This window comes from Rhodoblastus acidophilus, assembly GCF_900187365.1.
Classification (GTDB): Bacteria; Pseudomonadota; Alphaproteobacteria; order Rhizobiales; family Beijerinckiaceae; genus Rhodoblastus; species Rhodoblastus acidophilus.
Map to the genome: position 1 here is coordinate 1 of NZ_FYDG01000009.1, position 55,582 is coordinate 55,582.

Genomic DNA, 55,582 nt, shown 5'->3' on the forward strand with positions numbered 1-55,582 from the left:
TAGCGGTCCTCCATCTCGCGCACCGCCCATTTGAGCGCGACCACCGCCTTTTTCGGATCGGTGACGACGGGGGTGAGCAGATGGGGGATGCCGTCGTAAACCGACAGCTCCAGCATTTTGGGATCGACCATGATCAGGCGGCAGTCCTGCGGCTTGAGCCGGTAGAGCAGGCTGAGGATCATGGTGTTGATGGCGACCGACTTGCCCGATCCGGTGGTGCCGGCGACGAGCAGGTGGGGCATTTTGGCGAGATCGACGATGACCGGCTCGCCGCCGATGGTCTTGCCCAGCGCGATGGCGAGGCGGTGCTTGCTATCGGAGAAATCGGGCGAGGCGATCAGTTCGCGCAGATAGACGGTTTCGCGGCGCGGATTGGGCAGTTCGATGCCGATGGCGTTGCGGCCGGGCACCACGGCGACGCGGGCCGAAACCGCCGACATCGAGCGGGCGATGTCGTCGGCCAGGCCGATCACCCGCGACGACTTGATCCCCGGCGCAGGCTCGAACTCGTACAGCGTCACAACAGGGCCGGGATGGGCGTTCAACACGTCGCCGCGCACGCCGAAATCCTCAAGAGTCTTTTCCAGCGCGTCGGCGTTGACCTCCAGCACCTCGTCTTCGGACAAGTCGATCAGCGGCGCCGGCGGCTCGGCGAGCATGTCGATTTCAAAGGGATCGTAATCCTCGCCGGTCGGGTCGATGCGCTGCAGGAACCCGCCCCGGGGCGTCTGCGACGGGGGACGCGCGACCACCAGGCGCGGAGCCGGCGCGGGGGCCGGAGCAGGCGCGGGAACAGGCGCAGCAACAGGCGAAGTTTGCGGCGTGGGCTGAGGCGCGTCTTCGGGCGCGGGCTGCGCCGCGGCTTTGACCCGCAAGCGGATTTTCGCCGGCTTCCTTTCGAGTTCCTCGGATTCGACGGGCGCTTTTTCGGCTTCGACCGGCGCAGGCGCGGCGGGAGCGGGCGCGGCGGCGGCGACCGGTTCGGGCGCGAGATCGGCCGGCGCCGGCGCGGGCTGGGCGACCACGCAGGTTTGCGGGCCGAAACCAGAGTTCAGCGCGAAACGGGCGCCCATGGCGGTGAACGGAAGGATATTGAACGCGGCCGCGGGCGCCGCATCGGCGACAGGCTCGGGCGCGGCCGGAACATCGGCCGGGGGCTGCAATTCGGGCGCGGCCTGAACATCCTGAGCGACCTGAACATCCTGAGCCGCCTGAATTTCGGGGCCGGCCTGGACGTCGGGACCGCACAACAGCGCCGGCTCGGTCGGGGCGGCGATTTCCGGCTCGCTTTGCGGCGCGGGCTCCGGCGCAGGCTCCGGCTGCGGGTTTTTGGCGCGCATGCGCGCCTGGAACACCGAATCCGGCGTACGCGAGAAGCGCACGCGCGGCGCGTCGGGATCGGACCCGTCGTCGTTGGCCGCGCGCAAGGCGCGGGCGATGGCCAGTTTGGCTTCCTCAAGCCGCCGCGCTTCCTCCTCGACGCGACGCGCGTCCTCCTCGGCGCGCTGGCGCTCCTCCTCGGCGACGCGGCGGGCTTCCTCCTCAATGGCGCGCGCGCGCGCCTCTTCCTCATCGCGACGGCGCTGAATGTAGGACTCGGGGGTTCGGGTGAAGCGCACGCGGCCCGGATCGGCGGCGCGCGCGTCCTGCGCCGGCGCGGCGGGCTCTGCGGCGGCAGGCTCGGCCGTTTCCGGCTCCACCCATTCGCCGCGCAACATCTGCCGGGATTTCAGCGCGACGGCGGCTTCCTGCGCCGCCACGGCCGGATGGGCCGGGGCCGGAGACAAAGCCGGCGACAGCGCCTGCGCGTCGCGCGAATCGACCAGCGCGTCGGCCGCGCGGGGCAGCCGCACATAAGGCTGATAAGGCGAAGGCTGCTCGTCGAAATCGAAGCTGCGGTCGTAGGAATCAATCTGGCGCAGGTCCATGCCGTCATGGCCATAATACGCGCGCTGGGCGAGAAGCGGGACGCTTCTGGAGCGCCGGCTGGCTCCAAAAAGACGCGCCAGCCATTGATCGAGAATCGTAAACATGAGGTACCCTGGAGAACGCTAACCGAACCGGTTTTGACAATGAAGCGTCAGGGTTAAAGAGCGGTTTCGGGTTTGGCGTCCGTACTATGACCAATCGCTAACTTGCCTGCGAAACCAGCATGACTCATGGTGAAAAAAAAGAGGAACGCGCCTTGCCGCCGGCGGAATTCAAAAGCACGACCCTGTCCCGCCTCGGCTCGGCGGACCGATTCTTTCGCACCACCTCGTTCAAACTGGCGCTGGCCTATGTCATCATCATCGGGCTCGGCTTCACTCTGGCGCTGGGCCAGGTCGGCGACAACGTCCGCGCCCTGATCGACGAGCAGATCGCCCAGACGCTCGACGCCGAACTCAAGGGCCTGGCCGACCAGTACCAGGAGGGCGGCATCAACCAGCTGGCCAATGTGGTGCAGCGCCGCGCGCAGGCGCCGGGGGCCTCCATCTATCTCGTCGCCGCGCCGAACGGCGTCGGCATCGCCGGCAATGTGCTGGATTTGCCGACGGACGTGCTCAACCAGACCGGGCCGGTGGAAATCGCCTATGAACGCCCCGGCGAGGCCAACGCCCGCCGTCGCGCCATCGCGCGCGCCTTTGTCCTGCCCGACGGATTTCGCCTGCTGGTGGGCCACGACCTCGAGGACCGCGAGCGGCTCGGCCGCATTCTCGGCTCGGCGCTGATGGGCTCGCTGCCCTGGCTGCTGTCCATCGGCGCCTTCGGCGGCTTTCTGGTGGCGCGGCGCCTGCTGCAGCGGGTGGACGCGATGAGCGCCAAAGCCGCGACCCTGCTGCAGGAGGATTTGACGGGGCGGCTGCCGCTGTCCGGCGCGGGCGACGAGATCGACCGGCTGGCGCATAATCTCAACGCCATGCTCGACCGCATCGCCAAGCTGGTCGAGGGCATAAGGCAAGTCTCCGACAATATCGCCCATGACCTGCGCACGCCGCTGACGCGCTTGCGGAACAACGCCGAGCGCGCGCTGACGGCCGACGAGGGCGGGGCGGCGGATCGCGAGGCGCTCGAGCATGTCATCGAGGAGGCGGACACGCTCATCCGCATTTTCAACGCCTTGCTGCTGATCGCCCGCGCGGAAACCCAATCCTCCAGTCCGGAAGGTTTTTCCGAGCTTGACGGCGCGGCGCTCGCGGCCGACATGGCCGAACTCTACGAACCCTCGGCGGAGGAACGCGGCGTGGAAATCAAGGTTGAGGCGCGGGACGCGGAGAAATTCCGCGGTCATCGCGAGCTGATCGGCCAGGCCCTGGCCAATCTCATCGACAACGCCCTGAAATATGGCGAGCCGGCCCTGCCCGGACAGGTCGGCGAGGTGACGGTGGCCGTGACCGGCGACGCCCGCGCGGTCGAGATCGCCGTGGCCGATCGCGGCCCCGGAATTCCCGCCGCCGACCGCGAGCGGGTGCTGGAGCGCTTCGTGCGGCTTGAGGCGTCGCGCTCGCGTCCCGGTTCGGGCCTCGGCCTGTCGCTGGCGGCGGCGGTGGCGCGGCTGCACGGCGGGTCGCTGCGCATTGAGGACAATCAGCCCGGCTTGAAAGTGACGCTGCGGCTGCCGCGCGAGGCCGCGTCGTGACCGCGCTGGCGCTTCCCCGCCCGGCGCAGAAGGCGGTGGCGCGCGCCCGGCTCGACGACGTGCTGGCGGAAACGCCGGACCTCGCGGCTTTGCCGCAATGGCCAGATTTCGAGCCGCTCGCTTTGGGCCTCGCCGACCAGTCGCCGTTCCTGTGGGGGCTGATCCGGCGCGATCCCGAGCGGCTGAAGCGCATCCTGCAACACGCGCCAGAGGCGGCGCTGGACGCGGCGCTGGCGCCGCTGGCGGAATGCGCGGCTTGCCCGGAAGCCCGCGCCATGACGCTGCTGCGCAAGGCGAAGCAGGAAAGCGCTGTGATCATCGCCTTGGCCGACCTCTCCGGCGGCTATGACGTGGTCGCGACCACGCGCGCCCTTTCGCGCGCCGCCGATGCGCTGGTGGGCGCGGCGCTGCGCAGCGCCCTTTATCTGGCCGGCGACAAGCTCGGCTGGGCCGGCGCCGGCCCCGACGAGTCCAAATGCGGGCTGACGATTCTGGCGCTGGGCAAGCACGGCGCGAGGGAGCTGAACTATTCCTCAGACGTCGATCTCGTGGTGTTTTTCGACGCGCAGTCCCCGGTTCTCGACGCCGGCCCGGGCGCAAAAGCCAACGCCGTCCGCCTGACGCAGCACATTGTCAAACTGCTGAACGAGCGCACCGGCGACGGCTATGTTTTACGCGTGGATTTGAGATTGCGGCCCGATCCCGGCTCGACGGCGGTGGCGGTCTCGCTCGACGCCGCGCGCCATTATTACGAGGCGCTCGGCCAGAACTGGGAGCGCGCCGCCTTCATCAAGGCGCGGCCCATCGCCGGCGACCTTGCGCTGGGGATGGGCTTTCTCGACGAGCTCTCCCCGTTCATCTGGCGCAAATATTTCGATTATGCGGCGATCGCCGACGTCCACGCCATGAAGCGCCAGATCCATGCGGTGAAGGGCCATGCGGAAATCGCCGTGGCCGGCCATGACGTCAAGCTCGGGCGCGGCGGCATCCGCGAGATCGAATTTTTCGTGCAGACGCAGCAGCTGATCTTCGGCGGCCGCCGCAAGCAATTGCGGGGGTCGCGCACCCTCGACATGCTGCAGCAATTGCAGGAAGACCAGTGGATCACCCCGCAAGCGGCGGCCGAACTCGGCGAGGCCTACGCTTTTTTGCGCGGGGTGGAGCATCGGTTGCAGATGCTCAACGACCAGCAGACGCAGCGCCTGCCCGCCGACGAAGCCGCGCTAAAAGCTTTTTCGCGGTTCTGCGGCTTTCCCGGCGCCGCCGGCTTCGCCAAGGCGCTGACCAAGCGGCTGCGCGCGGTGGAGAAACATTACGCCCGGCTGTTCGAAAACGCGCCGGGCCTCGATTCGCGCGCCGGCAGCCTTGTTTTCACCGGCTCGGGCGACGACCCGGACACGCTGGACACGTTGCGCGAAATGGGGTTCCGCGATCCCGCCCGCGCGGCGGAAACCGTGCGCGGCTGGCACTTCGGCCGCCGCCCCGCCGTGCGCAGCCCGCGCGCCCGCGAAGTGCTGACCGAACTCATCCCCGCCCTGCTCAACGCCTTCGCCAAGTCCGGCGACGCCGATTCGGCCATCGCCGCCTTCGACGAGGTGATGACGCACATGCCGGCGGCGGTGGAGCTGTTCTCGCTGCTGAAATCGCACGACGCCATGCGGCAATTGTTCGCCGACATTCTCGGCGGCGCCCCGCGCCTCGCCGAAGTGGTGGCGCAGACGCCCAATACGCTCGACGCCGCCATCGACCAGGGCCTGACCGCGACGGTCGGCGACGAGGACGACTATTTGCGCCGGCTCGCGGCGTTTTACGTCAGCGACCCCAGCCTCGAAGGTTTTCTCGACATCGCCCGCACCTTCGCCACCGAGGAGAAATTCCTGATCGGCCTGCGGCTGTTCGCGGAATTGATCGAGCCGGAGCAGGCGGCGCGCTCCTATTCGGCCCTGGCCTGCGCGCTGATCCGGGCTTGCCTCGACCGGGTCGAGGCCATTTTCGTCGCCGAACACGGCCGGCCGGCCGGCGGACGTTACGCGGTGCTGGGGTTCGGCAAGCTCGGCTCGCGCGAAATGACCGCGACCTCCGATCTCGATCTCGTCGCGCTCTACGATTTCGATCCGGAAAACCCGGAGTCCGATGGGGCCAAACCCTTGCACGCCTCGGTCTATTATGGCCGGCTGACCCAGCGCCTGATCGCCGCGCTGTCGGCGCCGACGCGGCGCGGAAAACTGTTCGCGGTGGACATGCGGTTGCGGCCCTCGGGCAATCAGGGACCGGTGGCGGCGCGGCTCTCCACCTTCCGGGCCTATCAGGCCGAACATGCGGAAATCTGGGAGCATATGGCGCTGACGCGGGCGCGGCCGGTGGCGGGCGACCTCAGCCTGTGCGCGGAGGTGCGGGAGACCATCGACGCCGCGCTTTACGTGAATCGCGATTTCGCCGATCTCGCCAAGGAAGCGCGGGAGATGCGCGCGCTGATCGAGAAGGAGAAGGGGTTCTCCGGCCCGTGGGATCTCAAACTGGCGCCGGGCGGGCAGCTCGACATCGAATTCATCGCGCAGACGCTGGCGCTGGCGCATGGCGCCCATCGCCGCGCCCTGCGCGCGCAGGGGACGGCCGACATATTGGCGGCCGCCGCGGGCCACGGACTCGACCCGCACAGCGCGGACCAGCTCCGCGAGGCGCTGGCGCTGTTTTCCAAGGTGACGCAATGGCTGCGCCTGAGCCTGGGCGAGGGTGGCGATCCCGTTCACGCCGCCGAGGGCGTGAAGCGGCGGCTGGCGGCGGCGGCGGGTTCGCCCGATTTCGCCAGGCTCGAACGCGAGCTGGGCGAACGCCGCAAGATGGTGAGGCGGATCTTCGACGCCGTGATGGGCGCGGCGTGAACACCCGCCGCCTTGATGTGGCGGCGGGCTGTCCTTGCCGGCGCGGTCGTCGCAGGGCGGCTCAGGCGGCGGAAGCGCCCGCATATATGCCGTGCAGGCGGGCCTCGGCGTCAGCGTCCATCATGTCCTCGACCAGCGGCAGCAGCGCCATCTCCTCCTTCTGCACATGGATGAGCATGCGCTGCACAAACGCCGCGCCCGCCTGCTGAAAAGCCTTCCAGCCCACTGCGTCGAACCCCGCCGCCTGCGCCGCTCCGGCGACCGTCCGCAGCTTTTCCGCCAGCGGACGCATGGCGTCGTGCTCCTCGGTGAGGTGATCGCCGATCAGCTGGTCGCCGACCGATTGCAGCAGGGGGAACAGATGGCTCTCCTCGAAATCGAAATGGCGCAGCGTGTCATTGTCGATGGCGGCGACCAGATCGCGCAGCAGCGCGTCTCCGGCCTCCAGTGGCTGCTTCCGGGCGATCATCGTTTCGAGGCGCTCCATCAGTTCGATCGTGGCGCGATGCTCCTCATGAAGTGTCTGGCTGATGCGATTGGCGAACATGGGACCTCCTAAATCTTGCCCGAGGCGAGCGTTTTCACAATTCCGGCCAGGAACAGCCCGAAGGCGAGCGCGCCCGCGAGGCCGACACAGGCGGCCAGCGCGGCCAGCGGCGCGTTGTCCAGCACGATGGCCAGCGCCAGCCCGGCGAGCGCGGCGAAATGGCAGCAGGCATGGACCTTTAGCGGCGCGGCGGCGGAAAAATCCGACAAAAGCGCCGGTCCGCCGCCCGTCCGGCTGACATGCATGGAGGCGAGGAAGGGCGCGATGCGCTGCAGGATGGCGAACAGGAAGGTCATCAGCCAGCCGCCGAGCGCGACCAGCCCGAACAGGGTTCCGCCCGGCCCCCAGCCCGCGAGCGCCGCGAGGCCAAACAGCGGCGTCAGCGCCAGCGCCGCCCAGGCCACGCGCACGAGGACGAAGGACAGGCCGAGCCGCTTGCGCATGCCGCTTTTGAGCGTCGCGCGCATCAGCCAGAGATGCAGCAAAGCGGCGGCGAAACCAAGGCCGCAAGCGCCGGCCAGCACGCTCGGCAGGCCCAACAGCGCGCCGATAATCGCGGCCGCCACCGTCGCCGCCGCCAGCGCAAACCCCGCCCACGCGACCCGCCCTTTTGGCGCGCTCGACAGCGCGAACATCGGCACGAGCACGTGGCTCAACCCCAGCGCCAGCAGGCCCATGAAGCCAAAGGCGCCCAGAATCATATGGACGAGCGCCAGGCCGGCGTGGTCGGCGAGAAAGCCCAGGGAATTGTCGAGCGCCAGCGCGAAGCCGAGCGCCAGCAGCAGGACCAGCGCGACAAAGGCCGCCCAGCCGTAAGCGCGCACCAGCGGCATGCTGGAGGCCCGCCGCAGATTGTCGGCCAGCAGGCCCGCGAACAGCAAAAGCCCCGCCGCGCAGGCCGTCGCGCCCGCGATCATTGCGCCGACATGGGCGGCGAACATGCCGAAAATCAAGGCCAGCGCGCCCGGCGCCAGCAGACAGAACACGGTTTTCGTCGGCCAGACCGCCGCCAGCGGCCGCGTGGTCGCCACCGGCAGCAATTGCATCGCCGCGCCCACCGCCGTCATCGTCAGCACGCCGACGGTCAACAGGTGCGCGGCGCCGAGGGCGTGTCCGACGCCGCCGCGAAATTGCGTGAACTCGCCCGCGGCGAAGATCAACGCGACCCAAAGCGCGACATGCAGCGCGGCGGCGATGGCGAAAAACCGAAACGGAACCGAGGCCGGCAACAACCGGCTCCTGGCGGAGGCGAGAAAAAGCGTCATGCGCGCGGCCTCGACATTTCCAGCGCCACTTCGTCGTCGCCGCGCGGCGCAACAAGGCGATAGCGCCATCCCCGTGCGTTAAGTTCGGGATAGAGCAGCAGCGGCTCCTGGCTGACATGCGCCACCAGACCATCGCCGGCTTCGCCGCCGTCGATCAGCCGCAGCACGGCGACCAAAGGCTCGGGGCAGCAAAGGCCGCGCACATCGACATGCAGCCGGTCTCCCTCGCGCCAAAGGCGGGGGGCGTCGGGATCCGCGCCTTTCATCATGAAATGTGTGCTCCCCTGCTGCGCCGCGACATGTCGGAGGCCGAGGATTCGCGCAGGTTGCGCGCGCCGTCTTTGCTGTTCGGCAAATTGCGCGACGTTTCGCGCGCGCCGGAGAGCAACCCGCCCCTAAAAGGGGACGCGCAGGAACGGCCGATGACGCGGTCCGATCGGTTCAAGCCGATCAGACGCTGATCGCCTCGCTATGAACGGAAATGGCGCCCTCGCCACCGACGCGTACAGGCCATACGCCAGCGTGCAAGGCGTGTCGCATCCCTTTGCGGACTTGATCTCAATGTCGATGAGCGCCGCGCGGGCGCTCCCTGCGGGGGGCGGCGCAGCGGGAAGAGCCGATAGACCCGCGGTTTCCTTGGGTTTTTCAGACTGTTATGGACAGTTTCGGACGATTGAGGATGGCGTTGTGGTGCCCCTGGCCGGAATCGAACCAGCACTCCTTGCGGAACTCGATTTTGAGTCGAGCGCGTCTACCAATTCCGCCACAGGGGCCTGAGGCCAAAAGGCCCGCAGAGCGCCGAACTATAACGCGCAAACGCCGCGCGTCAATCGCCCCGCGCAAAGTTTCAGCCAGCCCGTGGCCAGACCCGCCCCGCCAATGTTAAGAGTGCGCCGGGCACAGAGACGGGATTCCGATGTTCGAAAAATTATACAAATGGACCATTTCCTTGGCCGAAAGCCGCCACGCGACCTGGGCGCTCGCCGGCGTCGCCTTCGCCGAAAGCTCCTTCTTTCCCCTGCCGCCGGACTTGATCCTGCTGCCCATGGCGGTGGCCCAGCCGAAAAAAGCCTGGCTTTACGCCGCCGTCTGCACGGTGGCTTCCGTGCTCGGCGGCGCCGTGGGCTACGCCATCGGCTCCCTGCTGTTTGACACGATCGGCCATTGGATCATCCACGTCTATGGCTACGCCTCGAAAATCGACGCCTTGCGCGCCTTCTACGCGCAATGGGGCTGGGCCTTCATTCTCGTCAAAGGCTTGACGCCCATTCCCTACAAGCTGGTCACCATCGTCAGCGGACTGCTCAACTATAATTTCGCGCTGTTCATGCTGTTGTCCCTGATCACGCGCGGCGCGCGCTTCTTCATTCTGGCGGCGGCGTTGAACCGGTTCGGGGATTTCTTCCGGCATGCGCTGGAAAAGCATTTCGGCACATTCGTCATCGGCCTGCTGGCCATTGTCGTGCTCGGCTTCTATCTCGCCGCGAAAATGGCCTGACCATGATCCGATTCGCCCGCCCGACCCCCTTGCAGGCGGCGAGCCTGAGCCTTGCCGCCGCCGCCCTGGCGCTGGCCGGCGCCTGGACGTTCCAGGCGCTGGGCTTCGAGCCTTGCGAATTGTGCCTGAAGGAACGCTACGCCTTTTACGCCGCGCTGCCCGTCGCGGCGGCGGCGATTTTCCTCGCCCGCAACGCGCCGCCCGCGGCGGCCCGAACCGCCCTCGCGTTGCTGGCGCTCATCTTCGCCGCCAATGCGGCGCTGGCGTTTTATCATGCGGGCGTCGAATGGAAATTGTGGGCGGGGCCGGCCGATTGCACCGGCGATTTCGTCAAGCCCGCGACCATGGCCGATTTCCGCCGCCAGTTGCAAAGCGTCCATGTCGTGCGCTGCGACGAACCCGCGTTAAAGATTCTGGGATTGTCCCTGGCCTTCTGGAACGCCCTGCTCTCCGCCGGCCTAAGCGCGCTCGCGGGCCTCGGAGCGGCGGCGCGCCCCCGCTAAATCCGGCTCTTGTCGCCGAGCACGCGCGCCAGCGGAACCTGGGCGGAGCCGCGCGGCAGCGGCTTTTGCTGGCTCTCATGCGGCGCCCAGCCCGAGAGCCACAGAATGTCCACGCTGGCGCGAATGCGCCCGTCGGCATCGGCGAATTCGCTTTGGTAAATCTCGGCGGCGCGGAACAGCGTCCGGCGTTGCAACGGCCGCCGCGCGCCCGCCGCCAGCACATTGGTCGCCCCCATGCCGCGCAAGTCGCGCAGCAAAGCGAACATGTCGTCGTAGCGCACCACCAGCGAATCGCAATCGGTCACCGGCAGGGCGAAGCCGGCGCGCTGCAACAAGGCGCCGAGATCGCGCAAATCGACGAAGGGAAACACGCGCGGGCTGGCGCCGCCCTCAAGCTCCTCCTGCGCCCGCGCGAGGCAATGGCGCAGCTCCGCAAAACTCTGCCCCCCGACCAAAGCCGCGAGAAACAGGCCGTCCGGCGCAAGGCTGCGGCGAATCTGGGCGAAGACGCCGGGCAGATCGTTGACCCATTGCAGCGCCAGCGCGCTGACCACGAGATCGAAGGTTTCGGGCGCGAAGGGCGAGGCTTCCTCGTCGATCACCAGATCGGCGCCCGAGGCGGTTTCGCGGCTCGGCGCGGCGCGCACAAAAGTCCTGTCCGGCGCGGCCAGCGCCCGCGCCGCCGCCGGATGGGGCGAGCCATAGTCCAGCGCGCGCGGAAAGTCGCGCGACACGCCGATCAGACGGTAGGCGAAATCCCCGGCGACCCGGTTCGCCAGGAAGTCGCATGGCGCGCGCTGGGCGCGGGCGAGGCGGCGTCGCAACAGGGCGCGGTCGAAAATTTGCGGCGGATTGGGCACGCCCCACTATGCGCCGGAAGCGGCCGTGCGTCAAAAGCTGCAAGCGCAACAATCGGAAGGGCGCAATGCGCGTATGATCGCGCCATGTCGCTCGGCCCGCGTCTCCTGCTCGCTTCCGGCCTCGGCGCGATCAAGCGCGCCGGCGCCCTTGCGCTCGACCTGCTGTATCCGCCGGCCTGCCTCGCCTGCCGCCGCGCCATCGCCGCGCATGGCGGGCTTTGCGCGGACTGCTGGCGCGCCGTGCGCTTTATCGAAAGGCCCTATTGCGAGCGGCTCGGCGCGCCGTTCGAGGCCAGCTTCGGCGCGGAGGACGGCGAACGCGCGATTTCGCCGGAGGCGCAGGCCGATCCGCCGGTCTTCGCGCGGCTGCGCGCCGTCGCCTGTTTCGACGAGGGGCCGGTCCGCACATTGGTGCACCGGCTGAAATATGGCGACCGCCTGGAATTGGCGGGTCCGATGGGCCGCTGGATGGCGCGCGCCGGCGCCGAGTTGCTCGATGAGGCCGATTTGCTGATTCCGGTCCCGCTCCACGCCAGCCGCCTGGCGCATCGCCGCTTCAACCAGTCGGTCCTGCTGGCGCGGGAGATTTCGCGCTGCTCCGGCGTTCCCCTGCGCACGGGCCTGCTGATGCGCGTAAAACCGACGCCGCCTCAGGTCGGCCTCAGCCGCAGGTTGCGCGCCCTCAACATGCAGGGCGCTTTCGCGGCGCCGCCCGACAAAAAGGGCGAGCTGGCGCATCGGCGGCTGGTGCTGGTGGACGACGTCGCCACATCCGGCTCGACGCTGAACGCGGCGGCGCGCGCCCTGCTGCGGGCGGGCGCGGAACGGGTGGATGCTTTGGCCTTTGCAAGAGTTGTGACAGAAACGCGAAACGAGTCTATATAGCCCAAGCGAACGCTGGACATCACCAAAGCCGCGCAAGATCGAGAGCTTGCGGGAGAGCCTTGCCGCCTATGCCGAAAGTCGAGATTTACACAACCGCGACCTGCCCTTACTGCATGCGCGCGAAAATGTTGCTGGCGGAGAAAAACGCCGCCTTCACGGAAATTCCCGTGGACGGCGATCCGGTTCTGCGCGGCAAAATGACGGAACGCGCCCACGGCCGGAGCACAGTGCCGCAAATCTTCATTGATGGGCGGCATATCGGCGGCTGTGACGATCTTTACGCCCTTGACGTCCAGGGCGTCCTCGATCCCCTGCTGGCCTGAACACCATGATCCGCTTTAGCCTCGTTTGTGACAACGGCCACGAGTTCGACAGCTGGTTCGCCAGCAACGAATCCTATGAATTTCAGATCGGAGCCGATCTGGTCGCCTGTCCCCATTGCAACAGCGTCAAGGTCGGCAAGGCGGTGATGGCCCCGGCCGTCGTCGCGCGAAAGGACCGGTCCAAGCCCGTCGCGGCGGCCAAGCAGAGCGTGGCGCTGGTCAGCGACGCCGGCGGCGAACTGCAGCGGCTCGCCCGCGAGCTGCATGAGAAGATCGTCGCCTCCACCGTGGACGTCGGCGAGAACTTTCCCGACGAGGCCCGGCGCATCCACGACGGCGAGGCGCCCGAGCGCGCCATTCGCGGCCAGGCCTCGCTGGAAGAGGCCCGCGCGCTGATCGACGACGGCGTCGCCATCTTGCCCGTGCCGATTCTGCCGGAAAAACTCGGGTGAAGGGACGGGGTTGATTTTCCGGCAAGAACAAAGTATGAACATCAGAGCGGTGACGCGAACAGGAGGCGTGAATGGCCCGCAGCGCTCTGACCTTGCATTCCGGCGGCGGCCAGCCGCTGCCCGCCGACTGGCGAAGCTGGCTGGATCATCTGCCGGAGGAATTGCGCGACGCCTATGAAGAGCGGGCGGCGCTGATCGAATATGACGGCGGCGAGAAACGGCGCACGGCCGAGCGGCGCGCCTTCGAGGCCGTGATCTGGCGCAATGCCGCGGCGCGCCCCGCGCTCGACGCTTGCTGTGCGCAAGTTTTGGCCGGGGCTGGCGCCTGAGCGCCGCTTGTGGCGGGATGGATCAGCTGATTCGCTTTTCTGTTCCGGCGCGACATGGGCAAGACGTTTTACGAATTTTTCGCTGGCGGCGGCATGGCGCGGCTCGGGCTGGGGCCGGACTGGACCTGCCTGTTCGCCAACGATTTCGACCCGGAAAAGGCCGAGAGCTACCGCGCCAACTGGGGCGGCGACGAGTTTTTTTGCGGCGACCTCGCCAAGGTCGAGGCCGAGCGCCTGCCCGGCGCGGCCGAACTCGCCTGGGCCTCCTTTCCGTGCCAGGATCTCTCGCTCGCCGGCGCCGGCAGGGGCATGGGCGGCGCGCAGGATGAAGTGAGGACCCGCTCCGGCGCCTTCTGGCTTTTCCACGACAAAATGCGCGCCTTGCGCACCCAGGCGCGGGCGCCAAAACTGATCGTGCTGGAAAATGTCGCGGGCGTCCTCACCTCGCATGGCGGCCGGGACTTTCGCGCGATTGTCGCGGCCCTGAGCGAACTGGGCTATCTCACCGGCGCCTTCGTGCTCGACGCCCGGTTTTTCACGCCGCAATCGCGCCCCCGCGTGTTTTTCGTCGCCGCGCGCGAGGATTTCGCGCACCTGACAAGCTATGTGGGCGCCGCGCCGGAAAAAATCTGGACGCCGCCGGCGCTCGCAGCCGCGCAGAAAAACTTGCCGCCGGCGCTAAAGGCGCGATGGGTCTGGTGGCGGCTGCCCGAGCCGGCGCGGCGCATCGCCGAACTGATCGACATTTTGGAGGACGAGCCGCCTCAGGCTCCCTGGCGCGCACCCGCCGCCACGCAACGCCTGCTCGACCTGATGGCGCCGGCGCATCGCGAGAAAATCCGCGAAATTCAAGCCTCAGGCCGCCGCGCGGTCGGCGCCGTCTATCGCCGCACCCGCCGCGACGAAGACGGGCGCAAGGCGCAGCGCGCCGAAGCGCGCTTCGACGGCATGGCCGGTTGCCTGCGCACGCCGGGCGGCGGCTCCTCGCGCCAGACCTTGCTGGAGATCGACGGCGCGTCGATCCGCTCCCGCCTGCTGTCGCCGCGCGAGGCGGCGCGGCTGATGGGCCTGCCCGACAGCTACATCCTGCCGCGCGCCGCCACGCAAGCCTACAAGCTTTGCGGCGACGGCCTGTGCGTTCCCGTCATCCGCCACCTCGCCCGCCACCTGCTCGAACCCTTGCTGGACGGCGAGGCGCGGCTGGCGGCGGCGGAATGATCATCCCCGCTGCGGCCGCTGTGCGATGCTCGCCAGCAAAACCGCGAGCAAGCCGGTGACGAAAATCCCGTCGAACGTCCCGGCGCCGCCGATCGAGGCGACCGGCGCGCCGAGCGTCGGCAGCAGGTCGAGATTGAGCAGGTCGGCGCCGATCAGCACGCCTAGACTGCCGGCGATATACGCCAGCGGCGCCAGCTCCTCCCAGGACACGATGGCGGCGACCAGCGCGGCGGCGATCGGCGGCACGAAGGTCGGCAAGGCGATGCCGACGCCGCGCACCGGTTCCGCCAGCATGTGGCAGATCGCGGCGACGACGGCGGTCGCGATCAGGGCGCGGACCCAGAGCGCCCGTTTGGTCATGACGTAAAGCGAAAGCAGCGTCGGAATCAGGGCGCCGCCGACATTGACCGCGAGAATCACGCTTGGCTCGCTGAAAACCTCGGGCACGACATAGCGCATGCCGAAATACGAGACTTCTCCCGGCGCGACGAAGTCGCCGCCAGCCAATTCGGCGATGGGAATGTTGATGGAGGAGCCGATCAGCGAGGCGGCGAGCAGGACCAGCGCCCAACCCGAGGACACGCCAAGCCGCATATAGGCGTAGCGCAGAATGCGGACCTGAACGAGAATCAGCAGCAGCGCCAGCGCCAACGCCAGAAGCGCCAAAAAGGGCCAGGCCAGCGGAAGATATTGCGTCTGGTCCCAGTGCGCGCCCATCAGTGCGCGCCCATGGGGCTGGCGGCGCTCAACACGCCTTTTCGTTCGCCGCGGGCTCGAACGCCTCGGCGGGCGCGCCCCAGACAAACAGTTCAGGACCAAATTGCACGTCGAGCCTTTGCGCCCGCACGCCGCCGCGCAACAGATTGTAGCGGCAGATCACCGCGCCCACGGCCCCGCGCGGAAGGTTGAGGCGGCGGGCGAAGGGCGAGGCCGTATTCAGGCGAACTTTTTCACCGGTGGTCATGGCGGCTCTCTGAATCTCAATGCCGAGCGTCAGAGGCGCGACGTACAGCCGCACCAAAAGGACTATTCATAATATTGCCGCAATGCAGCATGTCCAGTCCCAATTCCGTGACTTCATACATTAAATCACTCTTTGCACCGCTTCCTTCAGCTTGGGCAGCACGTCGGCCTCAAACCAGGGATTGCGCCGCAGCCAGCCGGTGTTGCGCCAGGAGGGATGCGGCAGGACGATCAGGCGCGGCGCGCCCTGTTGCGCCGCAAAATGCCGAACCGTCTCCGTCATCAAGGCCTTACGGTCGAAGGGGCGCTGCAGGCGCCGGGCGTGATAGTCCAGGGCGGCGCGCCCCAAAGCCACCACCAGCTCCACCTGCGGCATGAGCGCGAACAACTGATCGTGCCAGCGGGCGCGACATTCCCGACGCGGCGGCAGGTCGGCGCCGCGCGCGTCATAGCCCGGAAAACAAAAGCCCATGGCGGCGACGGCCACCCGCGACACGTCGTAAAAGGTCGCGCGATCAATCCCGAGCCAGTCGCGCAGGCGGTCGCCAGAGGGGTCGTCGAACGGCAGGCCGCTGGCGTGGACCCGCGCCCCCGGCGCCTGGCCGGCGATCAACAGACGCGCCGCGCCGGAGACCCGCACCACTGGACGCGGCTCATGCGGCAGCGGCGCGCCCACCGGCTGCTCGACGCAGACGCGGCAGGCGGCGATTCGCGCGAGCAAACCGGCGAGTTCGTCCATGTCAGGCCGCCGCGCTGGGGCGGGAGGACACTTCCGCGCGCCAGCGGGCGAAATTCGTCAACTCATCGGGAAAGACGATCCGCGCCGGCTTGGCGAAATCCGCCGCCGCCAGCGCGGTGATGTCGGCGATGGTGAAGGCGTCGCCGGCGATAAAGGGCCGCAGCGCCAGTTCAGCGTCGAGAAAGCGGGCGAAATCCACGGCGCGCGGCTTGTTGACCTCGGCCCATTGCGCAATCTGCGGCTGCTCCATCTCGCGCATGGCCGGGTGACTATGGCGGAACGCGTGCGTGATGGGCGCGAAAAACTGCAGTTCGACGCGGCGCTGCCACATTTCGACGCGCGCCCGCTCCAGCGCGTCGTGGCCGAACAGCGGCGGTTCGGGATAAAGCTCCTCGAAATAGCGGCAGATCGCCACCGATTCGGTCAGGATTTCGCCGGAGTCCAGCTCCAGCGCCGGCGTGCGCCGCAACGGGTTGACGGCGGCGAAATCCGCGCTTTTCTGCTCCAGTTTTCCCAGGTCGACGCTGACCGTCGGCAGGGACACGCCCTTTTCGGCCAGAAACATCCGCACCCGGCGCGGGTTGGGCGCGTGGGGAGAATCGTAAAGCTTCATGCGCGCCTCGGCTCGCGGCTGTGGATCGTCCCCCTATTTAATCCCGCGTCAGGCGATCCTTAAGCATTTTCGGCCAAGGTCGGCCGACAGTTCGTTATTTTTTGGTTCGCGCCCGCATGGAGAATGTCACCGCAGAGATGATCGCGCGCGGCCGTTTCGACGGGCGCTCACCCGAACGACGACGCATGGCCAATCGTCTGCGGGAAGCCCGCGAGAAATTGAGCTCGGCGCGCGCCGGCAACGTCAATTTCGATCTCGAACTGCTGCGCCTCTACGCCGAGGGGCGCATCGCGGCGATTCTGCCGCAGATTATGATGTGCCAGGCGATCGCGGCGATGACCACCTTGTGGCTGCCGACCCTGGTCGTGCTGATCTGGCTCAGCTTCACCCTCAGCGCGCTGGCGCTCGCCTGCCTGCTCGCGCGCCGTTTCCTGAAACTGGACCGCGCCGAACTCGACGCCCGCGCCTGGTACGCGCGCTTCACCTTCGCGGAAGCCGTCAACGGCGCCGCCTGGGCCTCGTTCGCCATTCTCATGGCCGGGGTCGGCGATCACTGGGCGACCACCTATGTGATGGTGGTGTTCATGCTGGCGGCGGCCATCCACACCGTGGTCGCGGCTTTCGTGCCGGCGGCGGTCTATGCCGTGCTGGCGCCGCTGGCGGCGGGCGTGGTGTTCTATATGGCGCCCACCACCTTGCAGGGGCCGGTCGCGCCGCTCACCCTGCTGGCGTGCGCCACCTTGCTCTATTTCGTCATTCTCGCCCGCCGCATTTACGCCAGCCATATCGATTCGCTGGCGTTCCAGTCGGAAAAGGACATGCTGATCGCCGAGCTGGAGCAGGCCAAGGCCAATTCCGACGAGGCGCGCCGCCGCGCCGAGGAGGCGAGCCTCGCCAAGTCGCGCTTCCTCGCCACCATGTCGCATGAATTGCGCACGCCGCTGAACGCCATCCTCGGTTTTTCCGAAGTGATGAAGAACGAGCTGTTCGGCGCCCATGCGGTGGCGGCCTATCGCGACTATTGCAACGACATTCATGCGAGCGGCACGCATCTGCTGATGCTCATCAACGAGATTCTCGACCTGTCGCGCGTCGAGGCCGGGCGCTACGAGCTGAAGGAGGAATCGGTTTCGCTGCCCGGCGTGATCGACGATTGCCTGCGCCTGCTCACGCTGCGCGCCCGCAAGCGCGAAGTGACCATGACCGATGTGGTCGAGCCCAATATGCCGCGCATCTGGGCGGACGAGCGCGCCATGCGCCAGGTCGCCCTGAACCTGCTCACCAACGCCATCAAGTTCACGCCGCCCGGCGGACAGGTGGTCGTGAAGGTCGGCTGGACCAAGGTCGGCGGCCAATATTTTTCCGTGCGCGACAATGGGCCGGGCATACCGGAAAACGAAATCCCCGTGATCATGTCCTCGTTCGGGCGCGGCTCGATGGCGCAGAAGAACGCCGACGAGGGCACCGGCCTCGGCCTGCCCATCGTCAAGGGACTGGTCGAACTGCACGGCGGCACCTTCACCCTGCGCTCGAAATTGCGCGAGGGCACGGAAGTGCTGGTCATCCTGCCGCCGGAGCGGGTGATGAACTCGCTGCCGCAAATGGCGGCGCCGGAGACAGCCGGACGCAAGCCCGGGCTGCGCGGGGCCGCCTGAGAGCCCGTAAAACCAAGGAAACCAAGCCTCAAGGCGCAAGCGCTCAAGCTTGGCGAAAGCCAATTCCTCTATAAGATGACAGCACGTCCGGCAGGCCATCGCGCGCCCTCTGGCGCGCATGTCGTTTCGCGCATCGTCTGGAGGCCCGCGTGGCGCTGTCCCATCTGAATATCCGAGCCAAGCTTCTGCTGATCTTCGCGGCGGCCATGATCTTGATCTTCGGCGTGGTCGGCTTCGGCGCGTCCCGGGCCTCCCAGGGCCTCACGGCGTTCGAAACGCAGGTGATGGCCGGCGAATCCGACGCCATTCGCGTCGAAGCGATGGAAAACGCATTCAAAACGCAGGTCCAGGAATGGAAGAACGTGCTGCTGCGCGGCAAGAAGCCCGAGGCGCTCTCGAAATACTGGAAGCAGTTTGAGGAGCAGGAAGCCGATGTCCGCGCGCGCTGCGCGCGCCTGCAACAGAGCGTGACCGACCCCGAGGCGGCGTCCTTGCTGACCCAGTTCACCGCCGCCCATGACGCTTTGGGCAAGGCCTATCGCGCGGGACTGGAGAAATTCCGCGACGCCGGATTCGATTCGGCGGCGGGCGACGCCGCCGTGACCGGAATCGACCGCCAGCCGACCGAATTGCTGACGCAGGCGCGCAAACGCCTGGTCGCCCTCGCCGAAGCCACGGCTGCGACGGTCGCGGGCGAGACGCATCAGGCGATGCAGTTCAGCCTGATCGCCTTGCTGGCGGTCGGCGCCGCCGCCGTCGCGCTGTTCGTCGTCACGGTCAACGGAACGATCAGCCATCCGCTGGCCAAGGTGGTCGCCACGCTGGAGCGGTTGGCGGGCGGCGATATCGCGATCACGGTCGAAGGCGTGACGCGCAAGGATGAAATCGGCGTGCTCGCGCGATCGGTCGATGTGTTTCGCAAGCTGATGGCCGAACGCGAGAACATGCGTCAGGCCCAGGAGCGCCAGCGCGAAGAAAATCTCAAGGCCCAGCGTCAGGCGACCCTTGCGCTGGCGGATTCCCTCGAGAACCGGGTGCGCGACATCGTCATGGCCATCGCCGCCGCCTCCAGGGAATTGCATGGCGCCGCCAACGCCCTGTCCGCCAATGCGGAGCAGACCAAGCGCCAGATCTCGACGGTGGCGACGGCGACCGACCAGGCCAGCGCCAATGTGGTGACGGTCGCCTCCGCCGGGACCGAGCTGTCAGCCTCGATCACGGAAATCTCGCGGCAGGCGAGCCAGGCGGCCAGCACGGTCGAGGCGGCGGCGGCGGAGGCCGGCGCGGTCACGCGCACCGTCGCGCAACTGTCCGATTCGGCCGCCCGGATCGGCGAAGTGGTCATCCTGATCGACAACATCGCCAGCCAGACCAATCTTCTGGCCTTGAACGCCACGATCGAGGCGGCGCGCGCCGGCGAAGCCGGCAAGGGCTTCGCCGTGGTCGCCAGCGAGGTCAAGACGCTCGCCAGCGGAACCGCCAAGGCCACGCAGGAAATCATCAGCCAGATCAACACGGTCCAGCATGAGACCGATGCGGCGGTCGCCGCCATCGAGGGCATGACCCGCACCATCGGGCGCATTCACGAAATGTCGGGGGCCATCGCCGCCGCCGTCGAGGAGCAGGGCGCCGCCACCGCCGAAATCGCCGTTCACGTCGATGAAGCCTCGCAACGCACGCGCGAGGTCGCCGCCAACGGCCACGGCGTCGCCCAGGCGGCGGGCGAGACCGGCGAAATGGCGGTCATCGTGCTGAAATCGACGGAAACGCTCATGGGGCAAAGCCAGACCCTTGAGCGCGCCATGTCGTCGTTTCTTGCCGAAATCCGCGGCGCGGCTTAAGCCGCGCCGGTTGGCCGAAATCCGCGGCGCGGCCCGAGCCGCGCCGGATCGCGGCTTACGCCTTGTTGTCGACGCCGGCGGACGAGAACGTCGCCATGTCCCGGTGACAGGCGACCGCCGCCTTGACGATCCCCATCGCCAAAGCCGCGCCCGAGCCTTCGCCCAGCCGCATGCCCAGGTCGAGCAGCGGCTTTTTGCCGAAACGCCGCAACACCTCGCCATGAGCGCCTTCCGGCGAGCGATGGCCGGCGAGGCAATGATCGAGCGTGGACGGGTCGATGGCGTGCAGGATGGCGGCGGCGGCGCAGGCGACATAGCCGTCGAGCAGGACGGGAATGCGCTCCATGCGCGCGGCGAGAATGCCGCCGGCCATGGCCGCGATCTCGCGCCCGCCCAGCCGCCGCAGCACTTCCCAGGGATCGGTCAGTTCAGGCTTGTGCAGGGCGACGGCCCGCTCCACCGCGGAAATCTTGCGCTGCAACCCGGCGTCGTCGAGGCCGGTGCCGCGCCCCACCCAATCGGCGGCGGCCCCGCCGTAGAGCGCGTGATAGATAGCCGCGGCCGAGGTGGTGTTGCCAATGCCCATTTCGCCGAACGCCAGCAGGTCGGCGCCGCCGGCGATCGCCTCCATGCCGAACGCGACGGTGCCGGCGCATTCGCGCGCCTCCATCGCCGGCGCCTCGCAGAAATCCTTGGTGGGAATCTGCAACGCCAGTTCAAACACTTTGAGACCCGCCCCCCAGGTGGCGCAGATCTGGTTGACGGCGGCGCCGCCGGCGGAAAAATTCTTCAGCATCTGCTCGGTGACGCTGGAGGGAAACGGCGAGACCCCCTGCGCGGTGACGCCGTGATTGCCGGCGAAAACGACGACGGTCGGGCGTTCGATGGTCGGGCTCTCCTTGCCCTGCCAGGCCGCGAGATGTTCGACGATTTCCTCCAGCCGCCCCAGCGCGCCCGGCGGCTTGGTCAGCTGCGCGTCGCGGGCGCGCACCGCCGCCACCGCTTCGGCGGAGGCCGTGGGCATCGTCTTGATCAGGATGTTGAGGTCGTCGAAGGGATGTTCGCTGGACATGTCGGCTCACGCATTGAGAATCGTGGGCCGCTCTTAAAACATGATCGCGCAAAGGGGAAATCGCTCAGGCGCAAACCGGCGCCGTTTTGATTTTGCGCAAAGCTCACGACTCGCCGCAGGAACTCAGCGCCAGCGCCACCGCGGCGGCCCGCGCCTCGCGCAGCGCCTCGATGTCGCGCGGCGGCGCGTCCAGTTCGAGACAGGCCAGGCGCGCCGCCTCGATCAGCCGCGCCTTGGGCCAGGCCGCGCCGGAACGGCCGGGATAGGCCCGATAATCGCAGGCGCAGACGTTGATGAACAGATCGAAACGGGCCGGCGCGTCGAAAGCGCCGTTGCGCTCCAGCAGCATCGCCAGCGAGCCCGCGCGCATCCGCGAGACTTTTTGGGCGCGCTCGCATTCGTGCAGGGACTGCAAGGCGAGGTCGCGACACTCCTGCGGGACGCCGAGACGCTCCGCCAAGGCGAGCAGGCGCGGCTCGCCCCGCTCGATATGGCGATAATGCGCCGGCAAATGTTCGCGCGGCGAATCCGATTTGCCGACATCTTTCGTCAGCAGCGCGAAACGCACCGACACCGGCGCGCCGATCCGGGCGGCGTCGTCCAGCGCCGCCTCGATCAGCAGGCCGAGATCGACCCCGGCCGGCCCGGCGGCGATTTGCGGCACGCCGTAGAGCGCGTCGACTTCGGGCAGAATCTGCTCCAGCGCCCCGATTTCATGCAGATAATGCAACATCCGGCCGGGCGCGGCGCCCATCAGCCCACGCGAAAATTCGGGCCAGACATTTTCGGGCGCAACGTCGAGCAGGAAGCCGGCCTCGATCTGGCGCGCCAACAGGTCGAGTTCGTCGGGGTCCGCCGCCCCGCCTTCGGCCAGCAGGGCGACATGGCGCAGCAGGCCAAGGCCGGGATCGAGTTGGGCGAAGGATTGTGGCAAGGCGGTCTCCCCAGATCGCGGTTTACGCGGTCCGCGCAAACCCCTTGCCAACATGCCGACGAACGGACGTCAGGCGACCTCTTCGCGCAACTGGCGCGGCAGCGGGAACGAGACGTCCTCAGTGGCCGTGGTCACCGTCTCGATGTCCAGCTCGAACTTTTCCGCGAAAGCGTTGAGGATTTCCTCCACCAGCACTTCCGGCGCCGAAGCGCCGGCGGTGACGCCCAGCGACTTGATGCCCTCGAACTTGGTCCAGTCGATATCGTCCGCCCGCAGCACCAGTTGCGAGGTCTTGCAGCCGCTGCGCTCCGCCACTTCGCGCAGACGCTGCGAATTGGAGGAATTGGGCGAACCGACCACGACAAAAGCGTCAACCTTGTCGGCGATCGCCTTCACCGCCGCCTGGCGGTTGGTGGTGGCGTAGCAGATGTCCTGGCGGTGCGGCCCGATAATGCCGGGATAGCGCGCTTGCAAGGCCGCGACCACCGCCGACATGTCGTCGATCGACAGGGTGGTCTGCGTCACATAGGCGAGCGGTTCGTCCGGCGAGAACGGCAGCGCCGCCACGTCTTCCGCGCTCTCGACCAGAATGACCGACCCTTCGGGCAATTGCCCCATGGTGCCGACCACTTCCGGGTGGCCCTTGTGGCCGACCAGAATGATTTTCAGGTCGCGGCGGTGATGGAACTCCGCCTCCAGATGCACCTTCTTCACCAGCGGGCAGGTAGCGTCGATGGCCAAAAGATTGCGGCGCTCGGCCTCGGCGGGCACGTCCTTGGGCACGCCATGGGCGGAGAAGATCACGGGCTGGCGGCCGTCGGGCGCCTCATCCAGCTCCTCGATGAAGACCGCGCCCTTTTTCTTCAGGGTCTCCACGACATAGCGGTTATGGACGATTTCGTGGCGCACATAGACGGGCGCGCCGAATTTGGCCAGCGCCTGTTCGACGACATTGATCGCCCGGACCACGCCGGCGCAAAAACCGCGCGGCGCGCAAAGGAGGATTTTCAGGGTCGGCTTCTGGCTCATATCGTCCTCATGGTTGAGGCTTTTTTCAGCAGGGCGCGGCCGGGTGTCAAGCGGAAGCTTGGTCGCGCGCAGCGCCCGCCCCCCTTTTGCCGCGTTCTCGCTATAAACGGGGAAAGCGGCGATTCGGCCGCCTCCCAAACGAAAAATCCATGCAAGACCTGACCGGCGAGACCTCCTTCCTGGTTCCGACTCTCATCCTGCTCGGCTCCGCGGTGATCTTCGCGCCGCTGTTCCGCCTCGCAGGCCTAGGTTCGGTGATCGGCTATCTGGCCGCCGGCATGATCATCGGCCCGTCCGGGCTGGCGCTGGTCGCCGACCCGCGCATGACCCTGAACATCGCCCAGCTCGGCGTCGTGCTGCTGCTGTTCCTGATCGGCCTGTCGCTCAAGCCCGCGCGCCTGCGCGCCATGCGCCGCGACATCGTGGTGATCGGCGTGACGCAAATGGCGCTGACGGCGGTCCCGATCGGGCTCGCCGCCTGGATAATGCTGGGCCTGACCCCGTTCGGGGCGGTGGCGACGGGCGTCGCGCTGGCGTTCTCGTCCACCGCCATCGCCATGCAATTGCTGGACGAGCGCGGCGACGCGCAAACCACCTACGGCCGCCGCGCCTTCGCCGTTCTGCTGGCGCAGGACATTGCGGTGGCGCCGCTGCTCGCGGCCATTCCCTTCTTCGGCGGCGGCTCGTCGCTGACCGGCGCCATGCATGACGCGCTGATCGACCTGTCCAAGGCCTTCGCGGCGCTGGCGTTCGTCATTCTCGCCGGCCATTGGGCGCTGAACCCGCTGTTTCGCCTGCTGGCGCGGGCTGGCGCGCGCGAAATCCTCACCGCCGCCGCCCTGCTGGTCGTGCTCGGCGCCGCCGTGCTGATGCAGTCGGTCGGCATGTCCATGGCGCTCGGCGCTTTCCTAGCCGGCATCTTGCTGTCCGAATCCCATTTCCGCCACCAGCTCGAAGCCGATATCGAGCCGTTTCGGGGGCTGCTGATGGGCCTGTTCTTCATGTCGGTGGGCATGTCGGTCGACCGCCGCCTGATCGCCGAGCATATCGGCTGGCTGGCCGGGGCCTCGGCGGCGCTGCTGGCGGTCAAGACCGGGCTGATGTTCGTGCTGTTCCGCCTCAACGGCGCCTCGAAACGGGAATCGCTCAGCGCGGCGGGCGTGCTGACGCCGGCGGGCGAATTCTCCTTCGCCATCTTCCCGCTGGCGGCCCAGACCGCCCTGATCCCCGCCGCCGATTCCAGCCTGCTGTCGGCGCTGGCCGCCATCGCCATGGTGGTCGGCCCGTTCCTGGCGAAAGTCACCGATTTCCTGATCGCGCGCTTCGTCCCGGCGCCCGCCGCGGAGGAAACGGAGGCCCTGCCCCCGGTGGTCGTGCCCAAGGCGCGGCGCGGAAAAATCCTGGTGGTCGGCTTCGGCCGCTTCGGCCAGATCGCGGTGCAGCCGCTGCTGGCCGAACGCATCGACGTCACCGTGATCGACACCTCCGTCGAGCGCATTCGCAACGCCGGCAAGTTCGGTTTCAAGGTCTATTATGGCGACGGCTGCCGGCTCGACGTGCTGCGCGCCGCCGGCGCCGGCGAGGTCCGGATCATCGCCGTCTGCGTCGGCGAGCGCGACAAGGCCAACGCCATCGTCGCCCTGTGCCGCGAGAATTTCCCGGTCGCCAAGATTTTCGTGCGCGCCTATGACCGCATCCACGCCATCGACCTGCTCGAACGCGGCGTCGATTTCCAGATGCGCGACACGCTGGAATCCGCCTTCGCCTTTGGCGGCGCGGCTCTCACTGAGCTGACCGGCGACGCCGAGCGCGCCCGCGAGGGCGTCGAGGCGGCGCGCAGCCGCGACCTCGACCGGCTGGCGATTCAGCAGGCCGGCGGGCCGCCGCCGCCTTATTTGCCGCCCGACCGGCCGCGCTTCACGCCGGAACCTTTGGTCAAGCCCGCAGGCAAGTCCCGAGGCCTGACCAAGGAGAGTCAAGACATAGTCGAAGGCGCCGATCCGAAAAACATGTGACAAATTGGCGCCTTGGCTCAAGCTTTGGCCGGGGAAGCTCGTCAAGTGTCTTATTTTGCGCTAACGTCGCAGCGCCCCGTTCAAATTCGAGAACGCCTGTGAATGTCCCGAGAGGCGCAAATGGTTGATCTTCCTTCCCTTGTTCAGGCCGCGCATGGCGGCGAAGTCGTTGGCAACCTCGCCCAACAGTTCGGTCTCTCGTCGGCGCAGACCCAGGCGGCGGTTGATTCGCTGACCTCCGCGGTCGCCCAGGGCTTGCAAAATCAACTTCAGAGCGCGCAAGGGCGTGATTCGATCATCGCCGCGTTGAACGCGCCGACGCACCAGCAAGCCTACGCCGATCCCGCCGCCGCGCAATCTCCCGAAGTGGCGGAAGCCGGCAAAGGCCTGCTCGAACGCATCTTCGGCGTGGACGGGGTCGGACAGGTGGTCAATCACATTGTGGCGGAAACCGGCGTGGAGGCGGGCACGCTTCACGCTCTGGCGTCCACGGTCGCCGCGATCGTGGCGGGCGGCGTCGCCAAGGCGCTGGCCGAAGTCGAGCCAGCCGCTGCGCAAGCCGAGCCGGAGTTCGAGCCGGAACCCGAACCCGCGCCGGACGAATCCCTGAAGGTCAAGGGTTCCAATGGCCCCGGCGCCGTCCTCGGCCGCGTCGTCAACCCGCTGTTCAATGCGCTGTTCAGCCCCCTGGCCAAAGGCAAGAAGGCCGCGCCGGCCGCGCCTGCGCGTGCGCCCGCCCCGGTTCCGGCCCCCGAGCCCGTCGTGGCCAAGGCCGCGCCGGCGCAAGCCGACGTGCTGGACGACCTGCTCAAATCCTGCCACACGCCCGCGTCGTTGCAGGCCGTTCTCAGCGAGGTTTTCGCGAAACGCTGAGCCGGGGTTCCGCAAGCGCAGCTTGCGGCCTCGCCAGATTGCGCAAATCGTGGCCACGCTTTATCTAGGGGTCGTGACGCGAGGCGTCGGCGCTCGCCGACGCCTCCGCGTTCATGTGGATCGTTGGCGGTGGGCCCGCTGGCCCGCCCCTGCAGAAAACGTGTCGAAAGATTTTCATGGCTCGCGACGTTATCGATGAACAAGTGATCTCGTCGCGCGACGAACTCGTGAGCTGGTTCGAGGCCGGCAACAAGCCGAACGGTCCGTTCCGCATCGGAACGGAACACGAGAAAATCCCGTTCTACCGTATCGACGACCGTCCCGTGCCCTATGGCGGCCGGCGCGATTGCCCAACCTGCGGCATCGCGGCGCTGCTGGAATCGTTGCGTCTCGCGCAAGGCTGGGAGCCGATCGAGGACGAGGGCGCGCTGATCGGGCTTTTCGATCCGCACGGCGGCGGCGCCATTTCGCTGGAGCCCGGCGGCCAGTTCGAACTGTCGGGCGCGCCGTTCGACACGGCGCACGAGACCGCCGCCGAACTCGACGCGCATTTCGCGGCGCTGGCGCCGGCGGCGGAAAGCTGCGGCATCGGCTTTCTCGACCTAGGCATGAGCCCGCTGTGGACGCGCGCGGAAACGCCGGTCATGCCCAAGCAGCGCTATCAGATCATGGCGCGCTACATGCCCAAGGTCGGTTCGCTCGGTCTCGACATGATGTTCCGCACCTCGACGGTGCAGACCAATATCGACTTCGCCTCCGAGGCCGATATGGTGGCCAAGCTGCGCCTCGGCCTGAGCCTGCAGCCGCTGATCACCGCTTTGTTCGCCAATTCCCCCTTCACCGACGGCAAGCCCAACGGCTTGCTGTCGATGCGCTCGCAGATCTGGACCGATACGGACGCGGCGCGCACGGGCATGATGCCGTTCGCGTTTCAGCCGGGCATGGGCTTCGAGGCCTATGTCGATTACGCGCTGGACGTGCCGCTTTATTTCGTCAAGCGCGGCGACGTTTATCACGATGTCGCCGGCGCCTCGTTCCGCGACCTGCTGGCCGGCAAGCTGACCGCCCTGCCCGGCGAACGCGCGACCATATCCGACTGGGCCAATCACCTCTCGACCATTTTCCCGGAAGTCCGGCTCAAGCGTTATATTGAGATGCGCGGCGCCGACGTCGGGCCGAAAAGCCACATCGTCGCCCTGACCGCCTTTTGCGCCGGCCTGTTCTATGACGCGCAGGCGTCCGAGGCGGCGTGGGATCTGGTCAAGGGCTGGAGCGACGAAGATCGCCGCGTCTTGCGCGAGCGCGTGCCGCGCGAGGGACTCGCGGCGAAGGCGGCCGGCCTCAGCCTGCTCGATCTCGCGCGAAAAGTGCTGCCGCTGGTGCGGGCGGGGCTGGATCGGCGCGCCCGGCTCGACGCCAAGGGCCATAGCGAAGCTATTTATCTTACGCCGCTGGAAGAAATCGCCGCCAGCGGCGAAACGCTCGCGGGCCGCAGGCTCGCCCTTTATCACCGCGACGCCGCGGCGGGCGGCTGGGGCGGCGACATCAAGCGGGCTTTCGTCGACTGCGTTTACTGAACGCCGGTGAAGTTCATCTGCTTGAGCCTGATCCGCTGCTCCGGCCCATAGGCGCGGACGGCGCGCAGGCCGGTCGGGGCGCTGAAATCCGGCCCCGGCGGCAGCGGAGCAGCGGCCAGCCCGCGCGCATCGGCGGCCAGACTGGAGCGGGGGCTGTCTTCGAGCCGCACCCGGCCATGCTCGTCGGCGAAAGCCGGCGCGACGCCCCAGGCCCAGACGACGCCCAAGCCCCAAACAACAACGCTGGCGCGCAAGGCGCGTCGCGGAACTGCGTTCATGCGGACAAGCTCCACTTCATGGGTTTGTTTCAACCCATCAACGTGGCGAGAACATGTCGAAGCCCGCCAAACTTTTCGACAGAGGCGCGCGGCATTGCTAAGGTGACGCAAGGTTCGGCGCCGCGGACGCGCCGATCATTGCAGCCGATGGGATCGCCGATGCTCATTTCGCACACTGACGACGGCTACGCCGATGTGCTCAATGGCTTGATCGCTTCACGCGATGCGCGCCGCTACCTCGAAATCGGCGTGAGCAAGGGCGATAATCTCGCGGCGATCCGCGTCGACACCGCCATCGGCGTCGATCCAAACTTCCGCCTCAACGTCAATGTCGCGGCCGGCAAGAACGCCCTGCATCTGTTCCAGCAGTCGAGCGACGCCTTTTTCCAAAGCGGCGTGCTGGAGCGACTGGCGCCCGAGGGCGTCGACCTCGCCTTTCTCGACGGCATGCACCTGTTCGAATTCCTGCTGCGGGATTTCGCCAACGCCGAACGCCGGTCGCGCGGCAATTCGCTGATCGCCATGCACGATTGCTTCCCGCTCAACGCGGAGATGACCGAGCGCGTCCATGCGTTCGAGACCCGCAAGGACAAGACCTTCGCGGGATGGTGGACCGGCGATGTCTGGAAAATCATCCCGATTCTCAGGAAATACCGCCCCGATCTGGTTCTCAAGGGCGTCAAGTCGCCGCCGACCGGCTTGCTGTTCGCCACCAATCTCGACCCGCGCTCGGACGCGCTGTTCGAGAATTACCTGCGGATCGTCACCGAGTTCAAGGCCGTCGAAAACAGCGAGGACAACCTCCGGGCCGCCTACGAGCAGGTCGAATTCGTCGAGGCGCGCGCGCTGCGCGGCTTCGATCATTCGCTGCATTTCGCGCTGTGAGCGGCGCGGGGCGTTTCAGCCCCGCAAATCCCCGAGCGTCGCCTGAACCAGCGTGAGCGCGGCGACCGCCGCCGTGTCGGCGCGCAACACGCGCGGCCCCAGCGAAATCCGCGCCACCGGCTTGAGGTCGCGCAATTTTCCGCGCTCGGCCTCATCGAACCCGCCTTCGGGGCCGATCAGCACCGCGAATTTCTCGAACCCCGCGCCCGCCGCGCGCAGGGCGGCGAGCGGATCGGCGATCTCCGCCGCCTCGTCGCAGAACACCAGCAGCCGATCCGCAGGCCATTGGTCCAGCACGCGGTCGAGCTTCTCCTCGGAACAAATCTCGGCCAGCGCGGTCATGCCGCATTGCTCCGCCGCCTCGATGGCGTTGGCGCGCAGGCGGTCGAGATTGACGCGGGTCGCCTGGGTGCGGCGCGTGATCACCGGGCGCAGTTTTCGCGCGCCCATTTCCACCGCCTTCTGCGCCATATAGTCGAGACGCGCGTGTTTCAACGGCGCGAACAGATAGTCGATATCCAGCAAAATCTCCTGGTCGCGCGTGCGCGCCTCGACCGTCAGCGCGCCGGCCTTCTTCGCCGCCTGGACTGTCACGCGCCATTCGCCGTCGCGGCCGTTGAACGCCAGCAGGCCCGCGCCCTCGCCCAACCGCAGCACGTTGAACAGGTAATTGCTCTGCTCGCGGCTGAGTTCGACCCGCGCGCCTTCGCGCAAGTCGGCGTCGACGCACAGCCGTTGCGAGGTGAAATCGAGGCGGGTCATTTCAGCTCCTGAGAAAACTCGAACGGCGCCTCGCCCGCGACGGTGATGCGCAGCGCGGGCGGCAGGGCGTCCGGCGCCGGCCGCTCGTCGAGCGTGAGCAGAAAACCCTCCGGCGTTTTCCGGCTTTCGACATGAAACCCCGCCGGCGGTTCGGCGAAGACATCCGGCGCCGGGGTGGTCAGGCGCAACAGCCATTGCGGCTTGCCGTCGCGGTCAGGCGCGCGCGACAGGCGCGCCAAAGCCGCCGCCTCCTCGGCGGCGACCCGGCGCGGCACGCGCGCCATCGCAGCGGCGAAACCCGGCGCCGCCTCCGCCTGGGGCGGCAGGTCGAGGCGCAGATCGGCGCGGGCGGGAATGCAGATGTTGGCGCAGAGCGCATAATCCACCGCGACCGCCAGAGCGATCGGGCGCGAGGGGTCGCGGGCCGTCACCCTCAGCGGCAGGACCACCTCGCGCCTGTAGCCGATGATCTGCGCCCCCGCCTCGTCGAACCGCGCCGGCGCCGGAAACAGCACTTCGGCGGAGCCAAGGTTTTCGGATTTGGAGAAGTCGAAACTCGGCGCGACGCCGGCGTCGCCGGGATCGCGCCAGTAGGTGATGGCGTCCGCCGGCAGCTGGATCCGCAATCCGGCGAAGCGGCCGGCGGCGGCGCCGCCGCCCTCGATCAGCTGCGCCCGGGCGCCCGTCCCCGGCGCGGCGCCCGCGGGCGCAATCAGGGTCGCCAGCGCGGAAACTATGAGAACAAAAAGCATCGCCGGGGGTTTCCTTTGCGCATCCATCCTTTAGCATGTCCTCGGGAGAGTTGCGGGGCCGCACGGCCGTTCTGGATCGCGAATCGGCCGCATTCAGAATAGAAGTCTCTGTTTTCGCAAGCTCTTGTTATGAAAGCTCTTGCGGAAGTTCGACTCCACTTCGCCGCGCGCCGCTCGATGGGAAGCACGACGTGACCGGTACGATTGGCAAAAAATTCCTGGACGGGCAATGTCTGGTGGCCATGCCGGCCCTGCAGGACCAGTTTTTCGCGCGGGCGGTCGTCTATGTCTGCGCGCATTCCGAGGACGGCGCCATGGGGCTGATCCTCAATCACCCGTCGCCCGGCGTGAGCCTGCGCGACCTGCTGCTGCAGCTCAAGGTGATCGAGGCGCCGGGCCACGCCCGCCTCAGCCCGGATCTCGGCGTGATGCGGGTGCTGAACGGCGGCCCCGTCGAAACCACGCGCGGCTTTGTGCTGCATTCGGCCGATTACCGCGGCGGCGACACCACTCTGGCCATCGACGGGGACGTGTGTCTGACGGCGACGCTGGACATTTTGCGCGCGATGGCGCTGAACGAGGGGCCTGAGCGGGCGGTGCTGGCGCTGGGCTACGCCGGCTGGTCGGCGGGGCAACTCGAAAGCGAGATTCTCGCCAACAGCTGGATGATCGTTCCGGCCGACCCCGATCTGCTGTTCGACCAGGATCATGAAACCAAATACGAACGCGCGCTGCAGGCCATCGGCGTCGATCTGGGCTTCCTGTCCGAGCAGGCGGGACACGCTTAAGGCGGGGGCGCGCGAAAACCTCAACCCGTCGGCTCGGCCGCCGCGCCGACGAGCTTGCGCGCGTCCATGGTGCTGAGCGGCTGGCCGAAGGCGAAGCCCTGGGCGTATTCGCAGCCGATCTGCGACAGTTCGATGACGTCGGATTCGCTTTCCGCGCCTTCGGCGACGACCTCCATGCCGAAATCATGGGCGAGCGAGACGATCGAGCGCAGCATCACCGCGCGGTCGCCGCCGCCGTCCTGACGCACGAAGGCGCGGTCGATCTTGATGGAATCGAACGGAAAACGCTGCAGATAGGCCAGCGAGGAATAGCCGGAGCCGAAATCGTCGAGCGACAGTCCGGCGCCGACGTCCTTCAGCCGGTTGAGCAATTGCACCGAAAATTCCGGATTTTCCATCGCCAGGGTTTCGCTCAGCTCCAGCCGGAACGAGGTGGGCGCGACATGGGAGCGGGCCAGAACGTTCTTGAGGTCGGTGACGAGGTCGTTGCGCAGCAGCTGCCGCGACGAGATGTTGACGGTCACGAAAATCGGCGGATCGACCACCAGAGCCTTTTGCCAGGCCGCCAGTTCGCGGGCGGCGCGTTGCAGCACGAACAGGGTGAGGTCGATGGTCAGGCCGGTTTCCTCCGCCAGCGGCAGAAAATCGGCCTGCTCGATCTTGCCGATGCGCGGGTGCTGCCAGCGCAGCAGCGTCTCGAAACCGGCGACCGTGCGGTCCTGCAACCGCACCACCGGCAGAAACAGCAGCTTGATTTCATCCCGGTCGATGGCGCGGCGCAACTCGCTTTCCAGCGCCTGCTGGTTCGAGCTTTGCGAGCGCATCGACGGCCGGAACACTTCAATGCGCCCGCCGCCGTCGCGCTTGGCGTAGCGCATGGCGATCTCGGCGTCCTTGAGCATGTCCTCGCGCTTGGGATGCCATTGCGGATCGTAGAGCGCGACGCCGATGGAGACGCTGAGGCCGATTTCCCGATTGGCGAAGGTCACCGGGGTCGACAGGGTCCGGCGGATGCGGTCGGCGAGATTGACGATGGCCTCGGTCTCGTCCTCGGAGACCAGAATGATGGCGAACAGATCATTGGAAATGCGCGCCAGCGTGTCGCGCGGCTGAATCAGCCGGCCCAGCCGACGCGCCACCGTGAGCAGGATCGAATCGCCGGCGGACACGCCAACGGAATCGTTGATCTTCTTGAACCGGTCGATGTCGATGCAGACCACGGTCGGGTGATGGCCATTCTCCGTCTCCGCCAGCGTCAGCGACATGTCGAGACGGTCGAAGAAGATCTCGCGGTTCGGCAGTCCCGTCAGATTGTCGTGGACGGAATCGTGCAGCAGCCGTTCCAACGCGTTCTTCTGATCGGTGACGTCGACCAGCGTGCCGACCAGCCGCACCACCTGCCCGTCCGGCCCCACCACCGGGCGGGCGCGCAGCCGGAACCAGAAATAATGGCCGTCCGCCGCGTGCAGCCGGAAATCCAGCGCCACCCGGCCGCGCCGCTGCGCGATCACGGTGTCGAGACAGGCGCGGTAGCCGTCGCGATCCTGCGGATGCAGCACATTGATCCAGGACGAGGCCGGCCCCTCCAGCGCGCCGCGCCCGAGGCCCAGCTGCTCCTCGATCTCGGAACTGACGAAGATCGAGTCGGCGATCACATCCCAATCGAAAATGATCTCATTGGCGCCGGTCAGCGCCAGCGCCTTGCGCTCGACGTCGCTGATGGCGCCATGGGCGACGCCCCCCGAGGCGAAGGCGCTTTGCATGATGGTGAAGCCGATCAGCATCACCAGCAGAACCAGCCCGCCGAGCAGGGCCGGCGAAGCGAGGTCGTTGTTGATCGAGCCGTTGACGGTGAAGCCGGCCGCCGCCACCCAGACCATCAGCAGAAGCCAGGTGGGAATGAGCATGACCGCCCGTTCGACGCCATGGGTGGCGAGATAGACCACCAGAATGAAGCCGACCCCGGCGATGGTGGCGAGCGAAATGCGCGCCACGCCCGAGGCGACCGGCGCGTCGTAAACGGCGAGCCCGGCCAGCGCCAGCAGGAACACGATCCACACGCCCGCCAGCTGCGAGGCGCGCACATGCCAGCGGCTAAGGTTCAGATAAGCGAACAGGAAGACCACCAAAGTAGCGGCCAGCACGGTTTCGGCGCCGGCGCGCCAGATGCGGTCGGCGTTGGCCTCGGTGCCGAACACTTTGGACCAGAATCCGAAGTCGATGCAGACATAGGCCAGCACCGCCCAGGCCAGCGCGGCGGCGGCGGGAAAGATCACCGCGCCCTTGACCACGAAGACGATGGTGAGGAACAGCGCGAGCAGACCGGCGATGCCGATGACGATGCCCTTGTAGAGCATCAACCCGGTGGTCTTGTCCTTATACGCCTCCGGCTCCCACAGATAGAGCTGCGGCAGTTTCGGCGTCTTCAGCTCCGCGACATAGGTGACGGTGGAGCCGGGGTCGAGCGTCAGGCGGAACACGTCCGCGTCGGCCATGTCCTGCTTTTCCGGGGCGATGCCCTGCGAAGCGGTGATTTCGGCGATGCGCTCCGCGCCAAGATCGGGCCAGATCACGCCCGAACTGACCACACGATAATGCGGGGCGACGATCAGCCGCTCCATCTGCTCGTCGGTGTCGTTGGTCAGGGCGAAAACGATCCAGGCGGGATGCGCGCCCTGTTCGCGCGCATGCACCTCAATGCGGCGGACGATGCCGTCCGAGCCGGGCGCGGTCGAAACCTGGATGCGGTCGCCCTGGTTGGAGTAGTTTTCGACCCAGCGCGTCAGGTCGATCGCCTGGGCGTCCAGCGGCACGCGCACCGATTCCACCGCTCCAGCCGGGACAGCGGCGGCGAGCCAGGCGACGAGCGGAAGAATGAGCAGGAGAACCAGACGAAACAGGCGCACGTGACCTTGAGCGAGGGTTTGGCTTGGGTTGGCGGGGCGGAACGCCTGCGCCTTGTTCGTGTCGAATGTGTGTCCGGTCTAGCCATAGAAGCGCAGCGACCCCGCGTCCAGAGGCGCCGACTTAATGTCTCCGGTTTTCACACGGGTTTTTGTCGATAATTAACAATGCGGCGCCGCGCCGGCGACATCGCTTTCGAGCAGGCCGAACAAAAGGTGATCCTGCCAGGCGCCGTCGATCAACAGATAGGCCCGCGCGAAGCCTTCGTGCTGGAAGCCGAGCCGCTCCAGCAGGCGGCGGGAGCGGTCGTTGTGCGGCGCGCAGGCGGCCTCGACCCGGTGCAGGCGCAAATCGGTGAACGCGTGGCGCAGGGCCGCCGCGACCCCTTTCGACATATAGCCCTGGCCGGCGAAGGGCTCGCCCATCCAGTAGCCGAGCGTGCCGCATTGGGCGACGCCGCGCCGGATATTGCCGAGCGTCAGGCCGCCGAGCAGCGCGTGGTCGTCCTCGCGAAACAACAAAAAGGTGTAGGCCTGATCGTCCATCCGGTCGCGATCCTGGCGCATCAGGCGGCGGCGAAAGCCGACGCGGGTCAGATCGTCCGCCGGCCAGCGCGGCTCCCAGGGTTTCAGAAACGCCCGGCTGCAGGCGCGCAGCTCGCGCCATTGTTCAAAATCCCGGGGCAGCGCCGGACGCAGGTAAACCCCCTCGCCGGCGATCACCAGTTCGGAGGGCTTGCGGCGCGAGAGCGAGAAAAAACTCATGACCGGCGGCGTTGGTTTGGCGCGACGGCGAAGCGCCGGCGACCCGTTTCCATTTTACACGCCTGCGAGGCGCGCGGCTATGTCTCCCGACGTTACGGGCTTCTTGACCGTCCCAAGGATGGCCACGGTCGGCGGCGTGCGCAACAGGGCGGCGCCGGCCGCGCGCACATCGCGCAGGGTCAGCGCGTCGATTTCGCCGATCACCTCCGCCTGGGACAGCACGCGCCCGAAAATCATCGTCTGCCGCGCGATCTGCTCGGCGCGCGAGGAGGAACTCTCCAGCGCGGTGAGCAGCGCCACCTTGGTCTGCGCCTTGGCGCGGGCCATGTCGATTTCGCTGAGGTCATGAGCCGCCTGCGCCAGAACGTCCACGCCGACGGCGACCAGTTCGCCGACGTCGCGGGCATGGGCGCCGGCCTCGAAGCCGAACAGGCCGGCGTCGAGGAACGACCAATGAAAGGCGGAGACGCCATAGGCGAGGCCGCGCTTTTCGCGCACCTCCTGAAACAGCGGCGAGGCCATGCCGCCGCCGACCGCGTTGGCGAAAATATGCGCGGCGTAATTGGCCGGATCGGCATAGGACACGCCGGAAAAGCCGACCACGACCTGGGTCTGCTCCAGCTTTTTGGAAACGAGGATCTCGCCGCCGAGATATTTGGCGGGCGTGAGCGGCGCCGGATCGTGGCGCGGCAAATCCTTGAACAGGTTTTCGGCATAGGCGCGGATCGCGGCGTGATCGACCGCCCCGGCGGCGGCGACGACGCAATTTTTCGCGGTGTAATGCCGGTCGAGATAGGCCTGGATCGTCCCGCGCGAAAACCCTTTCACCCGCGGCGCCGTGCCGAGGATCGGGCGGCCGATCGCCTGGTCGGGAAAGGCGGCGGCGTTGAACAGGTCGAAGATCAGTTCTTCCGGCGAATCCTGCAGGGCCGCGATTTCCTGCAGGATCACCTGCTTCTCCCGCTCCAGCTCCTGCGCGTCGAACTGGCTTTGCGTGAGAATGTCGGCCAGCACGTCCAGCGCCAGCCCGCAATCTTCGCGCAGGACTTTGGCGTAATAGGCGGTGTTTTCGACCGATGTGGCGGCGTTGAGGTCGCCGCCGACATTTTCGATGGATTCGGCGATGGCGCGGGCGTCGCGCCGCGCCGTGCCCTTGAACGCCATATGTTCGAGAAGATGCGACAGGCCGTGCTCCGCCGCGCTCTCATGCCGGGACCCCGCGGCGAAATAGACGCCGAGCGATGCGGTCTCAAGGCCAGGCATGGCGTCGGTGACGACGCGCAGGCCGCAGGAGAGCTCCGAGGACTCAACCGCCATGTTTGTGCGTCACGGCGCGGGCCCGCGCTTTGATGAAGCCGGCGATCGCCGCGGGATCGTTCGGCAGCACGTCGAATTTTTCCTTGCGCGCGAACAGATCGGCGAGATGCGCCGGCAAGGGCGCGGATACGCCGATCGCCGCCTTGACCGCATCGGGGAATTTGGCGGGGTGGGCCGTGCCCAGCGCCACCATCGGGGTTTTCGGATCGCGCGCGAGATGTTTGCGGGCGACGTTGACCGCCACCGCCGTGTGGGGGTCGAGAATATATTCGCACTCTTTGTAAGTGCGGGCGATTTCCGCGGCGGTGTCGGCCTCGCTGGCGGCCCCGGCGGCGAAACTTTGCCGGATCGCGGCGAGCGCGGGCGCGGGAATGTCGAAGGCGCCGGATTGCTCCAGGCTCGCCATCAGGCCGCGAATCACCGCAGCGTCGCGCCCGACGGCGTCGAACAGCAGGCGCTCGAAATTGGAGGACACCTGAATGTCCATCGAGGGCGACGACGTGGCGTGGACGCCGCGCACTTCGTAACGGCCAGTCTCCAGCGCGCGGGCCAAAATGTCGTTGGAATTGGTGGCGACGATCAGTTTCTCAATCGGCAGCCCCATCTGCTTGGCCATGTAGCCGGCCAGAATGTCGCCGAAATTGCCGGTGGGCACGGTGAACGACACTTTGCGGTCCGGCCCGCCCAAAACCGTGGCGGCGGTGAAATAATAGACCATCTGAGCCACGACGCGGGCGAAATTGATGGAATTGACGCCGGACAGGCCCAGCTCCTCGCGCAGCGGCGCATTGCGGAAAAAGGTTTTCAGCATCGCCTGGGCGTCGTCGAACGTGCCTTCCAGCGCGATGGCGTGAATGTTGGCGTCGGCGACCGTGGTCATCTGCCGGCGCTGCACGTCGGAGACGCGGCCGTGGGGGTAGAGAATGAAGACATCGACTTGGTCGAGGCCCCGGAAAGCCTCGATGGCGGCGGCGCCAGTGTCGCCCGAGGTGGCCCCGACAATGGTGGCGCGCCGCCCCTGCGCCTTCAGCGCCTTGTTCATCAGGCGGCCCAGCAGCTGCATAGCCACGTCCTTGAACGCCAGCGTCGGGCCGTGGAACAGCTCCAGCACGAACAGATTGTCGTCGATCTGCGCCAGCGGCGTCACCGCCTTGTGGCGGAACCCGGCATAGGCGCCGTCCAGCATGGCGCGGAATTCGGCCGGTGCCAGCCCGTCGTCGAGGAAGGGGGAAATGACGGCCTGCGCCACCTCGGCGTAGGGCTTGCCCGCGAACGCGCGCAACGCCTCGGCCGGGAGGGTCGGCATTTTTTCCGGCACATAAAGGCCGCCATCCGGGGCGAGGCCGGCGAGCAGGGCTTCGGTGAAGGTTTTTTTGGGCGCCTGTCCGCGCGTGGAGATATAGGTCAAGGATCTGTTCCGCTAGCTTTCGCGCCTTTTAACGCCTTGTCGCGCCGATGTCATGTCCGACCGGACAGGCGAATGACGAAGCCTTGGCGGAATTGCGCCGCCAAGGCGCGTCGATCAGGAATGCAACCGGAACGCCGCGCGATCTGATTCGCCGAAGCGAAAGATTTATCGCTTTTCCAGATACCAGGTCGCGCGGCCGGGATCGACGTCGCAACCCGGCAGGTTCTGCACCGCCGGATTGTCGCCCTCCGGGCTGCGCAGGCACCGGCCCGCTTCCATGGCGCGGTTGAACCGGACGGAAAGGTCCTGGCCAAATTTCACATAGTCTCCGGCAGGCTGATAATCGCCTTTGGGCTGGTAATCTCCCGCAGGCTGATAGTCTCCCTTGGGTTGGTAATCCCCTTTAATCTGGTAATCGCCTTTGGGTTGATAATCGCCTTTGGGCTGGTAGTCGCCCGCAGGCTGATACTCGCCCTTCGGCTGGTATTGATCCTTCGCGTCGTTATGCGTGAGGTATTGCGTCGCCGGTTCAGCTTTTCCAGCGATCATGGCGGTGAAGGAAACCTGCGTGATCTTTCCTTTCGTCTTGAATCGAACGACCGGGCGCGACGGCGTTGCGTCGGAAAGGCCGCTGACGACCGCCGCAACGCCGATGTCGCGGGTCTTCTGAACTGAAAAACCGGTAATGCCGAGTTCGACTTGAACATGGTCGATGTCTATCGAACCAACATCGAACTCGAAGCACTGCTCGCCTTCCTTTTCCACGGCGAACGATCCATGGACGAGGGTGGTTCTCTGACCGGCGGCGTTCACGCCGGCGTCGAAACGCGTTCCGGCGACGATCTGGGCGTCCTTGGGCGGGGGGGCGCAAGCCTTGATTGGCTTCGGCGTTTCCTCGGCGAACGCGGTCTGGGTCAAGATGACCGCCGAAAATAAAGCCAGCGGTCCAACAATGCGAAACGTCATCGCGCGCCTCCTCTCAAGGCCAAACAGGTATGAATTCTATGCCTTGCATGCGGTATTTTGGAATTATTCAAGAAAAACTTCCATCGTCTTCGCCGCGACTTTAAAAGTTAAAGGTGAAAAAATATTGACCGGGCTTCGGGAACTCTTTCGTCTGCGAACCCGATGCGGTCCGGCGGCGTGTCCGCCGATGCGAATCGGACAAGTGAAACGCGCATCCGTTTCGGCCAGATCCGCGGAACCTGCGCAGAAAACTTGAACACGCCCGTCCCGTTTGCTAGGCCTGTCCCCGCCTGAAGGCGGTTTGCTTTGCCGCGCCGCCCTTTTCCTCAGGAGTTTTCATGGCGCGCGACTCACTTCTCCGGGCAGGTCTGGTTGCCCTCGCCTTGCTGTTCGGTTTTGCCCTCCCCGCGAGCGCCCAGGGCGTCGCCAAGGGGAAATATGGCGATTGGGAAATGCGTTGCGAGACGCCGCCCGGCGCCGCCCGCGAGCAATGCGCGCTGATGCAGAGCGTCGCCGCCGACGACAAGCCCAATGTCAATCTGGTGGTGATCGTGCTGAAAACCGCCGATGGCAAAAGCCGGCTGCTGCGCGTGATCGCGCCGCTCGGCGTGCTGCTGCCCTCCGGTCTCGGCCTGAAAATCGACCAGACCGACATCGGCCGCGCCGGTTTCGTCCGCTGCCTGCCGTCGGGCTGCGTCGCGGAAGTGGTGATGGACGACAAGCTGCTCGACCAGATGCGCGGCGGCGCCACCGGCACGTTCATCATTTTCCAGACCCCGGAAGAAGGCATCGGCATCCCGCTGACGCTCACAGGTTTCAAGGACGGTTTCGAGAAGCTGCCTTGACTTTGCCGCCTGTTCAGGCGACTTGATTTCAGTCAGTCACAATCCTCCGCGGAAGAGTTCAGCCGGAAACGGCTGACGCCGAAGGCGCAACCGCCCCGGAAACGCTCAGGCCCCCAGGACCGCGCGAGGGATGACGCTCTGGAAAGAGATGGATTCGTCCATCCACCGACGAGGGTAACCCGGTCTGCGCTTTCGCTTGAAAGCGCAGGAAACCGGGGAAATCTTTCAGGTTGCGAGACAGAGGGGGCGACATGCGGAGGTGTTTCCGCGAACTCGCCTTGGGATGTCCGCTTGACCGATCTGCCTTCGCCCACGCCGCTCCACGCCCTGCATCTCGGCCTTGGCGGCCGCATGGTTCCCTTCGCCGGCTATGACCTTCCGGTGAACTATCCCGCCGGCATCATCGCCGAACACCTGTGGACCCGCGAAAACGCCGGCCTGTTCGACGTCTCCCACATGGGCCAGGCCGTTCTCAGCGGCCCGGCCGCCGCGCAAAGACTGGAAAGCCTGCTGCCCGGCGACCTCCAGGCGCTCCCTTTGCGCCGAATCCGCTACAGCCAGTTCACCAACGAAGACGGCGGCATTCTCGACGATCTCATGGCCACCCGGCTCGACGCCGCCGGCGAAAAGCTGTTCCTGGTGGTCAACGCCGCCTGCAAGGGCCAGGATTTCGCCCATCTGCAAGCGAACCTGCCCGATCTCCGGCTGGACATTCTGCACGACCGCGCCCTGCTCGCCCTGCAAGGCCCCAAGGCGGCGCAGGCGCTGGAGCGTCACATCGCCGGGGTTTCCGCGCTGGCCTTCATGGCGCAGCAGGATTTTATCTGGCGCGGCGAGACGTTGTTCGTCAGCCGCTCCGGCTATACCGGCGAGGACGGCTTCGAAATCTCCATTGCCGCCGATTTCGCCAGCGATTTCGCCGAAACCCTGCTGGCGGAGGAGGAAGTGCAGGCCATTGGCCTGGGCGCCCGCGATTCGCTGCGGCTGGAAGCGGGCCTGTGCCTCTACGGCCACGACATCGACACGACCACCAGCCCGATTGAAGCCGGCCTGAACTGGTCCATTTCCAAGCGCCGCCGCGCCGAAGGCGGTTTTCCCGGCGCCGCGCGCGTGCAGAAGGAACTGGCCGAGGGCGTCGCGCGTCTTCGCGTCGGCCTGGTTCTGGATGGCAAGGCCCCTGCGCGCGAAGGCGCCGACATCGCCGACGAATCCGGCGCCATCGTCGGCCGCGTCACCTCCGGCGGCTTCGCCCCCAGCCTGAGCAAGCCGATCGCCATGGGCTATGTGGCCCCGCGCTGCGCCGCGCCGGGAACGGCGCTGTCGCTGATCGTGCGCGGCAAACCCCTTCGCGCGCGCGTCACCGCCTTTCCGTTTGTTCCCAACCGCTATCACCGCTGAAAACAGGAGACTTCCATGAGCCACATCCTGTTCACCAAGGATCATGAATATATTGTCGTCGAAGGCGACGTCGGCACGGTCGGCATCACCGATTTCGCGCAATGCCAGCTTGGCGACGTGGTCTTTGTCGAACTTCCCGAAATCGGCAAGGCCACCAAGCCCGGCGAGCAGGCCGGCGTGGTCGAGTCGGTCAAGGCCGCCAGCGACGTGTTCGCGCCGATTTCCGGCGAAGTGGTCGAGGTCAACGCCGCCCTTGAGGACAATCCCGCCCTAGTCAACGAGGACGCGCAGGGCAAGGGCTGGTTCTACAAAGTGAAAATCGCCGATCCCGCCGAATTGGAAGGCCTGATGGACGAAGCCGCCTACAAGGCGCTGCTGGATTCGCACGCGTGACCGAACAAGCCCTCGCGGAAGCGCCCGTCTGCCCGCACTGCGCCAAACCGGCTTTCCTCTGCGTCTGCGTCGAGGTCGCGCCGATGCGGACGCGCACCGGCCTGCTCATCCTGCAACATCCGCAGGAGCAGGACCGCCTGCTCGGCACGGCCGGTCTGACGCGGCGGGCGCTGGACAATAGCGTGCTCAAGGTCGGCCTGTCCTGGCCCAGCCTGTCCAAGGCGCTGGGGCGCGACGCCGACCCCGGCCAATGGGCGATCCTGCATCTCGGCGCCGCCCGCGCCGCCGCCCTGCCCCACGACCGCGAACTGGTCGCGCTGGACAAGAAGGGCGTCGCGCTCGACGATCAGGACAAGGCGCTCGCCGGGCTCAGGGGCGTGGTGGTGTTCGACGGCTCCTGGAGTCAGGCCAAAACCCTGTGGTGGCGCAATCCCTGGGTGCTCAAGGCCAAGCGTCTGGCGCTGAACCCGCGCAAAAAATCGCTTTATGGCAACCTGCGCCGGGAGCCGCGCCGCGAGGCCCTGTCCACGCTGGAAGCCGCCGCGCTTGCGGTCAGCCGGCTGGACCGCAAGCCGGAGGTCGAGACGGCGCTGCTGGGGCATTTCGCCCGGATGCTCGACGCCTACAAGACCGCCGTCGCCGATGGCCTGATCGCTTCGACGAAATAGACTTCTGCCGCGGCGTAGATTTACGCCGCGGCGCCTGGAGCGCCGCGCAGAGCCATCAGGCCGCGCGAGGGGTCGTAGGCGACCAGCGCGCCCAGCATGAACGCCACCGCGCAGCCAAAGACGACGGCGAAGGCCGTCGGGTTGAACTGGGTGTAGAGCGCGAAGCGAATCAGCTCGACGGCGTGGGTGAACGGGTTGAACTGGCAGACATAATAGAGCCAGGGGCTGCCCTCGCGCACGCGCCACAGCGGGTAGAGCGCGGAGGAGGCGAAGAACATCGGGAAGATGACGAAATTCATCACGCCCGCGAAATTCTCCAGCTGCTTGATCAGCGACGACAGCAACATGCCGAGCGCGCCGAGCATCAGCCCGACCAGCAGCAACGCGGGCAGCACGGTGAGGTAGCCGAGCGGCGGCGGCTCGATCTCCCACAGCCAGGCGATCAGCAGATAGGCGTAGCATTGCAGCACGGAGACCAGCGTGCCCGCGATCAGCTTGCCCAGCAGCAGGAACCAACGCGGGAAGGGCGACAGCAACAGCACGCGCATATTGCCCATTTCGCGGTCGTAGACCATCGACAACGAGGACTGCATGCCGTTGAAAAGCTGGATCATCGCCAGCAGGCCCGGCGTGATGTAAACCTCATAGAGAATGTAGGTTTCGTAGGGCGGGATGATGGAAATGCCCAAAACCTGGCGGAACCCGGCGGCGAAAATGAACAGCCACACCAGCGGCCGCACCAGAGCCGAGACGAAGCGCTCGCGCTGATGCAGGAAGCGCAGGCCCTCGCGCCAGATAATGCCTTTTAGGCAGATGGCGTAGGCCGAGAGGGTCATGGCTGCGCCTCCGCTTCGATCAGGCGCATGAACGCCTGCTTGATGTCCGCCGCGCCGGTCTGACGCGACAGGTCCCGCGCCAAGCCGGTCGCGCGCACCTTGCCCTTGTGCAGCACGATCACCTCGTCGGTCTCAACAACTTCGTCGGTGAGATGGGTCGCCCACAACACGCTCATGCCCTCGCTGGCGATCAGGCCGCGCACCAGCGTCAGAATGTCGGCGCGCGCGCCAATGTCGAGCCCGACGGTGGGCTCGTCCAGCACCAGCAGACGCGGCCGGTGCAGCAGCGCGCGGGCGATCTCGACCCGGCGCATCTGCCCGCCCGAGAGATTGCGCACTTTGTCGTTCGCGCGGTCGCCGAGCTGGACGGCGGCCAGCAGTTCCGCCGTGCGCGCATCGGCCTGCGCCTTGCCAATGCCGTGCAAAGCGGCGTGGTAGAAAAAATTCTGGGCGACGCTGAGATCGAGATCGAGCGTGCGCGACTGGAACACCACGCCCAATTGCGCCAGCGCCTTGCGCGGCTCGCGCTGCAGATCGCAGCCCAGCACGGCGAGCGATCCGCGCCGCAGCGCGAACAGCCGGGTGACCAGCGAAAACAGCGTGCTTTTTCCCGCGCCGTTCAGGCCGAGCAGCACGGAGAACGCGCCCGACGCGACCGAAAAACTCACATCGTCGAGCGCTTTTCGCGCGCCGTAGGAATGGGAGACGCCGCGCGCCTCCAGCGCCGGGGCGGTCATGGTTTCGCCTGTCCGGGAATCGCCAGTTCCCACGGAGATTCCCCCACCTGTATCGATTTCACCACCTTCAACGCGGCGACGTCGATGACGGAGACATCATTGGAAAGGCCATTGGCGGCGAGCAGATATTTGCCGTCGGGCGTAAAGGCGGCGTGCCAGACGCGCTGGCCGACCAGCAGATATTTGATCGGCTGGCGCGTCTTCACATCGACCACCGCGACGCGGTTGGCGGGGCCGAGCGACACGAAGGCCAGTTTGCCGTCGCGGGAAATATTGACCCCGACCGGTTGGACGTTTTCCGCGCGCAGGCCGGGAACCTCGAATTTGACGCGATCGACGATCTTGCGCGTCTCCGCGTCGATGATGCAGACGGTTCCGCCGATTTCGGCAGTCACCCAGACTTCCTTGCCATCGGGCGTGAAGGCGGCCATGCGCGGGCGCGCGTCCACCAGCACATTGGCCAAAATCTTTCGCCGGTCGGCATCGACGAAATGCGCCATGCTGGTGGTTTCCGTGGTGGCGACCACGACCTTGCCGTCCGGGCTGACCGCCAGCCCCTCCGGCTCGACGCCGAGCCGCGCGCCGCCGAGCCGCTCGCGCGTCTCAAGGTTGAAGAAGGTGAGGAAATTGCTGTCCTCATTGGTGGCGTAAAGCGTCTTGCCATCGGGAGAAAGTTCGATGCGCTCGGGGTCGCGCCCGGCGTCGAAATCGCCGGTCACCGTCAGCGACCCCGTGTCGATGGTCGCGATCTTGTCGTCGTCGCCGAGCGCGACATAGAGCGTCTTCTGATCGGGGCTGACGGCCATGCCGCGCGGGCGCTGGCCCACCGCAATGGTCTTTTTCAGCAGCAGCGACTCCACGTCGATCACCGAGATGGTGTTGCCCTTCTCATTGCTGACGAAGGCGTCGGTCGCCAGAGCCGGCGCCGTCATCAACGCCAGAGCGAAAGCGGCGCGGCTCACTTGAAACGGCATTTCGTCTCCGGTCGGTCGAGGCCCAAAGTGTCCAGCTCGGAAAACTGGTGCATAAAACCCTCCTGCGGCGAGACCGACACGACATTGCGGCCGTCCGAAAGCAGGACGGGCTGGCGCAATTGCAGGTTCCAGTCGCGCAGGGTCAGTTTCTGCCCCTTGAACGCGGCCAGCGCGAAATCCTTGGACAGGAAATAGGTTTTGGCGGCGCCGACATCTCCCGCCGCGTCATGCGCCGCCGCCTCGCCGATCATGCGGGCGGCCTCCCAGCCGTTCATGTCGAGCGCGGTCATGTGGCGGAAGAATTTGCGCTCGAAGCGCTGCTGCAATTGGGTGGCCCCGGCCTGTTCGTAGGACGGGTCCCAGGCGGTGGGAACAAGACCGGCCGAACCGGCGACCGGCCGCGCATCCCAACTGCGATAGGGCAGGTAATCGGCGAAGACGGCGCTTTCGTCGGCCGCGATCATCACGTCGTAGGCGGGCGCGTTCTGGGTGAAGGCGGGAATCTGCTTCTGCACCAGGGCGACGCCGCTGTCGGCGCGCCGCGCCCCGCCGGCGTCGGCGAACATGCGCTCTTCCACGATCTTGCCGCCGAAACGGGCGGCGGAGCGTTTCAGCGCCTCGGCCCAGAGCCGGTCCGCGTCATGCGAGCCGACCACCAGCAGCATTTTGCGCCACTGCTTCCACAGCAGATATTGCGTGAGCGCGTCGGCCAGCATGGCGCGCGAGGGCGCGACATGAATCACGTTGGCGCGGCACGAGTCCTCGCGCAGGGCCTCGTCGGCCGCGCCAATGTTGAACAGCAGCGCGCCGGCCCCGGCGGCGCTGTCGGCGGCTTTCAGCAGATCGGCGGCGGCGAGGTCGGCGACGACGAAACGCGCGCCTTTGGCCTGAAGATCCGCCAAAGCCTGTGCGGGATCTTCGCCGGGCTTCAACCGATGCGCCGCGAGCGAAAAACTCTGGCCCAAAAATTCGCCGGCCACATTGTTGTCGTCGAGTCCGGCCTCCGCCCCGGCCTGCCCGTCGTTTTCGGCGGGAAGGGCGAGGCGCGAGATCGCCGTGCGGTTTTCGGCGCGGCGCAGATAGCCGATGACAAGGGACTGGACGCCGCCATCCGGCGCGGGTTGCGGCTCGGCGCAAGCCGGCGCGGCCAGCATCAGCAGGCCGGCCAGCGCGCGGATCTTTCGCGTGATACGTCCCGTCAACTCGTCTCCCCGAAGTCGTTTTTATTGTTGCGTCAGTTGTAGCGGCCGATCCGTCGATCCCGCAAGGCTGAGAAATTGTGCTTTAGGACAATGCGCGCGGCGCTTTCGCGCGTTATCCTTTCTGAAAAAAGGCGGGACCGCCATGCCGGGAGGAAAGTCGTTCGCTCAGGAATGGGCCGGACTGGTGATGCCCACGCTCGCCGCGGCCGAGGCGGGGGCGTTGTTCATGCGTCAGGCCGCCGCCGTTTTCGCCGCGCCGGTTCCGCCGCCCGCGCCCGAACCGCTATGGGCCAGCCCGAACGAGATCGTGCTGGATCTGCACGCGGCGCGCCTGCGCCGGTTCGGCCCGAAGGTCAAACCGGGCGCCGCGCCGCCAGCGGCGACGCCGCTGCTGGTCTGCGCGCCCTTTTCCGTCCATGGCGCGCAAATCGCCGATCTCTGCGCCGGCCACAGCCTGATGCAGGCGCTGGCCGCGCATCGCGCGCCGCTTTATCTCGTAGAGTGGCTTTCGGCCCGCCCCGACCAGGCGGGGCGCCGGATCGACGATCTCTTGTCCGACCTCAACATTTTCTTCGACGAACTGGGCGGCGCCGCGGATTTTGTCGGGCTGTGCCAGGGCGGCTGGCTCGGCCTGATCTATGCGGCCCGCTTTCCCGGGCGGATCGGGCGGCTGGCGGTCGCCGGCGCGCCCGTCGACATCGAAGCGGGCCCGTCGCCGCTTTCATTGCTGGCGCAATCGACCAGTCTGAACACGTTTCGCGAACTGGTGGCGCTCGGCAACGGCTTGGCGCTCGGCGCCAAGGCCGACCGGCTCTGGCGTCCCCTGCCCGAAAGCCCGGAGGACATCCACGGCGTCCTGCAAAGCGATCTGGCCGGCGACAGCCCGCAATTTCTCGCCAGAGTCGAGGCGTTCCACCGCTGGGGCGCCCGCACGCTCGACCTTCCCGGCGCCTATTATCTCGAAGTGGCCGAAAGGTTCTACAAAGCCAACGCCCTGGCGCGCGGCGAGTTTGTCGCGCTGGGCAAGCGGATCGATCTGCGCGCCCTGCGCAATCCGCTGTTTCTGCTGGCGGCGGCCGAAGACGAGATCGCCGCCCCGGCCCAAACCATGGCCTGCGCCGATCTGGTGGGGACGCCCAGCGGCCACATCGTCCGCCACATGGCCGAGGGCGGGCATCTCAGCCTGTTCGTCGGCGCGCGCAATCTGCGGCGGGCCTGGGCGGACGTGGCCGGCTGGCTCGACGCGCCTCAGCGCAGCCCGGCGCAGAACGCCTGAATCCTGGCGCAGGCCTTTTCCAGCGTCGCATTGGCGGCGGCGTAGGACACCCGGAAATTCGGCCCCATGCCGAAGGCCGAACCCTGCACCACCGCGACGCCCTCCTCCTCCAGCAGCGCGGACACGAAATCCGCGTCGCTGAGGATTTTCCGCCCGCCCGCCGAGGTTCTGCCGATCGCCCCGGCGCAGGACGGGAAGACGTAAAAAGCCCCTTCCGGCTTGTGCGCGTGCAGATGCGCCGCCTGGTTGAGCATGGAGACCACGAGATCGCGGCGGGCCTCGAACGCCTTCTTGCTGGACGCGATGAAATCCTGGGGGCCGTTCAGCGCCTCGACCGCCGCCCATTGCGCGATGGAGCAGGCGCCCGAGGTCTGCTGGCCCTGGATCATGTCCATGGCCTTGATCAGCCTGTCCGGTCCCGCCGCATAGCCGATGCGCCAGCCGGTCATGGCATAGGCCTTGGACACGCCGTTCATGGTCAGCGTGCGCTCATAGAGGCGCGGCTCGACCTGCGCCGGGGTCGTATAGACGAAATCGCCGTAAACGAGATGCTCGTACATGTCGTCGGTGAGAATCCAGACATGCTCATGCCGCAGCAGCACGTCGGTGAGCGCCTTCAGCTCGTCGCGCGTATAGGCCGCGCCCGAAGGGTTGGACGGCGAATTCAGAATCACCCACTTCGTGCGCGACGTGATCGCCTGCTCCAGAGCTTCGGGCTGGAGCTTGTAGCCCTGCTCGGCGCGAGTCGGCACGATCACCGCCGTCCCGCCGCACAAAGCGACGATTTCCGGGTACGACACCCAATAGGGCGCGGACACGATCGCCTCGTCGCCCGGATTGAGGCTCGCCATCAGCGCGTTGAACAGGATCTGCTTGCCGCCGGTGCCGACGATGCATTGCGTCGGCTTATAGTCGAGCCCGTTCTCGCGCTTGAATTTTTTGGCGATGGCCTCGCGCAGCGGCAGGATGCCGGCGACCGGGCCATATTTGGTTTCGCCGCGCTGGATCGCCGCGACCGCCGCCGCCTTGATGTTGTCGGGCGTGTCGAAATCCGGCTCGCCCACCGAGAGGCTGAGAATCTCCCGCCCCTGCGCGCGCAATTCGCGCGCCTTCTGGGTGACGGCGATGGTGGCGGACGGTTTCACACGGGAAAGGGCGTCGGCGAGAAAGGCCATGATTTATCCTGAACGCGAACGTAAGCGCGGGAAAATAGCGCCGGCTGCGACCGGCGCAAGCCCCTGGCCGCTCACTCCGCCGGAAAAGTTCCCTCCCAGCCGCCGCCGAGCGCCTTGTAGAGCAGCACCTGATCGACCCCGAGCGTGGTCGCGCTTTGCGCCTGCTGCTGCTCGGCCGACAGCGCGGTGCGTTCGGCGTCGAGCACATTGATGAATTCGGTCACGCCGTCGCGATAGCGGTCGCGGGCGATCGACGCGGCTTTTCGCGCATGCGACACCTGATCGGTCAGACGGGCGTAACGCGCCTGTTCCGAGCGCAACGCCACCAGCGCGTTGACGACGTCATGCCAGGCGCGCAACACCGTCTTGCGATAGGCCAGCGCCGCCTCCTGCTGCTGGGTCTCGCGCAGCTCCAGCGTGTTCTTCAGCTTGCCTCCCTCGAAGATCGGCACGCTGACGCTGGGACCGACGCTCCATTGGAAGGACGAGGCGCGCAAGAGGTTGTTGGTGTTGAGCGAATCGAGGCCCGCCTGCCCGCTGAGCGTGATGCTGGGATAGAACGAGGCTTCGGCGACGCCGGTCTGGGCGGTGGCGGCGTGCAATTGCGCTTCCGCCGCGCGAATGTCCGGGCGCCGCCGCGCCAGATCGGAGACGATCCCGGTCGGCGCCGAGGCGAGCGCGAAGGCCTTGCGGCTGACGCCGAGCCGCGCCTTGAGCGCGCCGGGCGGCTGGTCGGAGAGGAAGCTCAGGGCGTTGATCAGCTCGGATTCCTGCTGCTCCAGCGGCGGGATCTGGGCGCGATAGGCTTCGAGCTGCGAGCGGGCGTTCTCGGTGTCGAGCGCGCTCTGCATGCCCTTGGCCTGCCGCTCGTCGGCCAGTTTCAAGACGCCCTCGGCGACCTTCACATTGTCGCGGAGCACGCCGATCTGAACCTGCACGCCGCGCAACTGGATATAGTCGCGCGCGGTTTCGGCCATCACCGACACCAGGGCGTCGCGGCGCTGGTCCTCCGAAACCTGGACCTGCGCGTCGGCGGCTTCGACCGAGCGGCGGACGCGGCCCCAGATGTCGATCTCCCAGGCGGCGTCGAAGCCGACGAAATGATCGGTGATCGGCGGCACGTCGAGCCCGCCGGGAACCAGCCCGTTCATCAGGCTCAAAATGCCGTTCTTGGAATATTGCTCGCGCGTGACCTTGGCGTCGCCATTGAGCGAGGGCATTTGCGCCGACGCCGTCACGCCGCGCTGAAACCGGCTCTCGGCGACGCGCAGCGTGGCCGTCTGCACGTCGAGATTGGCGTCGGCCACTTCGCGCACCAGCGCGGTCAGCAGGGGATCGCGGAATTTCGCCCACCATTCCGGGTCGGGCGCGGCGGTTTTGGCGCTGGCGACGAAGGCCGCGTCGGGCAGGCCGCTGACCGGCGGGACAAACTCCGGCCCGGCGGCGTTGCAGCCGGCGAGGGCCGCGAGAACGAGAATAAATGTCTTGCGCATCAATGGGCCGCTCCCGGTCCGCCCACGCTTTTCTTCGAGGTCATCAGCAAAGTCAGCGGCGCGATAGCGAAGGCCGCGAGCGCGCAATAGAAGAAGGTGTCGGAATAAGACAGAATCGCCGCCTGCGTGCGGATGACCTGCATCACCCGGCCGAGCGCCATGTCGTGCGCCGCCTGGGCCGTCTGCCCGGCGACGACCAGCGCGTTCTGATAGGTCGAGACCAGCGCGTTGAACGGCTGGTGGAACGGCGAAGCGTATTGGCTGAGGAAATTCTGGTGCGCCTGCGCGCTTTCGGTGACGCTCGCGGTGGACAGCGAAATGCCGACCGAGCCGAACACGTTGCGGAACATCGAAAACAGCGCCACGCCGTCGCCGTTGCGCTCGCGCGGCAGCGTCATATAGGCGACCGTGCTGATCGGCACGAACAGAAAAGCCAGCGCCGAGGTCTGGAACAGGCGCATGCCCACCAGCGTCTCGAAATCGATCGTCTGCGCCAGACGGCTGGAATAGAGGAAAGCGAAGCCCATGATGAGGAAGCCGATCCCCACCAGATAGCGCGCCGCCACCTTTTTCATCACGCGGCCGACGATGGGAATCAGCACGATCATGAAGATGCCGCCCGGCGACAGGATCAGGCCGGACCAGGTGGCGTTGTAGCCGAGATGTTGCTGGACCATTTGCGGGATCATCACCACGCTGGCGTAGAGCAGCCCGCCGGTGGCGGCGATCATGATGCAGCCGACCGCATAATTGCGGTCCTTGAACACATCGAGGTGGACGATCGGCTTTTTCGCCACCGACAGCCAGATAATGGAGCCGACAATGCCAACCACGGCCAGCACGGCCATCAGTTGGATGAAGGAGGATTCGAACCAGTCGTCGTCGACGCCGCGGTCGAGGAAGACCTCAAGGCAGCCCAGGCCGAGCGTGATCAGGCCGAGGCCGATGAAATCCAGCCCGCGATTCTTGCGCGCCTTGATCCAGGGCGGATCCTCGACCAGCGCCGAGACCAGCAGCACCGCGACAATGCCGATGGGCACGTTGAGGAAGAAAATCCAGCGCCAGTCGAACGTATCGGTGATGTAGCCGCCGAGCGTCGGGCCGAGCACGGGGGCGACGATGGTCGCCATCGCCGCGACGCCGAAGGCCGCGCCGCGCTTGGCCATCGGGAACGTGTCGAGGATGATCGACTGCTGGTTGGGCTGCATGCCGCCGCCGAAAAAGCCCTGCAACAGGCGGAACAGGATAAGCTGGGACAGGCTGGTCGCCGCGCCGCACAGGAACGAGCAGACGGTGAACATGGCGATGCAGATGACGAAATAGCGTTTGCGCCCGAGCAGATCGCCGAGCCAGCCGGAAATGGTCAGCACGATTCCGTTGGCGACCAGATAGGAGGTCAGCGCCCAGGTCGCCTCGTCGGCGCTGGACGACAGCGAGCCCGCGATATGCGGCAGCGCCACATTGACGATGGTCGTGTCGAGCACTTCCATGAAGGTGGCGATGGTGACGGCGACCGCGATCAGCCAGGGATTGGCCTTCGGCTTCCACGCCTCATGCGCCTCGTTGGCGTCCGCGACGCTCACTTCAGCGAAACCCGGGGCACGACCGACAGGCCCAGCGGCAACGGCAGATTGGGGTCGAGCCCCTTGTCGATGACGATCTTGACCGGCACGCGCTGCACCACCTTGACGAAATTGCCGGTGGCGTTTTCGGGCGGGAAGGCGGTGAATTTCGAGCCGGAGCCTTGCTGGATGCTGTCGACATGGCCTTCGAGATCGAGCTGCGGATAGGCGTCCACCTCGATCCGAACCTTCTGGCCCGGCTTCATGCGCCGCAACTGGACCTCCTTGAAATTGGCGATCACCCAGCGCTCGGTTCCGACCAAAGCGAAAATCTGCTGCCCCGGCGCGACGTAATTGCCGAGTTCGACATTGCGCTTGGTGATCCAGCCGTCCTGCGGCGCGGCCACCACGGTCCACGACAGGTTCAGTTCGGCCTGTTGCAGCCGCGCCTGCGCCTGATCGACGGCGCCCTGAATCTGGCCCGCCACCTTTTCGGTTTCGCCGATGCGCTGCCGCACGGGCGTGGCCTGCGCCACCTGCGCCTGCGCCGCGGCCACTTGCGCCTCCGCCTGCTTCAACGCCGCGCGCGCCGCGTCCACCTCCTGCAACGAGGTCGCCTGACGGCTCAGAGAGGCCTGACGGTTGTAATCGGCCTGCGCCTTGCCAGCGGCGGCTTCGGCGGCGGCGAGCTGGGCCTGGGCCTGAGCCAGCAACGCCGGGAAATTCTTTTTCGCGACCTCCAGGCCAAAACCCTGGGCGCCCAGCTGCGCCTTGGCGGATTCCAGCACGGCGGCGGCGAGGGCGCGGTCGTTCTCATATTGCCGGGGGTCGATGCGGACGAGCTGCTGGCCCTTGGTCACGAACTGGTTGTCGGCGACATCGAGCGAAACCACCTGCCCCGCCACCTGCGGCGAGACGATGGCGGAGCGGCCGTCGATGAAGGCGTCGTCGGTGCTTTCGACATCGGCGGCGGCGAGAAAACGCCAGCCGGCGCCAGCTACGGCCAGCAGCGCCAGACCGACGCCGATTGTTCTGGCGGCGCCGTTCTTGGGCTTTGCGTTGTTGGGCGTGACGCTGTTTGGATCGGCGCCCAGCTGCCGATCCAAACCAGCCGGCGCCGCTTCGCGCGCCGGCGTCTCCACGACTGTCTCACTCAAAGCGCGTCCCCGAATTGACCAATCAGTCAGTTCATAATGCAAAAGGGACGGCTTGTCTCGCCTCGATTGCGCGCAAGTCGCGCTTGCGCGCACGCAGACTCAGGGGCTATTGCGCCGCCGCCTGCGGGGTTTCGAGCGGATCGCCGGCGGGCGTCGCCGCGAGTTCGGGCAAGCCGAGCGCAGCGCGGATTTTGCCGAGCATCTGGATGGTGTGCGGCTCCATTTCCTCCACCGCGCCGGCGATATATTCGACCAATGCGATGGCGCGCCGGCGCGCTTCCGGCTCCGGCAGCAGCAAGGGCAGCGTCTCCACCGCCTTGGCGGGCGCAAACTCCACCACAATGCTCTGCTCGCGGATCAGCGCCGAGCGCTTTTCGGCGCCAAGCGAGGCGAACGGCTCGTCATGGCTGAGCACTTTGGCCGACCGCTCCAGCCGGTCGCGCCGCACCGAATGGCGCGCCTGCGCGATCAGGATCAGCATGCGGATCACCGCCACGTCGAAGCCGCCGCGATCGATGCCGAGCAGGATGGCCTCGACCTCCGGCAGATGCGCCAGATCCTTGGCCTCGACGGTGGTGCGGCTCCAGGCGTGGCTGGCGCCGATGCGCTGCATCCACGGGGAGCCATAGATCGAGAAAAAGCTCATTTCATAGGCGGCGTCGCGCATGTCGCGCCAGAAATCGAACGTCTGGATCACCCCGTCGGCCCAGATTTTCTCCAGCGCGACGAATGGGTTGGCCGGATCGGCGGGCGCGCGTTCTTTCTCGGCCTTTTCGGCTTGCTCGCGCGCGACCTGCATCGCCGGATTCTTGCTCGAAAAGATGCTGCGGCTGGTGCGGGCCGGATGCATCTTGCGCGCGGCCGCCGCGGCCGGCTGGGAGACGCTGGCCTGGACGAGGGGGCGCCAAAGCATGTCGTAATATTCGCAGGCGAGGTCAGACAGCCGCGACACCGTGGCGAATTGCGCCTCGTCCCAGCGGGAATCGTCCACTTGCGACAGATCGCTCATCTTGCGTTCGGAGAACGACACGCGGAAATGCGCGTCCACGCCCTCGCCGATCTGCTCGTCGATGGTCATTTCGTAAAGGCCGGGGGCGAGCGCCTCGATGGTTTTCAGCGTCGAGGTGACCTCGGCGTGCTCCTTCTTCGCGATGGAGGAGGAGACGAAAATGCCGAGATGGCCGACTTTTTCGTGGATCATGTAGATGATGCGGTGGCCGCGCACGCGAATCTCGTGCTCGTCGGCGAAAGTGTCGGCGATCCAGTTGAGCGCCTGCTGCGGCGGGGTGATGTTGTCGCCCTTGCTGGCGAAGACGATGATCGGCGAGCGGATCGCCTTGATGTCGAGCCGGCGCCCGTGCTCGATATGGGCCTCGCCGCGCGACAGCTTGTTGCCGATGAAGATGTTTTTGACGATCCAGCTGATCTCGGCTTCATTCATGTAATGATAGCCGCCCCACCAGCGCTCGAAGTCGAGGAAGCTGGCGCGGGTCTTCTCCACATTGGCGAACAGGTCGTAATATTTGCCGAAATAGTTGCGGCCGGGGTTCAAGCCTTCGAAATTGCTGACGAGATTCGCCCCGTCGAACACGCCGGCGCCGAGATCGGAGATGAGCAGCGCCGGCAAGGCGCCGCCGAGCAGGCCGCCGTTGTAGCGCATGGGATTCTCGCCCATCTTGCCGGACCAGGCCGCGACCGGGGCGCCGTTGATCACCAGCGGGCCGGTGATGTCGGGATTGGCGGCGGCGAGGATCAGCGCCGCCCAGCCGCCCTGGCAATTGCCGACCACGACCGGCTTGGGCGCGTCGGGATGCCGGCGGCGGATCTCGCGCAAGAACTCCGCTTCCGTGCGCATCACGTCGGCCAGCGTCTGGTCCGGCTCCGGCTCGGGCCGGAACACGCAGAAATAGACGGGATGCCCGTCGCGCAGGGCGACGCCGACCTGGCTGTCGGGCTTGAAACCGCCGATGCCCGCGCCATGGCCGGCGCGCGGATCGATGATCATGTAGGGGCGCTTCCAGTCGTGGGTCTCGACGCCCGCCGGCGGGACGATCTTCAGCAGCACGTAATTGCTGGGGCGCGGCATGTCCTTGCCGTCGAGCGCGACGTCGTAATCGTAGATCAGGACCGGCGGCGTGCCGGCCGCCTCATGGGCCGCGTCATTGTCGCCACGCTGGCGCAGCACGTCGAGCGTCATCCAGAAGCGCTGGCTGGCGTCGCGGAGATAGTCGTTCGCCGCCTTGTCGAGACCGCCCCGCAGCGCGAGATCGGCGACGGCCTGCAGCGGCGGCGTCGCGCGGGCGAAGGTTTTTTGCGCGCGCTCGCCATGCGTATGGGCGATCTTCTGCGCGTGAATGCCGACAAGTTCGGCGAGAGTCTTCACCTGAGCGGCGGCGGCCGCGCCGTCTTCCGAAAGACGCGGCAGCATGCGTTCCGGGCTATAGGTCGAGGGCATCGGCGCCTCCTGGGCACGAACGAGCAAAGATATGTGGGCGAGGGAATTCGGGCGGAAGCGGCGGCTCCGCCGCCCCCATCATACACCCTCTTGCTGGCGCGAAGCTTACGCCCGCTTTGTGACATGATCAAAGCGGGCGGGAGCGCCGGCGTCAGGTGATGGCGGGAACAAGCGGCTGCTTGAGATTGAGGAGTTCCGCCGTATGCGCGGCGATCATGCGCTCCTCGTCGGTTTTCAGAATCAGGACCACGGTGGGCGAGCCCTTTTCGGAAATGATGCGCTCATTGCGCGCATTGGCGTCGAAATCGATCTGAATGCCGAACCATTCCAGGTTTTCCAGAATGGCCTTGCGCACATTCGCGGCGTTTTCGCCAATGCCGCCGGTCAGCACCAGACAGTCGAGCCCGCCGAGTTCGGCGCAGAGACCGCCGAGGTTGCGGCGCACGCGCGACACGAAATAATCCAGCGCGTCCTTGGCCGATTGTTCGTTCGAGGCTTCGAGTTCGCGCACGTCGTTGGAAATGCCCGACATGCCCTTCAGCCCGGAGTTTTTATAGAGCAGATCGGTGATCTCGGCCGCGCTCATCTTCTTTTCGGCCATCAGGTACAGCACCACGCCGGGGTCGAGCTGGCCGCAGCGCGTCCCCATCGGCAGGCCGTCCAGCGCGGTGAAGCCCATGGTCGAGCCGACGGATTTGCCGGATTTGATCGCGCACATCGAGGCGCCGTTGCCGAGATGGGCGACGGCCACCTTGCCGCGCGCCAAAACCGGCTCCTCGTGGCGCAGGATGCGGTGGATGAATTCATAAGACAGGCCGTGAAAGCCGTAGCGGCGCACGCCCTCGTCGTAATATTCGCGCGGCAGGGCGTAAGTGTCGGCGATGAACGGATGCCG

The 55,582-nt window shown here is 66.7% G+C and carries 51 protein-coding genes, 1 tRNA gene and 1 riboswitch (1 of these 53 cut by a window edge); of the genes, 21 read left to right on the plus strand and 31 right to left on the minus strand.

Features of this window, described 5'->3' with window-relative positions:
- Positions 1-2,033, minus strand: a 2,033-nt coding sequence (locus CFB24_RS23125; protein ID WP_176440454.1) for a DNA translocase FtsK, incomplete at its 3' end; no start/stop codon positions are given.
- A gap of 119 nt (positions 2,034-2,152) precedes the next feature.
- Between CFB24_RS23125 and CFB24_RS15485 the strand changes: the two genes are divergently transcribed.
- A complete protein-coding gene (locus CFB24_RS15485; protein WP_088521547.1) occupies positions 2,153-3,619 on the plus strand; it encodes a sensor histidine kinase in 1,467 nt (488 codons plus the stop codon).
- Positions 3,616-6,501: a bifunctional [glutamine synthetase] adenylyltransferase/[glutamine synthetase]-adenylyl-L-tyrosine phosphorylase gene (locus tag CFB24_RS15490; RefSeq protein WP_088521548.1), complete on the plus strand. Its 2,886-nt coding sequence runs from the start codon at positions 3,616-3,618 to the stop codon at positions 6,499-6,501. The genes CFB24_RS15485 and CFB24_RS15490 overlap by 4 nt, the downstream gene beginning before the upstream one ends.
- A gap of 61 nt (positions 6,502-6,562) precedes the next feature.
- On the opposite strand, the gene CFB24_RS15495 is transcribed toward CFB24_RS15490, so the two are convergent.
- From CFB24_RS15495 to CFB24_RS15515, 4 genes are all read right to left on the minus strand, one after another.
- Positions 6,563-7,048 (minus strand): hemerythrin domain-containing protein, encoded by a 486-nt coding sequence (locus CFB24_RS15495; protein ID WP_088521549.1) that lies wholly within the window; start codon positions 7,046-7,048, stop codon positions 6,563-6,565.
- A gap of 8 nt (positions 7,049-7,056) precedes the next feature.
- Positions 7,057-8,313: a hypothetical protein gene (locus CFB24_RS15500; protein ID WP_088521550.1), complete on the minus strand. Its 1,257-nt coding sequence runs from the start codon at positions 8,311-8,313 to the stop codon at positions 7,057-7,059.
- A complete protein-coding gene (locus CFB24_RS15505; RefSeq protein WP_088521551.1) occupies positions 8,310-8,582 on the minus strand; it encodes a DUF2249 domain-containing protein in 273 nt (90 codons plus the stop codon). Before CFB24_RS15505 ends, CFB24_RS15500 begins: the two co-directional genes overlap by 4 nt.
- Before the next feature lie 419 nt (positions 8,583-9,001).
- Positions 9,002-9,086 (minus strand) — tRNA-Leu (locus CFB24_RS15515).
- Positions 9,087-9,229: 143 nt separating this feature from the next.
- On the opposite strand from CFB24_RS15515, the gene CFB24_RS15520 reads away from it, so the two are divergent.
- The gene (locus CFB24_RS15520) at positions 9,230-9,811 is read left to right on the plus strand and encodes a YqaA family protein (protein WP_088521553.1); all 582 of its coding nucleotides are present in this window, start codon (positions 9,230-9,232) and stop codon (positions 9,809-9,811) included.
- A 2-nt stretch (positions 9,812-9,813) separates the two neighbouring features.
- Positions 9,814-10,314, plus strand: coding sequence for a disulfide bond formation protein B (locus CFB24_RS15525; RefSeq protein ID WP_088521554.1), 501 nt, complete (start codon positions 9,814-9,816; stop codon positions 10,312-10,314).
- On the opposite strand, the gene CFB24_RS15530 is transcribed toward CFB24_RS15525, so the two are convergent.
- Positions 10,311-11,174 carry a methyltransferase domain-containing protein gene (locus CFB24_RS15530; RefSeq protein WP_088521555.1) on the minus strand — a complete coding sequence of 288 codons (864 nt, stop codon included), beginning with the start codon at positions 11,172-11,174 and terminating at the stop codon, positions 10,311-10,313. The two genes, CFB24_RS15525 and CFB24_RS15530, sit on opposite strands and share 4 nt — an antisense overlap.
- Before the next feature lie 84 nt (positions 11,175-11,258).
- Here CFB24_RS15530 and CFB24_RS15535 point away from each other — a divergent pair, with 84 nt between their 5' ends.
- The 5 genes from CFB24_RS15535 to CFB24_RS15555 all read left to right on the plus strand — a co-directional run bounded on the left by CFB24_RS15535 (position 11,259) and on the right by CFB24_RS15555 (position 14,381).
- Complete coding sequence (locus CFB24_RS15535; protein ID WP_088521556.1) at positions 11,259-12,059, plus strand: ComF family protein; 801 nt, start codon at positions 11,259-11,261, stop codon at positions 12,057-12,059.
- Between the two features lie 68 nt (positions 12,060-12,127).
- The gene (gene grxC, locus CFB24_RS15540) at positions 12,128-12,382 is read left to right on the plus strand and encodes a glutaredoxin 3 (RefSeq protein ID WP_088521557.1); all 255 of its coding nucleotides are present in this window, start codon (positions 12,128-12,130) and stop codon (positions 12,380-12,382) included.
- Between the two features lie 5 nt (positions 12,383-12,387).
- Positions 12,388-12,834 carry a DUF1178 family protein gene (locus tag CFB24_RS15545; protein WP_088521558.1) on the plus strand — a complete coding sequence of 149 codons (447 nt, stop codon included), beginning with the start codon at positions 12,388-12,390 and terminating at the stop codon, positions 12,832-12,834.
- Between the two features lie 71 nt (positions 12,835-12,905).
- A complete protein-coding gene (locus tag CFB24_RS15550; protein WP_088521559.1) occupies positions 12,906-13,163 on the plus strand; it encodes a hypothetical protein in 258 nt (85 codons plus the stop codon).
- A 54-nt stretch (positions 13,164-13,217) separates the two neighbouring features.
- The gene (locus CFB24_RS15555; protein ID WP_088521560.1) at positions 13,218-14,381 is read left to right on the plus strand and encodes a DNA cytosine methyltransferase; all 1,164 of its coding nucleotides are present in this window, start codon (positions 13,218-13,220) and stop codon (positions 14,379-14,381) included.
- Here the strand turns inward: CFB24_RS15555 and CFB24_RS15560 are convergent, their stop codons facing one another.
- From CFB24_RS15560 to CFB24_RS15575, 4 genes are all read right to left on the minus strand, one after another.
- Entirely contained in the window at positions 14,382-15,098 is a 717-nt protein-coding gene (locus CFB24_RS15560) for a DUF1614 domain-containing protein (protein WP_088521561.1), read from the minus strand.
- 28 nt (positions 15,099-15,126) lie between these two features.
- A complete protein-coding gene (locus CFB24_RS15565; RefSeq protein ID WP_141098465.1) occupies positions 15,127-15,345 on the minus strand; it encodes a hypothetical protein in 219 nt (72 codons plus the stop codon).
- A gap of 120 nt (positions 15,346-15,465) precedes the next feature.
- On the minus strand, positions 15,466-16,083 hold the full coding sequence (locus tag CFB24_RS15570) for a uracil-DNA glycosylase family protein (protein WP_088521563.1): 618 nt from the start codon (positions 16,081-16,083) through the stop codon (positions 15,466-15,468).
- Position 16,084: 1 nt separating this feature from the next.
- On the minus strand, positions 16,085-16,696 hold the full coding sequence (locus CFB24_RS15575) for a glutathione S-transferase family protein (protein WP_088521564.1): 612 nt from the start codon (positions 16,694-16,696) through the stop codon (positions 16,085-16,087).
- Between the two features lie 185 nt (positions 16,697-16,881).
- On the opposite strand from CFB24_RS15575, the gene CFB24_RS15580 reads away from it, so the two are divergent.
- Both CFB24_RS15580 and CFB24_RS15585 read left to right on the plus strand, forming a co-directional pair.
- On the plus strand, positions 16,882-18,351 hold the full coding sequence (locus tag CFB24_RS15580) for a sensor histidine kinase (RefSeq protein ID WP_338064195.1): 1,470 nt from the start codon (positions 16,882-16,884) through the stop codon (positions 18,349-18,351).
- Between the two features lie 149 nt (positions 18,352-18,500).
- The gene (locus CFB24_RS15585; protein WP_088521566.1) at positions 18,501-20,192 is read left to right on the plus strand and encodes a methyl-accepting chemotaxis protein; all 1,692 of its coding nucleotides are present in this window, start codon (positions 18,501-18,503) and stop codon (positions 20,190-20,192) included.
- A gap of 55 nt (positions 20,193-20,247) precedes the next feature.
- On the opposite strand, the gene cobT is transcribed toward CFB24_RS15585, so the two are convergent.
- The 3 genes from cobT to ispH form a co-directional block, all read right to left on the minus strand.
- Positions 20,248-21,264, minus strand: a complete 1,017-nt coding sequence (gene cobT / locus CFB24_RS15590; RefSeq protein ID WP_088521567.1) for a nicotinate-nucleotide--dimethylbenzimidazole phosphoribosyltransferase — start codon at positions 21,262-21,264, stop codon at positions 20,248-20,250.
- Positions 21,265-21,367: 103 nt separating this feature from the next.
- The gene (locus tag CFB24_RS15595; RefSeq protein WP_088521568.1) at positions 21,368-22,198 is read right to left on the minus strand and encodes a tRNA nucleotidyltransferase; all 831 of its coding nucleotides are present in this window, start codon (positions 22,196-22,198) and stop codon (positions 21,368-21,370) included.
- Positions 22,199-22,267: 69 nt separating this feature from the next.
- A complete protein-coding gene (gene ispH / locus CFB24_RS15600; protein WP_088521651.1) occupies positions 22,268-23,227 on the minus strand; it encodes a 4-hydroxy-3-methylbut-2-enyl diphosphate reductase in 960 nt (319 codons plus the stop codon).
- A gap of 149 nt (positions 23,228-23,376) precedes the next feature.
- Between ispH and CFB24_RS15605 the strand changes: the two genes are divergently transcribed.
- From CFB24_RS15605 to CFB24_RS15615, 3 genes are all read left to right on the plus strand, one after another.
- Positions 23,377-25,242 carry a monovalent cation:proton antiporter-2 (CPA2) family protein gene (locus CFB24_RS15605; RefSeq protein WP_088521569.1) on the plus strand — a complete coding sequence of 622 codons (1,866 nt, stop codon included), beginning with the start codon at positions 23,377-23,379 and terminating at the stop codon, positions 25,240-25,242.
- A gap of 120 nt (positions 25,243-25,362) precedes the next feature.
- Entirely contained in the window at positions 25,363-26,115 is a 753-nt protein-coding gene (locus CFB24_RS15610) for a DUF937 domain-containing protein (RefSeq protein ID WP_158255308.1), read from the plus strand.
- Positions 26,116-26,291: 176 nt separating this feature from the next.
- The gene (locus CFB24_RS15615; protein ID WP_088521571.1) at positions 26,292-27,692 is read left to right on the plus strand and encodes a glutamate--cysteine ligase; all 1,401 of its coding nucleotides are present in this window, start codon (positions 26,292-26,294) and stop codon (positions 27,690-27,692) included.
- Here the strand turns inward: CFB24_RS15615 and CFB24_RS15620 are convergent.
- Positions 27,686-27,970 carry a hypothetical protein gene (locus tag CFB24_RS15620; protein ID WP_104469690.1) on the minus strand — a complete coding sequence of 95 codons (285 nt, stop codon included), beginning with the start codon at positions 27,968-27,970 and terminating at the stop codon, positions 27,686-27,688. The genes CFB24_RS15615 and CFB24_RS15620 overlap by 7 nt on opposite strands.
- A 159-nt stretch (positions 27,971-28,129) precedes the next feature.
- On the opposite strand from CFB24_RS15620, the gene CFB24_RS23130 reads away from it, so the two are divergent.
- Positions 28,130-28,855, plus strand: a complete 726-nt coding sequence (locus CFB24_RS23130) for a class I SAM-dependent methyltransferase (protein WP_158255309.1) — start codon at positions 28,130-28,132, stop codon at positions 28,853-28,855.
- Between the two features lie 15 nt (positions 28,856-28,870).
- On the opposite strand, the gene CFB24_RS15630 is transcribed toward CFB24_RS23130, so the two are convergent.
- Together CFB24_RS15630 and CFB24_RS15635 are read right to left on the minus strand one after the other, a co-directional pair.
- Positions 28,871-29,617, minus strand: coding sequence for a 16S rRNA (uracil(1498)-N(3))-methyltransferase (locus tag CFB24_RS15630; RefSeq protein WP_088521574.1), 747 nt, complete (start codon positions 29,615-29,617; stop codon positions 28,871-28,873).
- Positions 29,614-30,369, minus strand: a complete 756-nt coding sequence (locus CFB24_RS15635) for a protein-disulfide reductase DsbD domain-containing protein (protein WP_158255310.1) — start codon at positions 30,367-30,369, stop codon at positions 29,614-29,616. The genes CFB24_RS15630 and CFB24_RS15635 overlap by 4 nt, the downstream gene beginning before the upstream one ends.
- Positions 30,370-30,560: 191 nt before the next feature.
- Between CFB24_RS15635 and CFB24_RS15640 the strand changes: the two genes are divergently transcribed.
- Positions 30,561-31,157 (plus strand): YqgE/AlgH family protein, encoded by a 597-nt coding sequence (locus tag CFB24_RS15640; protein WP_244593294.1) that lies wholly within the window; start codon positions 30,561-30,563, stop codon positions 31,155-31,157.
- 20 nt (positions 31,158-31,177) lie between these two features.
- On the opposite strand, the gene CFB24_RS15645 is transcribed toward CFB24_RS15640, so the two are convergent.
- The 5 genes from CFB24_RS15645 to CFB24_RS15665 all read right to left on the minus strand — a co-directional run bounded on the left by CFB24_RS15645 (position 31,178) and on the right by CFB24_RS15665 (position 38,516).
- On the minus strand, positions 31,178-34,063 hold the full coding sequence (locus tag CFB24_RS15645) for an EAL domain-containing protein (RefSeq protein ID WP_088521577.1): 2,886 nt from the start codon (positions 34,061-34,063) through the stop codon (positions 31,178-31,180).
- A gap of 159 nt (positions 34,064-34,222) precedes the next feature.
- A complete protein-coding gene (locus tag CFB24_RS15650; RefSeq protein ID WP_088521578.1) occupies positions 34,223-34,825 on the minus strand; it encodes a GNAT family N-acetyltransferase in 603 nt (200 codons plus the stop codon).
- A gap of 54 nt (positions 34,826-34,879) precedes the next feature.
- Positions 34,880-36,142: a M16 family metallopeptidase gene (locus tag CFB24_RS15655; protein WP_088521579.1), complete on the minus strand. Its 1,263-nt coding sequence runs from the start codon at positions 36,140-36,142 to the stop codon at positions 34,880-34,882.
- Positions 36,132-37,550 (minus strand): threonine synthase, encoded by a 1,419-nt coding sequence (gene thrC / locus CFB24_RS15660; protein WP_088521580.1) that lies wholly within the window; start codon positions 37,548-37,550, stop codon positions 36,132-36,134. The genes CFB24_RS15655 and thrC overlap by 11 nt, the downstream gene beginning before the upstream one ends.
- Positions 37,551-37,715: 165 nt before the next feature.
- Positions 37,716-38,516, minus strand: coding sequence for a hypothetical protein (locus CFB24_RS15665; RefSeq protein WP_088521581.1), 801 nt, complete (start codon positions 38,514-38,516; stop codon positions 37,716-37,718).
- A 338-nt stretch (positions 38,517-38,854) separates the two neighbouring features.
- On the opposite strand from CFB24_RS15665, the gene CFB24_RS15670 reads away from it, so the two are divergent.
- The 4 genes from CFB24_RS15670 to CFB24_RS15685 all read left to right on the plus strand — a co-directional run bounded on the left by CFB24_RS15670 (position 38,855) and on the right by CFB24_RS15685 (position 41,820).
- On the plus strand, positions 38,855-39,361 hold the full coding sequence (locus CFB24_RS15670; protein ID WP_088521582.1) for an invasion associated locus B family protein: 507 nt from the start codon (positions 38,855-38,857) through the stop codon (positions 39,359-39,361).
- Between the two features lie 39 nt (positions 39,362-39,400).
- Positions 39,401-39,494, plus strand: a riboswitch (glycine riboswitch).
- Between the two features lie 218 nt (positions 39,495-39,712).
- Complete coding sequence (gene gcvT / locus CFB24_RS15675; RefSeq protein ID WP_088521652.1) at positions 39,713-40,759, plus strand: glycine cleavage system aminomethyltransferase GcvT; 1,047 nt, start codon at positions 39,713-39,715, stop codon at positions 40,757-40,759.
- A gap of 15 nt (positions 40,760-40,774) precedes the next feature.
- Positions 40,775-41,152: a glycine cleavage system protein GcvH gene (gene gcvH / locus CFB24_RS15680; RefSeq protein WP_088521583.1), complete on the plus strand. Its 378-nt coding sequence runs from the start codon at positions 40,775-40,777 to the stop codon at positions 41,150-41,152.
- On the plus strand, positions 41,149-41,820 hold the full coding sequence (locus CFB24_RS15685; RefSeq protein ID WP_244593295.1) for a tRNA-uridine aminocarboxypropyltransferase: 672 nt from the start codon (positions 41,149-41,151) through the stop codon (positions 41,818-41,820). Before gcvH ends, CFB24_RS15685 begins: the two co-directional genes overlap by 4 nt.
- Positions 41,821-41,840: 20 nt before the next feature.
- On the opposite strand, the gene CFB24_RS15690 is transcribed toward CFB24_RS15685, so the two are convergent.
- Genes CFB24_RS15690 through CFB24_RS15705 form a run of 4 tightly spaced genes read right to left on the minus strand, consistent with a single transcriptional unit; the run spans position 41,841 to position 45,521 of the window.
- Positions 41,841-42,656, minus strand: a complete 816-nt coding sequence (locus CFB24_RS15690; RefSeq protein ID WP_088521584.1) for an ABC transporter permease — start codon at positions 42,654-42,656, stop codon at positions 41,841-41,843.
- Positions 42,653-43,393, minus strand: a complete 741-nt coding sequence (locus CFB24_RS15695; RefSeq protein ID WP_088521585.1) for an ABC transporter ATP-binding protein — start codon at positions 43,391-43,393, stop codon at positions 42,653-42,655. Before CFB24_RS15695 ends, CFB24_RS15690 begins: the two co-directional genes overlap by 4 nt.
- Positions 43,390-44,367 carry a PQQ-dependent catabolism-associated beta-propeller protein gene (locus tag CFB24_RS15700; RefSeq protein WP_088521586.1) on the minus strand — a complete coding sequence of 326 codons (978 nt, stop codon included), beginning with the start codon at positions 44,365-44,367 and terminating at the stop codon, positions 43,390-43,392. The genes CFB24_RS15695 and CFB24_RS15700 overlap by 4 nt, the downstream gene beginning before the upstream one ends.
- On the minus strand, positions 44,352-45,521 hold the full coding sequence (locus tag CFB24_RS15705) for a type 1 periplasmic-binding domain-containing protein (RefSeq protein WP_088521653.1): 1,170 nt from the start codon (positions 45,519-45,521) through the stop codon (positions 44,352-44,354). Before CFB24_RS15705 ends, CFB24_RS15700 begins: the two co-directional genes overlap by 16 nt.
- 190 nt (positions 45,522-45,711) lie before the next feature.
- Here CFB24_RS15705 and CFB24_RS15710 point away from each other — a divergent pair, with 190 nt between their 5' ends.
- Positions 45,712-46,845 carry an alpha/beta fold hydrolase gene (locus tag CFB24_RS15710; protein WP_158255311.1) on the plus strand — a complete coding sequence of 378 codons (1,134 nt, stop codon included), beginning with the start codon at positions 45,712-45,714 and terminating at the stop codon, positions 46,843-46,845.
- Here the strand turns inward: CFB24_RS15710 and CFB24_RS15715 are convergent.
- The 6 genes from CFB24_RS15715 to CFB24_RS15740 form a co-directional block, all read right to left on the minus strand.
- Complete coding sequence (locus CFB24_RS15715; protein WP_088521587.1) at positions 46,818-48,020, minus strand: pyridoxal phosphate-dependent aminotransferase; 1,203 nt, start codon at positions 48,018-48,020, stop codon at positions 46,818-46,820. The two genes, CFB24_RS15710 and CFB24_RS15715, sit on opposite strands and share 28 nt — an antisense overlap.
- A 71-nt stretch (positions 48,021-48,091) precedes the next feature.
- Complete coding sequence (locus tag CFB24_RS15720) at positions 48,092-49,513, minus strand: efflux transporter outer membrane subunit (RefSeq protein WP_088521588.1); 1,422 nt, start codon at positions 49,511-49,513, stop codon at positions 48,092-48,094.
- On the minus strand, positions 49,513-51,096 hold the full coding sequence (locus CFB24_RS15725) for a DHA2 family efflux MFS transporter permease subunit (RefSeq protein ID WP_244593296.1): 1,584 nt from the start codon (positions 51,094-51,096) through the stop codon (positions 49,513-49,515). The genes CFB24_RS15720 and CFB24_RS15725 overlap by 1 nt, the downstream gene beginning before the upstream one ends.
- Positions 51,093-52,232 (minus strand): HlyD family secretion protein, encoded by a 1,140-nt coding sequence (locus CFB24_RS15730; RefSeq protein WP_244593297.1) that lies wholly within the window; start codon positions 52,230-52,232, stop codon positions 51,093-51,095. The genes CFB24_RS15725 and CFB24_RS15730 overlap by 4 nt, the downstream gene beginning before the upstream one ends.
- A 106-nt stretch (positions 52,233-52,338) precedes the next feature.
- A complete protein-coding gene (locus CFB24_RS15735) occupies positions 52,339-54,687 on the minus strand; it encodes a DUF3141 domain-containing protein (RefSeq protein WP_088521589.1) in 2,349 nt (782 codons plus the stop codon).
- Positions 54,688-54,838: 151 nt separating this feature from the next.
- Positions 54,839-55,582 carry the 3' portion of an acetate/propionate family kinase gene (locus CFB24_RS15740; protein ID WP_088521590.1) on the minus strand. The gene runs 465 nt beyond the window's last position, so only the last 744 of its 1,209 coding nucleotides appear in the window; the start codon falls outside the window, past its right edge; the stop codon is at positions 54,839-54,841.

What these genes read in the sequence shown, in the direction of transcription:
- CFB24_RS15485 (WP_088521547.1), top strand. Translation starts at nt 2,153, where the DNA reads ATGACTCATGGTGAAAAAAAAGAGGAACGCGCCTTGCCGCCGGCGGAA.
- CFB24_RS15495 (WP_088521549.1), bottom strand. Translation starts at nt 7,048, where the DNA reads ATGTTCGCCAATCGCATCAGCCAGACACTTCATGAGGAGCATCGCGCC.
- CFB24_RS15500 (WP_088521550.1), bottom strand. Translation starts at nt 8,313, where the DNA reads ATGACGCTTTTTCTCGCCTCCGCCAGGAGCCGGTTGTTGCCGGCCTCG.
- CFB24_RS15505 (WP_088521551.1), bottom strand. Translation starts at nt 8,582, where the DNA reads ATGATGAAAGGCGCGGATCCCGACGCCCCCCGCCTTTGGCGCGAGGGA.
- CFB24_RS15520 (WP_088521553.1), top strand. Translation starts at nt 9,230, where the DNA reads ATGTTCGAAAAATTATACAAATGGACCATTTCCTTGGCCGAAAGCCGC.
- CFB24_RS15525 (WP_088521554.1), top strand. Translation starts at nt 9,814, where the DNA reads ATGATCCGATTCGCCCGCCCGACCCCCTTGCAGGCGGCGAGCCTGAGC.
- CFB24_RS15535 (WP_088521556.1), top strand. Translation starts at nt 11,259, where the DNA reads ATGTCGCTCGGCCCGCGTCTCCTGCTCGCTTCCGGCCTCGGCGCGATC.
- grxC (WP_088521557.1), top strand. Translation starts at nt 12,128, where the DNA reads ATGCCGAAAGTCGAGATTTACACAACCGCGACCTGCCCTTACTGCATG.
- CFB24_RS15545 (WP_088521558.1), top strand. Translation starts at nt 12,388, where the DNA reads ATGATCCGCTTTAGCCTCGTTTGTGACAACGGCCACGAGTTCGACAGC.
- CFB24_RS15550 (WP_088521559.1), top strand. Translation starts at nt 12,906, where the DNA reads ATGGCCCGCAGCGCTCTGACCTTGCATTCCGGCGGCGGCCAGCCGCTG.
- CFB24_RS15555 (WP_088521560.1), top strand. Translation starts at nt 13,218, where the DNA reads ATGGGCAAGACGTTTTACGAATTTTTCGCTGGCGGCGGCATGGCGCGG.
- CFB24_RS15560 (WP_088521561.1), bottom strand. Translation starts at nt 15,098, where the DNA reads ATGGGCGCGCACTGGGACCAGACGCAATATCTTCCGCTGGCCTGGCCC.
- CFB24_RS15565 (WP_141098465.1), bottom strand. Translation starts at nt 15,345, where the DNA reads ATGACCACCGGTGAAAAAGTTCGCCTGAATACGGCCTCGCCCTTCGCC.
- CFB24_RS15570 (WP_088521563.1), bottom strand. Translation starts at nt 16,083, where the DNA reads ATGGACGAACTCGCCGGTTTGCTCGCGCGAATCGCCGCCTGCCGCGTC.
- CFB24_RS15575 (WP_088521564.1), bottom strand. Translation starts at nt 16,696, where the DNA reads ATGAAGCTTTACGATTCTCCCCACGCGCCCAACCCGCGCCGGGTGCGG.
- CFB24_RS15580 (WP_338064195.1), top strand. Translation starts at nt 16,882, where the DNA reads ATGGCCAATCGTCTGCGGGAAGCCCGCGAGAAATTGAGCTCGGCGCGC.
- cobT (WP_088521567.1), bottom strand. Translation starts at nt 21,264, where the DNA reads ATGTCCAGCGAACATCCCTTCGACGACCTCAACATCCTGATCAAGACG.
- ispH (WP_088521651.1), bottom strand. Translation starts at nt 23,227, where the DNA reads ATGAGCCAGAAGCCGACCCTGAAAATCCTCCTTTGCGCGCCGCGCGGT.
- CFB24_RS15605 (WP_088521569.1), top strand. Translation starts at nt 23,377, where the DNA reads ATGCAAGACCTGACCGGCGAGACCTCCTTCCTGGTTCCGACTCTCATC.
- CFB24_RS15610 (WP_158255308.1), top strand. Translation starts at nt 25,363, where the DNA reads ATGGTTGATCTTCCTTCCCTTGTTCAGGCCGCGCATGGCGGCGAAGTC.
- CFB24_RS15615 (WP_088521571.1), top strand. Translation starts at nt 26,292, where the DNA reads ATGGCTCGCGACGTTATCGATGAACAAGTGATCTCGTCGCGCGACGAA.
- CFB24_RS15620 (WP_104469690.1), bottom strand. Translation starts at nt 27,970, where the DNA reads ATGAACGCAGTTCCGCGACGCGCCTTGCGCGCCAGCGTTGTTGTTTGG.
- CFB24_RS23130 (WP_158255309.1), top strand. Translation starts at nt 28,130, where the DNA reads ATGCTCATTTCGCACACTGACGACGGCTACGCCGATGTGCTCAATGGC.
- CFB24_RS15630 (WP_088521574.1), bottom strand. Translation starts at nt 29,617, where the DNA reads ATGACCCGCCTCGATTTCACCTCGCAACGGCTGTGCGTCGACGCCGAC.
- CFB24_RS15635 (WP_158255310.1), bottom strand. Translation starts at nt 30,369, where the DNA reads ATGCTTTTTGTTCTCATAGTTTCCGCGCTGGCGACCCTGATTGCGCCC.
- CFB24_RS15650 (WP_088521578.1), bottom strand. Translation starts at nt 34,825, where the DNA reads ATGAGTTTTTTCTCGCTCTCGCGCCGCAAGCCCTCCGAACTGGTGATC.
- CFB24_RS15655 (WP_088521579.1), bottom strand. Translation starts at nt 36,142, where the DNA reads ATGGCGGTTGAGTCCTCGGAGCTCTCCTGCGGCCTGCGCGTCGTCACC.
- CFB24_RS15665 (WP_088521581.1), bottom strand. Translation starts at nt 38,516, where the DNA reads ATGACGTTTCGCATTGTTGGACCGCTGGCTTTATTTTCGGCGGTCATC.
- CFB24_RS15670 (WP_088521582.1), top strand. Translation starts at nt 38,855, where the DNA reads ATGGCGCGCGACTCACTTCTCCGGGCAGGTCTGGTTGCCCTCGCCTTG.
- gcvT (WP_088521652.1), top strand. Translation starts at nt 39,713, where the DNA reads ATGGTTCCCTTCGCCGGCTATGACCTTCCGGTGAACTATCCCGCCGGC.
- gcvH (WP_088521583.1), top strand. Translation starts at nt 40,775, where the DNA reads ATGAGCCACATCCTGTTCACCAAGGATCATGAATATATTGTCGTCGAA.
- CFB24_RS15690 (WP_088521584.1), bottom strand. Translation starts at nt 42,656, where the DNA reads ATGACCCTCTCGGCCTACGCCATCTGCCTAAAAGGCATTATCTGGCGC.
- CFB24_RS15695 (WP_088521585.1), bottom strand. Translation starts at nt 43,393, where the DNA reads ATGACCGCCCCGGCGCTGGAGGCGCGCGGCGTCTCCCATTCCTACGGC.
- CFB24_RS15700 (WP_088521586.1), bottom strand. Translation starts at nt 44,367, where the DNA reads ATGCCGTTTCAAGTGAGCCGCGCCGCTTTCGCTCTGGCGTTGATGACG.
- CFB24_RS15705 (WP_088521653.1), bottom strand. Translation starts at nt 45,521, where the DNA reads ATGCTGGCCGCGCCGGCTTGCGCCGAGCCGCAACCCGCGCCGGATGGC.
- CFB24_RS15710 (WP_158255311.1), top strand. Translation starts at nt 45,712, where the DNA reads ATGCCGGGAGGAAAGTCGTTCGCTCAGGAATGGGCCGGACTGGTGATG.
- CFB24_RS15715 (WP_088521587.1), bottom strand. Translation starts at nt 48,020, where the DNA reads ATGGCCTTTCTCGCCGACGCCCTTTCCCGTGTGAAACCGTCCGCCACC.
- CFB24_RS15720 (WP_088521588.1), bottom strand. Translation starts at nt 49,513, where the DNA reads ATGCGCAAGACATTTATTCTCGTTCTCGCGGCCCTCGCCGGCTGCAAC.
- CFB24_RS15735 (WP_088521589.1), bottom strand. Translation starts at nt 54,687, where the DNA reads ATGCCCTCGACCTATAGCCCGGAACGCATGCTGCCGCGTCTTTCGGAA.